Origin of the sequence: Ciceribacter thiooxidans (assembly GCF_014126615.1) — a bacterium.
Classification (GTDB): domain Bacteria; phylum Pseudomonadota; class Alphaproteobacteria; order Rhizobiales; family Rhizobiaceae; genus Allorhizobium; species Allorhizobium thiooxidans.
The window spans coordinates 2,630,390-2,687,156 of record NZ_CP059896.1; the positions used below are offsets into that span (position 1 = coordinate 2,630,390).

General features: G+C 64.3%; 53 protein-coding genes and 1 pseudogene (2 of these 54 cut by a window edge). 20 read left to right on the forward strand and 34 right to left on the reverse strand.

From position 1 onward, the window contains the following. Nucleotides 1-135 carry the 5' portion of a pirin family protein gene (locus H4I97_RS12890; RefSeq protein ID WP_182305055.1) on the reverse strand. It extends 792 nt beyond the left edge of the window, so 135 of the gene's 927 nt are visible here — the first part of the coding sequence; its start codon is at nt 133-135; its stop codon lies beyond the left edge, outside the window. Nucleotides 136-364: 229 nt separating this feature from the next. On the opposite strand from H4I97_RS12890, the gene H4I97_RS12895 reads away from it, so the two are divergent. Further along, nucleotides 365-2,257 (forward strand): PhoX family protein, encoded by a 1,893-nt coding sequence (locus H4I97_RS12895; protein ID WP_182305057.1) that lies wholly within the window; start codon nt 365-367, stop codon nt 2,255-2,257. A 327-nt stretch (nt 2,258-2,584) separates the two neighbouring features. On the opposite strand, the gene H4I97_RS12900 is transcribed toward H4I97_RS12895, so the two are convergent. The 3 genes from H4I97_RS12900 to H4I97_RS12910 form a co-directional block, all read right to left on the reverse strand. Continuing rightward, a complete protein-coding gene (locus H4I97_RS12900; protein WP_182305059.1) occupies nt 2,585-3,010 on the reverse strand; it encodes a BA14K family protein in 426 nt (141 codons plus the stop codon). A 191-nt stretch (nt 3,011-3,201) separates the two neighbouring features. Beyond that, nucleotides 3,202-4,287 carry an FAD-binding oxidoreductase gene (locus tag H4I97_RS12905; protein ID WP_182305061.1) on the reverse strand — a complete coding sequence of 362 codons (1,086 nt, stop codon included), beginning with the start codon at nt 4,285-4,287 and terminating at the stop codon, nt 3,202-3,204. A gap of 1 nt (nt 4,288) precedes the next feature. Beyond that, a complete protein-coding gene (locus H4I97_RS12910; protein WP_182305062.1) occupies nt 4,289-5,533 on the reverse strand; it encodes an aromatic ring-hydroxylating oxygenase subunit alpha in 1,245 nt (414 codons plus the stop codon). Between the two features lie 407 nt (nt 5,534-5,940). Between H4I97_RS12910 and H4I97_RS12915 the strand changes: the two genes are divergently transcribed. Then, a complete protein-coding gene (locus tag H4I97_RS12915; protein ID WP_182305064.1) occupies nt 5,941-6,543 on the forward strand; it encodes a DUF6656 family protein in 603 nt (200 codons plus the stop codon). Between the two features lie 22 nt (nt 6,544-6,565). Here H4I97_RS12915 and H4I97_RS12920 read toward each other — a convergent pair whose 3' ends face one another. Further along, complete coding sequence (locus H4I97_RS12920) at nt 6,566-7,651, reverse strand: GGDEF domain-containing protein (protein ID WP_182305066.1); 1,086 nt, start codon at nt 7,649-7,651, stop codon at nt 6,566-6,568. A gap of 230 nt (nt 7,652-7,881) precedes the next feature. Between H4I97_RS12920 and H4I97_RS12925 the strand changes: the two genes are divergently transcribed. The 3 genes from H4I97_RS12925 to H4I97_RS12935 are packed head-to-tail and all read left to right on the forward strand — an operon-like array spanning nt 7,882 to nt 10,679. Beyond that, entirely contained in the window at nt 7,882-8,859 is a 978-nt protein-coding gene (locus H4I97_RS12925) for an L-threonylcarbamoyladenylate synthase (protein WP_182305067.1), read from the forward strand. Nucleotides 8,860-8,874: 15 nt separating this feature from the next. Then, nucleotides 8,875-10,299: an FAD-binding oxidoreductase gene (locus tag H4I97_RS12930; RefSeq protein ID WP_182305070.1), complete on the forward strand. Its 1,425-nt coding sequence runs from the start codon at nt 8,875-8,877 to the stop codon at nt 10,297-10,299. Then, nucleotides 10,296-10,679 (forward strand): winged helix-turn-helix domain-containing protein, encoded by a 384-nt coding sequence (locus H4I97_RS12935; RefSeq protein ID WP_182305071.1) that lies wholly within the window; start codon nt 10,296-10,298, stop codon nt 10,677-10,679. The genes H4I97_RS12930 and H4I97_RS12935 overlap by 4 nt, the downstream gene beginning before the upstream one ends. A 28-nt stretch (nt 10,680-10,707) precedes the next feature. Here H4I97_RS12935 and modC read toward each other — a convergent pair whose 3' ends face one another. The 4 genes from modC to H4I97_RS12955 all read right to left on the reverse strand — a co-directional run bounded on the left by modC (nt 10,708) and on the right by H4I97_RS12955 (nt 15,596). Beyond that, nucleotides 10,708-11,793 (reverse strand): molybdenum ABC transporter ATP-binding protein, encoded by a 1,086-nt coding sequence (gene modC / locus H4I97_RS12940; RefSeq protein ID WP_182305073.1) that lies wholly within the window; start codon nt 11,791-11,793, stop codon nt 10,708-10,710. Continuing rightward, a complete protein-coding gene (gene modB / locus H4I97_RS12945) occupies nt 11,790-12,452 on the reverse strand; it encodes a molybdate ABC transporter permease subunit (RefSeq protein WP_244658781.1) in 663 nt (220 codons plus the stop codon). The genes modC and modB overlap by 4 nt, the downstream gene beginning before the upstream one ends. Before the next feature lie 54 nt (nt 12,453-12,506). Next, complete coding sequence (gene modA / locus H4I97_RS12950; protein ID WP_182305077.1) at nt 12,507-13,301, reverse strand: molybdate ABC transporter substrate-binding protein; 795 nt, start codon at nt 13,299-13,301, stop codon at nt 12,507-12,509. A gap of 108 nt (nt 13,302-13,409) precedes the next feature. After that, nucleotides 13,410-15,596: a DUF1217 domain-containing protein gene (locus H4I97_RS12955; RefSeq protein WP_182305079.1), complete on the reverse strand. Its 2,187-nt coding sequence runs from the start codon at nt 15,594-15,596 to the stop codon at nt 13,410-13,412. A gap of 271 nt (nt 15,597-15,867) precedes the next feature. On the opposite strand from H4I97_RS12955, the gene H4I97_RS12960 reads away from it, so the two are divergent. Further along, the gene (locus tag H4I97_RS12960; protein ID WP_182307642.1) at nt 15,868-16,434 is read left to right on the forward strand and encodes a DUF6101 family protein; all 567 of its coding nucleotides are present in this window, start codon (nt 15,868-15,870) and stop codon (nt 16,432-16,434) included. A gap of 110 nt (nt 16,435-16,544) precedes the next feature. Here H4I97_RS12960 and ubiA read toward each other — a convergent pair whose 3' ends face one another. From ubiA to H4I97_RS12975, 3 genes and pseudogenes are all read right to left on the reverse strand, one after another. Then, entirely contained in the window at nt 16,545-17,498 is a 954-nt protein-coding gene (gene ubiA / locus H4I97_RS12965) for a 4-hydroxybenzoate octaprenyltransferase (RefSeq protein WP_182305081.1), read from the reverse strand. Between the two features lie 126 nt (nt 17,499-17,624). Continuing rightward, nucleotides 17,625-18,881, reverse strand: a complete 1,257-nt coding sequence (locus H4I97_RS12970) for a cyclopropane fatty acid synthase (RefSeq protein ID WP_182305082.1) — start codon at nt 18,879-18,881, stop codon at nt 17,625-17,627. Nucleotides 18,882-19,147: 266 nt separating this feature from the next. Next, a pseudogene (locus H4I97_RS12975) lies at nt 19,148-21,337 on the reverse strand (Tex family protein); the annotation flags it as partial. Nucleotides 21,338-21,509: 172 nt separating this feature from the next. Between H4I97_RS12975 and purD the strand changes: the two are divergent. From purD to H4I97_RS12995, 4 genes are all read left to right on the forward strand, one after another. Beyond that, nucleotides 21,510-22,781, forward strand: coding sequence for a phosphoribosylamine--glycine ligase (gene purD / locus H4I97_RS12980; protein WP_182305086.1), 1,272 nt, complete (start codon nt 21,510-21,512; stop codon nt 22,779-22,781). A gap of 121 nt (nt 22,782-22,902) precedes the next feature. Beyond that, nucleotides 22,903-23,370 carry a plant virulence effector HPE1-like domain-containing protein gene (locus H4I97_RS12985; RefSeq protein WP_182305087.1) on the forward strand — a complete coding sequence of 156 codons (468 nt, stop codon included), beginning with the start codon at nt 22,903-22,905 and terminating at the stop codon, nt 23,368-23,370. 322 nt (nt 23,371-23,692) lie between these two features. Further along, the gene (locus tag H4I97_RS12990) at nt 23,693-25,525 is read left to right on the forward strand and encodes a methyl-accepting chemotaxis protein (RefSeq protein ID WP_182305089.1); all 1,833 of its coding nucleotides are present in this window, start codon (nt 23,693-23,695) and stop codon (nt 25,523-25,525) included. Nucleotides 25,526-25,691: 166 nt separating this feature from the next. Beyond that, a complete protein-coding gene (locus H4I97_RS12995) occupies nt 25,692-26,024 on the forward strand; it encodes a hypothetical protein (RefSeq protein ID WP_182305091.1) in 333 nt (110 codons plus the stop codon). Nucleotides 26,025-26,111: 87 nt separating this feature from the next. Here H4I97_RS12995 and H4I97_RS13000 read toward each other — a convergent pair whose 3' ends face one another. The 8 genes from H4I97_RS13000 to H4I97_RS13035 form a co-directional block, all read right to left on the reverse strand. Continuing rightward, a complete protein-coding gene (locus H4I97_RS13000; RefSeq protein WP_182305093.1) occupies nt 26,112-26,603 on the reverse strand; it encodes a 2-thiouracil desulfurase family protein in 492 nt (163 codons plus the stop codon). Nucleotides 26,604-26,781: 178 nt separating this feature from the next. Further along, a complete protein-coding gene (glyS, locus tag H4I97_RS13005) occupies nt 26,782-29,097 on the reverse strand; it encodes a glycine--tRNA ligase subunit beta (RefSeq protein ID WP_182305094.1) in 2,316 nt (771 codons plus the stop codon). A gap of 208 nt (nt 29,098-29,305) precedes the next feature. Beyond that, nucleotides 29,306-31,207, reverse strand: coding sequence for a DUF2207 domain-containing protein (locus H4I97_RS13010; protein ID WP_182307643.1), 1,902 nt, complete (start codon nt 31,205-31,207; stop codon nt 29,306-29,308). Between the two features lie 36 nt (nt 31,208-31,243). Continuing rightward, a complete protein-coding gene (aroA, locus tag H4I97_RS13015) occupies nt 31,244-32,500 on the reverse strand; it encodes a 3-phosphoshikimate 1-carboxyvinyltransferase (RefSeq protein WP_182305096.1) in 1,257 nt (418 codons plus the stop codon). Between the two features lie 42 nt (nt 32,501-32,542). After that, nucleotides 32,543-33,094: a LemA family protein gene (locus tag H4I97_RS13020; protein ID WP_182305098.1), complete on the reverse strand. Its 552-nt coding sequence runs from the start codon at nt 33,092-33,094 to the stop codon at nt 32,543-32,545. A 90-nt stretch (nt 33,095-33,184) separates the two neighbouring features. Then, nucleotides 33,185-33,925: a DUF4328 domain-containing protein gene (locus H4I97_RS13025; RefSeq protein WP_182305099.1), complete on the reverse strand. Its 741-nt coding sequence runs from the start codon at nt 33,923-33,925 to the stop codon at nt 33,185-33,187. Continuing rightward, nucleotides 33,922-34,875 carry a glycine--tRNA ligase subunit alpha gene (locus H4I97_RS13030; protein WP_182305101.1) on the reverse strand — a complete coding sequence of 318 codons (954 nt, stop codon included), beginning with the start codon at nt 34,873-34,875 and terminating at the stop codon, nt 33,922-33,924. Before H4I97_RS13030 ends, H4I97_RS13025 begins: the two co-directional genes overlap by 4 nt. An 89-nt stretch (nt 34,876-34,964) precedes the next feature. After that, on the reverse strand, nt 34,965-35,531 hold the full coding sequence (locus H4I97_RS13035) for a TetR/AcrR family transcriptional regulator (RefSeq protein WP_182305102.1): 567 nt from the start codon (nt 35,529-35,531) through the stop codon (nt 34,965-34,967). Nucleotides 35,532-35,607: 76 nt separating this feature from the next. Here H4I97_RS13035 and H4I97_RS13040 point away from each other — a divergent pair, with 76 nt between their 5' ends. Next, nucleotides 35,608-36,078 (forward strand): nuclear transport factor 2 family protein, encoded by a 471-nt coding sequence (locus H4I97_RS13040; protein WP_148161900.1) that lies wholly within the window; start codon nt 35,608-35,610, stop codon nt 36,076-36,078. A 12-nt stretch (nt 36,079-36,090) separates the two neighbouring features. On the opposite strand, the gene H4I97_RS13045 is transcribed toward H4I97_RS13040, so the two are convergent. Then, on the reverse strand, nt 36,091-36,282 hold the full coding sequence (locus tag H4I97_RS13045) for a hypothetical protein (protein WP_148175684.1): 192 nt from the start codon (nt 36,280-36,282) through the stop codon (nt 36,091-36,093). A gap of 30 nt (nt 36,283-36,312) precedes the next feature. Further along, nucleotides 36,313-37,182, reverse strand: coding sequence for a S49 family peptidase (locus tag H4I97_RS13050; RefSeq protein WP_182305103.1), 870 nt, complete (start codon nt 37,180-37,182; stop codon nt 36,313-36,315). 171 nt (nt 37,183-37,353) lie between these two features. On the opposite strand from H4I97_RS13050, the gene H4I97_RS13055 reads away from it, so the two are divergent. Then, the gene (locus H4I97_RS13055; protein ID WP_182305104.1) at nt 37,354-38,700 is read left to right on the forward strand and encodes an Nramp family divalent metal transporter; all 1,347 of its coding nucleotides are present in this window, start codon (nt 37,354-37,356) and stop codon (nt 38,698-38,700) included. Nucleotides 38,701-38,709: 9 nt separating this feature from the next. Here H4I97_RS13055 and H4I97_RS13060 read toward each other — a convergent pair whose 3' ends face one another. Together H4I97_RS13060 and H4I97_RS13065 are read right to left on the reverse strand one after the other, a co-directional pair. Then, a complete protein-coding gene (locus H4I97_RS13060; RefSeq protein ID WP_182305105.1) occupies nt 38,710-39,498 on the reverse strand; it encodes a tRNA1(Val) (adenine(37)-N6)-methyltransferase in 789 nt (262 codons plus the stop codon). A gap of 4 nt (nt 39,499-39,502) precedes the next feature. Continuing rightward, entirely contained in the window at nt 39,503-39,733 is a 231-nt protein-coding gene (locus tag H4I97_RS13065; RefSeq protein ID WP_182305106.1) for a putative signal transducing protein, read from the reverse strand. 108 nt (nt 39,734-39,841) lie between these two features. Here H4I97_RS13065 and H4I97_RS13070 point away from each other — a divergent pair, with 108 nt between their 5' ends. From H4I97_RS13070 to H4I97_RS13090, 5 genes are all read left to right on the forward strand, one after another. Beyond that, the gene (locus tag H4I97_RS13070; RefSeq protein ID WP_182305107.1) at nt 39,842-40,858 is read left to right on the forward strand and encodes a polyprenyl synthetase family protein; all 1,017 of its coding nucleotides are present in this window, start codon (nt 39,842-39,844) and stop codon (nt 40,856-40,858) included. 120 nt (nt 40,859-40,978) lie between these two features. Continuing rightward, entirely contained in the window at nt 40,979-42,799 is a 1,821-nt protein-coding gene (locus H4I97_RS13075; RefSeq protein ID WP_182305108.1) for a tetratricopeptide repeat protein, read from the forward strand. A gap of 3 nt (nt 42,800-42,802) precedes the next feature. Beyond that, nucleotides 42,803-43,720 carry a 4-(cytidine 5'-diphospho)-2-C-methyl-D-erythritol kinase gene (locus H4I97_RS13080; protein WP_182305109.1) on the forward strand — a complete coding sequence of 306 codons (918 nt, stop codon included), beginning with the start codon at nt 42,803-42,805 and terminating at the stop codon, nt 43,718-43,720. Further along, nucleotides 43,717-44,262 carry a molybdenum cofactor biosynthesis protein B gene (gene moaB, locus H4I97_RS13085; protein ID WP_182305110.1) on the forward strand — a complete coding sequence of 182 codons (546 nt, stop codon included), beginning with the start codon at nt 43,717-43,719 and terminating at the stop codon, nt 44,260-44,262. The genes H4I97_RS13080 and moaB overlap by 4 nt, the downstream gene beginning before the upstream one ends. 129 nt (nt 44,263-44,391) lie before the next feature. Further along, a complete protein-coding gene (locus H4I97_RS13090) occupies nt 44,392-45,426 on the forward strand; it encodes a glycosyltransferase family 4 protein (protein WP_182305111.1) in 1,035 nt (344 codons plus the stop codon). Between the two features lie 9 nt (nt 45,427-45,435). On the opposite strand, the gene H4I97_RS13095 is transcribed toward H4I97_RS13090, so the two are convergent. Then, a complete protein-coding gene (locus H4I97_RS13095) occupies nt 45,436-45,963 on the reverse strand; it encodes a glycosyltransferase family protein (RefSeq protein WP_182305112.1) in 528 nt (175 codons plus the stop codon). A 129-nt stretch (nt 45,964-46,092) separates the two neighbouring features. Here H4I97_RS13095 and H4I97_RS13100 point away from each other — a divergent pair, with 129 nt between their 5' ends. Together H4I97_RS13100 and H4I97_RS13105 are read left to right on the forward strand one after the other, a co-directional pair. Continuing rightward, nucleotides 46,093-47,250 carry a PA0069 family radical SAM protein gene (locus tag H4I97_RS13100; protein WP_182305113.1) on the forward strand — a complete coding sequence of 386 codons (1,158 nt, stop codon included), beginning with the start codon at nt 46,093-46,095 and terminating at the stop codon, nt 47,248-47,250. A 222-nt stretch (nt 47,251-47,472) separates the two neighbouring features. Next, entirely contained in the window at nt 47,473-48,165 is a 693-nt protein-coding gene (locus tag H4I97_RS13105) for a ribonuclease HII (protein WP_182305114.1), read from the forward strand. Between the two features lie 113 nt (nt 48,166-48,278). Here the strand turns inward: H4I97_RS13105 and H4I97_RS13110 are convergent, their stop codons facing one another. The 8 genes from H4I97_RS13110 to H4I97_RS13145 all read right to left on the reverse strand — a co-directional run bounded on the left by H4I97_RS13110 (nt 48,279) and on the right by H4I97_RS13145 (nt 55,445). Continuing rightward, the gene (locus H4I97_RS13110) at nt 48,279-48,764 is read right to left on the reverse strand and encodes a F0F1 ATP synthase subunit B (protein WP_182305115.1); all 486 of its coding nucleotides are present in this window, start codon (nt 48,762-48,764) and stop codon (nt 48,279-48,281) included. Nucleotides 48,765-48,768: 4 nt separating this feature from the next. Then, nucleotides 48,769-49,401, reverse strand: coding sequence for a F0F1 ATP synthase subunit B (locus H4I97_RS13115; protein WP_182305116.1), 633 nt, complete (start codon nt 49,399-49,401; stop codon nt 48,769-48,771). Between the two features lie 79 nt (nt 49,402-49,480). Then, nucleotides 49,481-49,708, reverse strand: coding sequence for a F0F1 ATP synthase subunit C (locus H4I97_RS13120; protein WP_046796018.1), 228 nt, complete (start codon nt 49,706-49,708; stop codon nt 49,481-49,483). Between the two features lie 68 nt (nt 49,709-49,776). Beyond that, nucleotides 49,777-50,529, reverse strand: a complete 753-nt coding sequence (locus H4I97_RS13125) for a F0F1 ATP synthase subunit A (RefSeq protein ID WP_129334490.1) — start codon at nt 50,527-50,529, stop codon at nt 49,777-49,779. 44 nt (nt 50,530-50,573) lie between these two features. Beyond that, nucleotides 50,574-50,957: an AtpZ/AtpI family protein gene (locus tag H4I97_RS13130; RefSeq protein WP_182305117.1), complete on the reverse strand. Its 384-nt coding sequence runs from the start codon at nt 50,955-50,957 to the stop codon at nt 50,574-50,576. Between the two features lie 267 nt (nt 50,958-51,224). Beyond that, nucleotides 51,225-52,394, reverse strand: coding sequence for a cell wall hydrolase (locus tag H4I97_RS13135; RefSeq protein WP_244658647.1), 1,170 nt, complete (start codon nt 52,392-52,394; stop codon nt 51,225-51,227). 160 nt (nt 52,395-52,554) lie between these two features. Next, on the reverse strand, nt 52,555-54,453 hold the full coding sequence (locus tag H4I97_RS13140; protein WP_182305118.1) for a potassium transporter Kup: 1,899 nt from the start codon (nt 54,451-54,453) through the stop codon (nt 52,555-52,557). A gap of 17 nt (nt 54,454-54,470) precedes the next feature. Then, nucleotides 54,471-55,445 (reverse strand): magnesium transporter CorA family protein, encoded by a 975-nt coding sequence (locus H4I97_RS13145; protein ID WP_378143252.1) that lies wholly within the window; start codon nt 55,443-55,445, stop codon nt 54,471-54,473. Nucleotides 55,446-55,685: 240 nt separating this feature from the next. Between H4I97_RS13145 and H4I97_RS13150 the strand changes: the two genes are divergently transcribed. Beyond that, on the forward strand, nt 55,686-56,159 hold the full coding sequence (locus H4I97_RS13150; protein WP_182305120.1) for an Hsp20/alpha crystallin family protein: 474 nt from the start codon (nt 55,686-55,688) through the stop codon (nt 56,157-56,159). 87 nt (nt 56,160-56,246) lie between these two features. Here H4I97_RS13150 and apbC read toward each other — a convergent pair whose 3' ends face one another. After that, nucleotides 56,247-56,767: the 3' portion of an iron-sulfur cluster carrier protein ApbC gene (gene apbC, locus H4I97_RS13155; protein WP_182305121.1), read on the reverse strand. Its footprint extends 619 nt past the window's final position; only the last 521 of its 1,140 coding nucleotides appear in the window; its start codon lies beyond the right edge, outside the window — the gene reads right to left on this strand; the stop codon is at nt 56,247-56,249.

The following is a 56,767-nucleotide window of genomic DNA, read 5'->3' on the forward strand; positions in this document are numbered from 1 at the left end:
TCGTTTGGCCGAGGGCAGCGCACGACGCACGGCAAGCCCGCCGATGTCGCTGGTCCGTGGAATGATGAGATGTTCGATGGCGTCGCAGGCCGGCGCGTCGCCGGCGGCTGGGTCGATTCCGGGAAAGAACGACATGGAGGTCTCCGATCGATTGGCTTTTGCCAACTTAGTTATCATCGGCACGGGATGACAGGGAAAATCCGGTACACCCGCGGGATCTGCGGGTGACACACCGTTCAGCCCGTGGACAATTGAAGAAATGGCGCAGCTTCCACAGGCCCGGGCGGGCCCGTCACAGAACTGTAACGGCAGCCCGTTAACCCGCAGTTCGGATATTCCAACAGCGTCAGCACAGGAGCAAACCATGACCGACGTCGACACCAGCAAGCTGTCTTGGGACGAATGGGACGAACTGCAGAACCCGCCGCCGGCCGAAACCGATTTCGACCGGGTCGTCGAGCGGGCGATCTCGCGCCGCGGTTTCCTCGGCGGCGTGCTCGTCCTCGGTTCGGCCGCCGCCGCCATGGGCACGCTCGGCAACCTGATGAGCTCGACCTCGGCGCAGGCCCAGGAAGCGGCCTCGCGCTTTCAGTTCAAGCCGGTTCCGATCGCCACCGACAACACGGTCCATGTTCCGGAAGGCTACAGCTGGCAGCCGCTCGCCAAATGGGGCCAGCCGCTGTTTTCCAACGTTCCGGACGTCGATCCGGCGAAGGGCGTCAGCCTCGAAAACTCCGACAAGGTCTTCGGCGAGAATACCGACGGGATGGAGCTCTTCGTCATCGGCGGCCATCAGGTGATCGCCATCAATCATGAATACGTGAACCCGGAAACCAACCTGCCGCACACCGAAAAAGGCGTGCCGCAGTCGGCCGACGACGTGAAGATCCTGCAGAACATGCAGGGCGTGACGGTCATGGAAGTCGCCGAGGGCGAAAGCGGCTGGCAGATCGTGCTCGACAGCCCGTTCAACCGCCGCATCCACCACAACACGCCAATGAAGCTTTCGGGCCCAGCCGCCGGTTCCGAACTCGTCAAGACGGCCGCCGATCCGAACGGCACCGACTGTCTCGGCACCTTCAACAACTGCGGCGCCGGCCGTACGCCGTGGGGCACCTATCTGACCTGCGAGGAGAACTTCAACGGCTATTTCGGCTCGACGGATGCGAACTTCGCCCTGCCGGAGGACTATGCCCGGTACGGCATCACGGCCGAGACCCGCTACGCCTACGAAAAGTTCGACGAGCGCTTCGATGTCTCGAAGAACCCCAACGAGCCGCGCCGCGCCGGCTACGTGGTCGAGATCGACCCGTCGAGCGCCACGTCGACCCCGGTAAAGCGCACCGCCCTCGGCCGCATCAAGCACGAGAATGCCGCCGTGGTGATTGCCCGCGACGGGCGCGTGGTCGTCTACATGGGCGACGACGAGCGTGGCGAGTTCCTCTACAAATACGTCTCGAACGGCATCTACGTTCCGGGCGGCGATACCTCCAAGCTGCTCGACGAGGGCACGCTTTTCGTCGCGAAGTTCGCCGATGACGGAACCGGCGAATGGCTGGCGCTGACGCCGGAGACGACCGGCATGAAGATGGACGAGATCTGCGTCTTCACCCGTCAGGCCGCCTCCAAGGTCGGCGCCACGACGATGGACCGTCCGGAATGGGTGGCGATCAATCCGGTTGCCATCGAGGCCTATTGCGCACTGACCAACAACAGCAAGCGCGGCATCAAGAAGAATGCCGGTGGCGACGAGATGCCGGTCGGTGGCCCGAACCCGCGCGAGAAGAACGAGTACGGGCAGATCGTCCGCTGGTATCCGGAAAACGACGATCATGCCGACGGCAAGTTCAAGTGGGACCTGTTCTGCATGGCCGGCAATCCGGACGTTCACAAGGACGCCTATGCCGGCTCCTCCAACATCAACGCCGGCAACATGTTCAACTCGCCGGACGGCATGATGTTCGATACGACCGGCCTTCTCTGGATCCAGACGGACGGCGAGGATTCGAACGAGGGCGACTTCGCCGGTCAGGGCAACAACCAGATGCTCGCGGGCGATCCGGCCACCGGCCGCATCGAGCGCTTCCTGACCGCACCGAAGGGTTCGGAAGTCACCGGCCAGACCTGGTCGGCCGACAAGCGCACGCACTTCGTCGGCATCCAGCATCCCGACGCGCCCTTCCCGGACGGCGAAGGTAAGCTGCCGCGCTCGACCGTCATCGCGATCAAGCGCGACGACAACGCGATGATCGGCTGACGGACACGCTCACCGCTTGCGGAGGGGCATCGGCTCGGGCCGGTGCCCCTTTTCCGTTTTGCCGGGAACCGCAGCGAGGGCCTGCGACAACTTACGGCGCAAGCTCAAGCCTACCGTCATGCCGGCCTCGGAGCCGGCATCCAGCGCGATCAAGCCCTTGATCGCAAAAGTTTCATCCACGGCGCGGACGCACCGTGACTGGATGCCGGATCAAGTCCGGCATGACGGAGGATGTGGAACCGCACAGGTCACGGCAACCTTTGTCCATCAACGAAAGATGCCCGGCCGAAGCCGGGCATCTTTATGCCTCTTGCAGGTGCCGTTGGCTCAATAGTAAGGCGAGACGCACTGGCGGCGCGGCCCGTGATACGGCTGGAAGGTGTTCGAATACGGGTCATACGACCGGTAACGAGCCTCGCACCACCGGTAATGCCTGGGGCTGAGACCCGTACGCGCCCGCGGCGGCGGGGCGGCCAGCGCGCCGCCGATCACCAGACCGGCACCAAATGCTGCCAGCGGAAACCAATAGCCGTTGTGATAGCGATAGCCCGGACGCGGGTGTCGATAACCGCGATAGCCACGGTAATAGTAGGGCGGGTAGTAGTGGCGGTGTCTGGCCTGGATCACATCGCCCGAGGTTTCGACCTTCGGCGCAGGGACCGGGACGGTGACCGCCTCGGCGGGAGTATAGACGCCCATTGTCAGGGCGGAGGCCAGGGCCAGCGCGGCCCAGCGTTTAACTGTCGTCTTCATGACACTTACTCCATCCTAATTCTTGCAGAACATGGTACCACAATTTCGCCCGGCACGCGAAAGCGTAGTATTGTCGCAACAAGATACCCGTCAGGATAGAAAAGGCATCCTGAACGACGCATGAATGCGCGTTCTGCCACCCGGACGCCGGGAAAACGTCCGGGGAGCCATGTTGTTCCGGAGCGACGCCGTCATGCCTCGATCTCGACGTCCCCTTTCGGGCGCGAGCAACAGGCGAGCACATATCCCTCGTCGATCTCGTCGTCGAGAATGCCGCCGTTGTGGTTCATCTCCACCTCACCGGAAAGCTTCATCACCTTGCAGGTGCCACAGAGTCCGGATTCGCAGGCCGCACCGATGCGCACGCCTGCAGCACGGGCCGCCTGCAGGAGGGTGTGACCCGGCTCGCAGGCGCCCTCCTTGCCGGACATCGCGAAGGTGACTTTCGTCGGTGCGGCTTCCCCCGAGGGATCGGCGACCACCACCGGCGGCTCCGGCTTCACCGGCTGGAAGGTTTCCTCATGATAGTTCTTCATTTCGAAGCCGGCGCTGGCGAGTGATTCCCGCACCGTCGCCATGAACGGCTCGGGTCCGCAGCAGAAGACGGTGCGGTCGAGGAAATCGGGAGCAAGCAGCGCGATCTTCGCCTTGTCGATCCGCCCCTTGAGGCCGGACCAGAGCTGGCCGCGGGCGGCCTGCCGGACGACGAAGCCGAGGGAGAGGTTCTCCATCTCGCGGGCCTTGGCCTCGAGCTCCGCACGGAAGATGATGTCGTCCGGCGTGCGGGCACAGTGCACGAAGGCGATGTCGCTGTCGGGCGACCGGTCGCCCAGGTCGCGCGTCATCGACATCATCGGCGTGATGCCGGAACCGGCCGAGATGAAGAGATATTTGCGGCCGGGATGGCGAACATAGGAAAAATCGCCGAGCGGGCCGATCGCCGTCAGCACCATGCCGGGCTTCAGGTGGTCGAACATCCAGCGTGTACCGATGGAGCCCGCCTGCGCCTTCACCGTGACCGCGACCGTATAGGGCCGCGACGGGCTGGAGGAGAGCGTATAGGTGCGCAGCACCGGCTCCGGGCCGACCGGCAGTTCGAGCGTGACGAACTGGCCGGGCAGGTAACGGAACCAGAGACCGGAACGGTCCGGCCGGAAGGTGAAGGTCATCACGTCCGGCGATTCGGGCGTGACGGCGACACAGGCGAGCCTGTGCTCCCGGTCTGACCAGGGGCGCATCTCGTCGACATGGCGGTAATTCGGGACGGAGATGTTCATATCAGGCGACCGCGGAAAGGGGGGCTTCGCGACCCTGGAGGCGGTCGACCATGAAATTCGAATACCACTCGACGAACTGCATGACACCGCCCTCGTGATCCAACGAATAGGGCCCCGGCTCATAGGCCGGCGAGCGGATACCGAAGGCGTTTTCCTCGACGATCGCCCGGTCCTGGTCGTTGGTCATCGTCCAGACATGGGTCAGTGTATCGAGATCGTAATCCACCCCTTCCACGGCGTCCTTGTTGACCAGCCAGGTCGTGGTGACGGCGGTCTCCTCTGCCGACAGCGGCAGCACGCGGAAGGAGATCGCGTGGTCGCCGAGAATGTGGTTCCAGGTCGTCGGATAGTGGAAGAGCAGCATGGTGCCGACATGGCTGACGGGCACGTCGGCGGAGAGCGGCCGACGAACGGCCGGCTTGCCGCTCAGCGTGTAGCTTTCGGCTTCCTGGATCAGCGGCATACGGGCGACGCGGAACTGTCCCGTCGGGTCCATCCGGAATTCGCTCGGCAGGCCGGCAGCCTCGCAGCGCGCCCAGTGTTCGGCGATGAAGGGATCGTCCTTGGCGCCCTGTACGCCCGTCGCGGTCGGCGCTTCCGGATAGGTACGGCAGAGCTCCGGATGGTTGCCGGCGCAATGGTAACATTCGCGGTTGTTCTCCCAGACGAGCTTCCAGTTGCCCTTCTCGATGATCGTGCTGCGATGGGCGACCTTCGCCTCCCATAGCCGATGAGGCTTCAGGTAGGGCTCGATGGCCGCCCGCATAGGTGCGAAATCCGGCGCCTCGTCGGCGAGGCAGACGAAGACGTAACCGCCGACGCTTTCGCAATGGACGGTTTTCAGACCGAACTCGCTCTTGTCGAAGGTCTCGCCCATCTGGCGAGCGAAGACGAGCGACCCGTCGAGATCGTAGGTCCACTGGTGATAGGGGCAGACCAGCTTGGCGGAAGCGCCACGGTCGGAGGTGCAGACGCGGTGACCCCGATGGCGGCATGTGTTGTGGAAGGCGCGGATCGCACCGTCCTTGCCGCGCACGACAACAACCGGATAGTCGCCGATCTGCGCGGTGAAATAGTTGCCGGCGCGCGGGACCTCGCAATCATGACCGATGAACAGCCAGTCGCGATACCAGATCGTCTCCATGTCGAGCTTGAAGTAGTCGGGATCGATGTAGAACGGTTGCGCGAGGCTGAAGCCCTCGCGGCGGTTCTTGAGTTGACGCAACACGGAACTGTGCAGATCCATCGGTGTCCTCGTTCGGCAGGGCGTGGCGGGAAAAACCGGTCGGCGGCCTGTTGAGCAGGGCGCCGTCCTTCGATCATCTAACCACAGCGGTGCGCCTCTGCTGCGCTGCGAAACGACATCGCCTCAAGCAATCACGACATTGCAAATCAGCGCTGAAGACGGGCGAAAATCCTAGCCATAACGCTTTTAAAACAGTTGCTTGGAAAAATGGCATCAGTCCTTTCGAAAGGGCCGATTGGCGCAAATCGACAAGTGCACGGCGGCGTGAAACAGGGTGGCCACAAGCTCGCGGCGGACGACGGCGCAAGCCTCGCATAAAGGGCGCAAGCTTCGCGTAAAGAAAGCCCTTCATGATGCCGGTTTGCCGGGGCTTGTTCGGAGCCTCGCCTTGCCACTTAAGTTGGATCATGGCCAAGTTCAGATATTTCGCACTGAAGAAAAGCGACGCACCGCCATCGGCGCTCAAGGCCGTCCACAGCGAGTTCCTGCGCACCGGGCGGATTTCACGACGCCGCGAGGACTGGCTCGCAGAAGAACGTCGCTACCTGACCCACGAGGAGGTGGCCGCGCGCACCGGTCGCAAGCTCGAAGCCGCGGGCGAGACGGCCCACGAGCGGATCAACACCTTCCACCGGTCGATCCGCTTTCCGAAACTCATCTTTCATCGCACGCTCGAGAACCAGCCGCATCTGGGCTACTGCCACGTGACGTCGGCGCGCACCAGCTTCGCCCGCTTTGCCGATGTGAAGTGGGCGTTCTACCTCACCAATTTCTTCGCCGACATCGGCGGCACCGAACAGTTCTTCGAGCGCATCCGACCGGATTTCTCGCGCATGTATTTCGCCGTCGCGATCCAGCCCGATCGGGATAGTCACACGATGGCAATCGACCGCTCGGTTCGCGACAACGGCGTGCTCTTCCGCACCCGGGACCCGAAGGAAGCCCTGAAGAACGTGCTGATGCTGGGCGCCCGCGACGTCGAATTGCGCAAGATCATCGCCGCCCTCTGACGCCGGCAGCGCTCGCGATCGTTCAGCCGCGGAAGCCGCCGACGGACTGTTTCCTGTAGATCAGCCAGTCCTTCGGAACGAAGCCGCCCTCGCCCGCACCATAGACGGTGACGGTGTTGCCGCCCGCAGCTTTTGAGGTTGCGAGTGCCCGTTCCGCATAGCTCGTGAGATCGAAGGCGTTCGGCGCCTGTTCGGAGAAACAGATGCCGAAGGACATCTGCGCCTGGCCGAGCGCGCGGCCGGAGCCGCTGTTGACGACCGCCGTGGAGGCGAGCTTCGTCCGCACCAGATCGACGATACGGCTCACCTCCTCCTGTTCGGAGGTATAGAAGAGCATGCCGAAGCGTGCACCGTCGAAGCGGCAGGCGAGGTCGCCGCCGTTCGTCACCGTCTGCACGATCTTCGACACCTGCTTCAGGAAGCGTTCGGCAACGGCGGCGCCCATCTGTTCGGAAATGCGGCCGTACTCGTCGATCTCGCCGACGGCGAGCCCACAAAGCACCGGCATTCCCGGATTGGCGTAGACCTTGGCAAGCGCCTTGTTGAAGGCGCGCCGGCTTCCAAGCCCCGTCAGGGCGTCGACGAACTTCGCAGTCTCCGCATCTTCCGCTTCGCGCTGCAGGTCGGCGAGGGCCGCCGTCTTGTTGACGACCGCGCGCACCACGGTGCTGTTCTGGGTCGCCCGCTTCTCCGTCGCGACCTTGAGCGCGGTGATCGATTGGCCGAGCTCGACATGGTCGATGTCGCCGTCCGACAGGATCACCCGCGAGGCATCGCCGATCAGACGGCCGTAGTCGGTGAGCGAGACCTTCTCCTCGTTCAGGAGGCTGATGAAGTTGCTGAGTTCGGCGCGGACGTGGCCGTTATGGCGGCTCAGAAGGCCCGCTTCGTGATGGTGCGGCAAGTATTTCCGCCCGAGGGCATCGAGCGCGTCCTGTGTCTTGTTCTTGCCGAGCGCCACGAACTCCCGCACCAGTTCCGGGTTGCTGCCGGCATAGGCCTCGTAAACCAGCTCGTAGTTCCGCGGCAGGCCCTCTATGCCCATCTGGTGCATGGCGGTCGCGACGCGCAGGGCAATACTGGAGGCGGGGTTCTTCGGAGGAAGCATGTCTGTCGTCCCGGCATTTCGAGGCCAATCTGTCGTTGGACAGGACTATAAAAGGCAGAATTCTTTCTTTCGGTTACGCCGATGGATAAAGTTTTAGCGATCCTCCGTCTCAAGGTCCTCCGACCTGTGGACAAAGCCTGCGTGGGCGCCGCCCGCGCCGAAAAAAGAGGTTTGATCCCGGCGTGCAAGACACGCTATGGACGGGGAAACAGGACGTTGCGAGCGCCGACATGGCAAAATGCATTTCAATCGAACCCGCCCGGCAGCAGGCGATCACCGAGGCGGTTGCGATCCTGTCGCGCGGGCTGCCGGTCGCAGTACCGACCGAAACGGTTTACGGACTTGCCGCCGACGCCACCGATCCGGCAGCGATCACCCGCATCTACGAGACCAAGGGACGTCCGCGCTTCAATCCGCTGATCTGCCACATGGCGGACCTTCAGATGGCCGAACGCTACGCCGCCTTCGATCCGGTGTCGCGGAGGCTCGCCGAGCGCTTCTGGCCGGGGCCGCTCACCCTCGTTCTGCCGCTGAAGCCGCAAAGCGGTATCCATCCGCTGGCAACGGCCGGCCTCGATACGGTCGGTGTGCGCGTGCCGCAGGGCTTTGCCGGCGACCTCATCCGCGCCTTCGGCCACCCGCTTGCAGCGCCGAGCGCCAATTCCTCCGGCAAGATCAGCCCGACCGCCGCGCGCCATGTGCTCGACGATCTCGGCGGGCGGATCGAACTCGTGCTTGACGGCGGCCCCTGCCGCGTCGGGGTCGAATCGACCATCGTGTGCGTCGAACCCGACAGGCTGCGCCTCTTGCGTCCCGGCGGCATCGCCGTCGAAGCACTCGAAGAGGCAAGCGGATTGCCGGTGGAACGTCCGGCAGGCGCCGGCGCGGCCATCGAGGCGCCCGGCATGCTCGCCTCCCACTATGCGCCGAACGCCGCAATGCAGCTCGATGCAGAGCGCATCGCACCGGGCGACGCGCTGATCCGCTTCGCCGGTACGCCGGTCGAGGGAGAAGAAGGCGCGAGGCTGGTGCTCGACCTCAGTCCCGACGGCGATCTTGCGGAAGCCGCCGCCCATCTCTTCGACTATATGAAGAAGGCCGATGCGAGCGGGGCGGCGCACATCGCCGTCACGCCGGTTCCGAACCGCGGGCTCGGGGAAGCGATCAACGACCGGCTGAAACGGGCGGCGGCGCCAAGAGAGAGCTAGCGAAGGAGAGGAAAGATGGATTCAGCGAATACCCTCCTGCAGCGTTTCATCGACATCGTTGGCTCCGCCCACGCCCTGACGGCCGCCGCCGACATCGAACCCTATCTCATCGAGGGTCGCGGCCTCTACCACGGCGCCTCCCCGCTCGTCCTCAAGCCGGGTTCGACGGAGGAAGTCGCGGCGATCCTGAAGCTCGCAAGCGCGACCGGCACCCCGATCGTCCCGGCCGGCGGACGCACCGGCCTCGTCGGCGGCCAGGTGCCGCGGGAGGAAAGTCGTGACATCGTGCTCTCGCTCGAACGGATGAACCGCGTCCGCGAGGTGGACACGGTGGGTGACGTGATCGTCGTCGATGGCGGCTGCATCCTCGCCGACGTACAGAAGGCAGCGGAGGCGCACGAGCGGCTCTTCCCGCTCTCCCTCGGATCGGAGGGAAGCTGCCGCATCGGCGGCAATCTCTCGACCAATGCCGGCGGCACGGCCGTGCTCGCCTATGGCAACATGCGCCAGCTCTGCCTCGGCCTTGAAGTCGTATTGCCGACCGGCGAGATCTGGGATGGGCTCCGGCGGCTCAAGAAGGACAACAGCGGCTACGATCTGCGCGACCTCTTCATCGGCGCGGAAGGGACGCTCGGCGTCATCACCGGCGCGGTGCTGAAGCTTTTCCCGAGGCCGCGCGGGCGGCAGGTCGCCTTTGCCGGACTGAAGTCCCCCGCCGACGCGCTGGCTCTGTTCGAGCGTGCCTCGCTTCTCTGCGGCACCGCACTCACCGGCTTCGAGCTGATGCCGCGCATCGGCGTCGAGTTCACCGCGAGGCACATTCCGGGCGTGCGCGATCCGCTCGACACCGCTCATGACTGGTACGCACTGATCGACATCTCGACCTCGGACTCCGCGGAGACCGCCGAGGCAATGATCGCGACGCTGATGGAGCAGGCCTTCGAGGCGGACCTCGTTCAGGACGCCGTGATCGCCGCCTCGCTCGCCCAGCAGGATGCGCTCTGGCACATGCGCGAGAGCATGTCGGAGGCGCAGAAGCCGGAAGGCGGATCGATCAAGCACGACGTGTCGGTGCCGGTCGCGCGGATTCCGCAGTTTCTCGAGGAGGCCGGCGCGGCGGTGCTGGCGGCCATGCCCGGCGCCCGAATCTGCGCCTTCGGCCATCTCGGCGACGGCAACATCCATTATAACATCAGCCAGCCGGTCGGGGCGGACAAGGCGGCCTTCATCGCCCGCTGGCGCGAGATCAACGCCATAGTGCATGCGATCGTTCGAAAGGCGGGCGGGTCTATCTCCGCCGAGCATGGAGTCGGACAGCTGAAGCGCGACGAACTGATCGCCACGCGGCCGGCTATCGAGACGGAGCTGATGGACCGCATCAAGCTCGCCTTCGATCCGGCCGGTATCATGAACCCCGGCAAGATGGTATCTCCACAATGACGGCGCGGCTGACGCTCCGGATCGATCTGCCGAACGGCACACGCCTCGGCCCCGGCAAGGCGCAGCTTCTCGCCAACATCGTCGATCATGGCTCGATCCGCGCCGCAGGTGCGGCCATGGGCATGTCCTATCGCCGCGCCTGGCTGCTCGCCGACGAGATCAACCGCATGTTCAGGGAACCCTCGATCATCACCCGCCACGGCGGAAAAAGCGGCGGCGGGGCCGAGCTGACCCCGTTCGGGGAAAGCCTGCTATCCTGCTGCCGACGCATGGACGAAGAGAGCCGGCGCGCACTCCAGCGTGATCTCGCCTGGGTGGAGGGCGCCCTCGACATGGCCTACCGCCCGCACGGCGCTGCTGACGCTGACGGCGACGACTGACGGGCGGCGCGCAGGCCCTCCATATTCGTCACGCCTGGCGGAACAGGCCCTCGGTGGCGATCGATACCGTCTTGAAGAGAAGGTGCACGGGTTTGCCGGGCGTGAGACCGAGGCCCGCGGCCGAGCGGCGCGTGACTTCGGCGACGAGCCGCTCGCCGTTGCAATCGACCGTCACCATGGCCGAATGGCCGGAATCCGTGAGTGCCACGACATGGCCCGACAGACGATTGAGGGTCGATATGCCGTCCGGAACCGTCGTTGAAAGGACGATCTCGCTGGTCGGCACGAAGACACGGATATGGGTGCCGACCGCCATGTCGGCCTGACGCAGGAAGAGCGGCCCGGCGCGGCTGTCGGCGAGCGTCAGTCCCTCCTCCGGGCTGTGGCCGGTGACGACGGCGTGGAGGAAGTTGCCGGGCTGCAGGGCGCCCGTAGCCGAAGGCACGACGTTCAGTACCTCGTCCGGCGCCCCGATCGCGGTGGCCCGGCCCTGGGCGAGCACGACCACGCGGGTGGCAAGGCGGGCGACCTCCTCGATCGCATGGCTGACATAAAGGATCGGGATGCCGACCTCGTCGCGGATGCGTTCGATGTCCGGGAGGATCGCCGCCTTCCGCTCGTTGTCGAGAGCCGACAGCGGCTCGTCCATAAGCAACAGCCGAGGGCTCGCCATCAGCGCGCGTCCGAGCGCCACACGCTGCTTCTCGCCGCCCGAGAGATTGGCCGGGCGGCGGTCGAGCAGGTTGCCGATGCCGAGCAGGTCGACGACACGCTCCAGCGATTCGCGGCGTTCGGCGGCCGGCGTGAAGCGCCGGGCATAGCCGAGGTTCTGCCGCACTGTGAGATGCGGAAACAACCGTCCCTCCTGGAAGACGTAGCCGATCCGGCGCCGGTGCGGCGGGACAAATATCCGCCTTTCCGCATCGCTCCAGATCTCGCCGTCGAAGGCGATCTGCCCCTCCTGCGGCCTTTCGAGTCCGGCAACGAGATTGACCAGAGTGGTTTTTCCCGAACCGGAGGGACCGAAAAGTGCAGTCAGGCCGGCGCCGATCGAGAGATCGGCGCGGAGCTCGAAGCCGTCGCGGCGATGGCGGACGTCGATGCGCAGTCTCATTGCGCCCCCGTGCCGGCAGCGAGACGACGCGCCAGAAGCTCGGAGGCGATCACCGCGGTGAGCGAGATCACGATCGACACGAGTGTGAGCCGCATCGCCGCGAACTCGCCGCCGGGCACCTGGGTATAGGTGTAGATCGCCGAGGCGAGCGTCTGGGTCTCACCGGGGATGTTGGAGACGAAGGTGATGGTCGCGCCGAACTCGCCCATCGCCTTGGCGAAGGCGAGCACCGCGCCGGCGACGATGCCCGGCACGATCAGCGGCAGGGTCACCGTGACGAAAACCCATGGCCGGCTGGCGCCGAGCGTCGAGGCGGCCGCCTCCAGCCTGCGGTCGACGTTGTCGAGCGAGAGGCGGATCGAGCGCACCAGCAGCGGAAAACCCATGACGCCGGCGGCAAGCGCCGCACCGGTCCAGCGGAAGGAGAAGACGAGGCCGAACCACTGGTCGAGAAAGGCTCCGACCGCCCCCTTGCGACCGAAGGTCAGGAGCAGGAGGTAGCCGGTGACGACGGGCGGCAGGATGAGCGGCAGATAGACGATGCCGTTCAGGAGTGCCTTGCCGAAGAAGTTGCCGCGCGAGAGCAGACAGGCGACCGCCACGCCGACCGGCACGGAAAAGGCCACGGCTGTCGCCGCGACCTTCAGGCTGAGAAGCATGGCCGTCAGTTCTTCCGGCGATAGCGTCACGGCGGCGGGATCCTCGGTCTGCGGTCAATTCGTCCTGGCAAGCACCGTAAAGCCGGCGGCCGTGAAGCGATCATAGGCCTTCGGCGACTGAAGGTAAGAGAGAAATGCCGCCGCATCGGCGTTTTCCGCATCCTTGAGCACGGCGGCCGGATAGACGATCGCCGGATGGCTGTCCTCGGGGAAGCGGTCCACCACCTTCACCTTCGGATCGGCCTTTGCGTCGGTCTCGTAGACGATGCCGAGCGGCGCCTCGGCGCGCGAAACGAGGAGGAGTGCTGCGCGGACATTTTCGGCCTGGGCGACGCGGCCCTTGACGCTCTCCCAGACGCCGAGCTTTTCGAGCGCCGCCTTGCCGTAGACGCCGGCCGGCACGGCATCGGTATTGGCCATGGCGAGATGTCCGTCGCCGAGGGTGCTTGCGAGCGGGAATCCCTTGCCGATCGAAAGCGAGACGGTACTGTCGGACGGGGCGATCAGCACGATCCGGTTGCCGAGCAGGTTCACGCGGCTGCCTTCGGCGACGAGGCCGGCCTTCTCGACATAATCCATCCACTTGAGATCGGCCGAGATGAAGAGGTCGGCGGGGGCTCCTTCCTCGATCTGCTTGGCGAGGGCGGAACTGCCGGCGAAGGAGAGCGTGACCTCCTTGCCGGTCTCCACCTTCCAGTCGGAGGCAATTTCGCCGAGCACATCCTTGAGGCTCGCCGCGGCAAAGACCGTGACGGCATCAGCCGCGGAAGCGGCGAGCGGCGACAGGAATACGGCGCCGGCGACCATCGCGGCACCGAGAAGACGGGATACCCGCGCAAAAACGCTCATTACAAGATCCTCCGACTATCGATATATTCCATTGGATACATCGGTAGCCGATCAGGAACCGCCAGACAAGAGGCTGTTTTCCGTCCCGGGCTTGCGCCCGGCCGTGGATCAGCCGGATTTCAGCGAGGCAATAGACATCAGGAGGTCGCCGCTGATGCCGGCACTGCCGTCGCCGAAAACCGCGAGCACCGGATCGGTCGTGGAATTCTCCATATCGTACATGGCGGTGAAGCGCTGTAACAGGCGCTTGACCTTGTCGGGGTCCTGCAGATCGGCGAGGTCGAGGTTTTTCTTGACGATCTTCGCCTGCACGTCGACGTCCATGCTGGAAAATTCGGACGGGAAGCCGTAGGTCACGCGGAAGACCTCGAGCAGCGCGCTGTCGGCAATGAGCCCGTAGGCGTCGGTGAGCGTCGGCGCCATGCGCTGGAAATAGAGGGCGAGACGCACACCCTGGTTGCTCTCTCCCTCGCTCTGCTCGAGGCTCTGCCGCAGATATTTGTGGGCGGTCTCGAGTGCCGTGCCACGCTGCTGCACGGTCCCGACGGTTTCGCGCGTCAGGTTGCCGTCGCCGTCGAAGTTGAAGGAGGCCAGAAGCTCGGTCCAGTTCTCGTCGGTCTGCTGGTTGACGAAGCTCTTCTTGTCTTCGAGGTCGGACGTGAAAATCTGTTTCAGGAACGCGTCGGAAACCTTCGCCGGATCGAAGCCGTAGGCGCCGAGCACGACATCCATCAGCCGCCTGTCGGCGAGGAGATCGCCGACAGTGTGAACGGTCTGGATCTTCTCCTGATAGTATTTGGTCTCCGCCTCGGCCGCCGTCTTCGCCTTTGTCTTGTCGTCGCCTTCGAGGAAGCGAATCTTGTTGATGATGTAGTCCTTGGCGGTACGGGTGATGGTCAGCTGGTTCTGCGCCAGGAGCGGCACGGACGCGTCGCCGTTGCCATCGAAATTGAAAGCCTCGGCAAGTTTCACCAGGCGCTCGTCGCGGGACCTGTTGGCATAGCTCTTCGGATCGGTGATGTCGCTGGTCAGCACCTTGCGCAGTTCCGCATCGGTGAACTCCCCGGATTCGATCCCGAAGGGCTTGAGCAGGATCGGACGCAGGGCGGCGTTTCCGAGCAGGACGTCGACATCGGTAAGGTCCGAAAGCTTCTTCTTGTAGTAGTCGATCATGCTGTCCATCCGCTCGACGTCCTTGTCGTCGTAGAAGGTTGCATAAGCCGAATTCGTCTCGATGAGCTGGACGTCCTGCTGGGCAGCATAGCCGGCCTTGACGTTGCCGGCCGTATCGAAATTGAACTTCTGGGCGACCGCCACCCAGGCCGCTCCGCCGTTGGTGACGGCATAATTGTTCGGGTCGGTGAGATCGCTGGTGACGATCGACTTGAAGACCGACGAGGTCATGCCGACATCGAACTGGAAGGCCGTCTTTACATAGTCGAAGAGGCGCTGGTCCGAGGTGAGTTCGCTGACAGAGGTGATCGTCGCCATCTTGGCGGCGTAATATTTCTTCTCCCGCGCCAGCGTGTACTCTGACACGTAGCTCTGCGTTCCGTCGACATAGAGGTAGACGGTCGACTCCTTCTGGTCCGCCGTCTGGGCGGTGGCGGCCGACAGGCTGCCGTCGGCATTGAAGTTGAAGGCCTGTGCCATCTTGAGAAACGCGGCCGAGTTGGCGGCGTTGTTGGTGACGAGCTGATTGACGTAGCTGTTCGGGTCGGACGTGTCGCTCGTCAGGATTTTGACGAAGTGATCGTTGGTGTAATAGCCGCGGTCGATGCCGTAGGCTTCCAGGACATAGTTGAAGAGCCGCTTCGACTTGACCAGCTGGTCGGCACTAGTGACCGTATCGATCGCCGTCTCGTAGTATTTCGTCTCGGCCTCGACGTCGCCGGCGAGATCGACCTGGGCCTGTTTGTAGCCGTCGACGATCGCCGTCTCCTGCGCATTCGTCTGGACATCCTTGATCTGGCCGACGAACTGGAAGGCGAGCGCGAAATTCCGGTAGCGCTCGTCGGTGAGCTTGTTCGCATAGCTCTCGGAGTCGTTGAGGTCGCTTTCCAGCACCTTCTTCATGAAGGCCTTGGCGTAGGTCATGTCTTCGAGACCGTAAGCCTTCATCGCATAGCTGTAGAGCCGGTAGTCGTCGAGGAACTCGTCGACCGACGTCACCTTGTCGATGTTGTCCTTGTAATAGGCGGAAAGCCGTTCCGTCTCGGCATCAGAAGCGACGCGATTGAGACTCGACTTCAGATCCCTGACGACGAGATCGTAGCTGAGATAGGTGGAAACCACGGCGCAACTCCCGGACGAGAACACTGGCGCGGCCACCATGCATGTCGAGGCTTGCCCCGGGCTTTTGACGCACCAGCGGCCGGCGGGCGCGTTCATCATCTCGAAACCCTGAGCCGTTGGACTTCGCTAACCATCTGAGGATGCAAAGTTTTCTTAACCGCAATTTTTAAGTTGCCCGGAAGGGGGCGCGACTATCTTCGCGATCAGAGGACGCAAAGTCCCGAAGCGATGGCCATGACGGCTCTCGAGGTAAAACAAGGGTAGATTGATGATGATGAACACGGTTATGAAGCCTGCCTGGGCGGGCGCGACGCTGAGACTGGATCCGTCCCGTTTCCCGCATCAGATCACTTACGCATTGCGCGAAGCGGCCGGCGATGTCACGATCACCATTGACGAACGCGGCGCCATTCTGCGAAAGGTCTTGCCTTCGAGCGGCCTGCCGCTCTCCTTCGCCCTTCCGGCCCGCGCCTTCAAGGGCGTTGCTGCGCGGGCCATCGACCATGGAGACGGAGAGGTAACGGTAACCTTGGAACTGCATCACGAAGATCCAGACCTGTGCATCCCGCTTTTGGTGGCACACGACCTCTGCGATATCGCGGCCGACTGGCGCGGATGGGCGGACGCCTTCCGGATCCCGATGCTGATGGTCGAGGCTGACGGTGTCGCCCGTCCGCTCGAGGAGCATCTCGGTGACGTCAAGGCCCGCGCCACCCAGCCGCGCCGCCGCCATTCCTATTTCGCACAGCGCCGCCCGCGCTTCCTGGTCCGCCGCTCGACCGGTAGCCTCGGCGTGGCCATGAAGATTTCCGGCAAGGAAATCATCGCCCGCAACTGATCCCGACACCGGTCACCGGTTCTTTTCGGGACAATCGCACAGCTCACTGAACACAAGGCCCCGCTCATCCCGATGCGGGGCCTGTTTCGTTTCGGGCCATCGATCCTGCGTCAGGCGAAAGGCAGCGCGGCAAGAAGCCCGAGGAAGATGATCGCCCCAACCCGGCTGTTGGACTTGAAGAGGTCGAGGCACTGGGCCGCGTCGTCGATGTCGAGGACGGCGATCTGATAGATGAACATGCCGCCGGCGGCGAGAAGGCCGGCAAAAGCGAGTAAACCGGCCCCCGCTGCGAAGAAGGCGGCGGCGAGCAGAACGAGCGTCAGGCCATAGAGGCCGACCAGCCAGGCGCGGGTATTTTCGCCAAAGAGGCGCGCGGTGGAGCGCACGCCGATCAGCGCATCGTCCTCCTTGTCCTGATGGGCGTAGATCGTGTCGTAGCCGATCGTCCAGGCGACGGCGGCGATGTAGAGCAGAACCGCCGGCAGCGACAGTGCGCCGAAGAGCCCGGCCCAGCCCATCAGTCCGCCCCAGGAGAAGGCAAGCCCGAGGAAGAATTGCGGCCAGTCGGTGAAGCGCTTGGCGAAGGGATAGATCGCGACAATCGCCAGCGAGAGCACTCCGAGGCCGATCGCAAAGCCGTTGAAGCAGAGGAGTACGAAAAGACCGGTGAGGGCCTGCGCCGCCATGAAGAGTTTTGCCTGCAGGCGGCTGACGCGACCGGAGGGAAGCGGCCGCGAGCGGGTACGGGCAACCGCCATGTCGATCTCGTGGTCGACGAGGTCGTTGTAAGTGCAGCCGGCGCCGCGCATGGCGACCGAACCGATGAAGAAGAGCACGAGATGGAAGGCGAAGAGCGCAAGGCTCAGCCGCCCCTCCCCCTGCAGGACGTTGGCAGCGAGCGCCGACGACCAGAAGCAGGGCCACATTAGGAGCTGCCAGCCGATCGGCCGGTCCCAGCGGGCGAGCTGGGCATAGGGCCAGGCTGCGCGCGGCAGGACGCGATAGACCCAGTTGTCGGAAGGCGCATCGGCGACGCGGCCGGAATTTTCAGCAAACGTGTTCATGCCGGATTGATAGACCAAACACCGGCGGAAGAAAACAAGAGCGCTCCGCCGTTCGCACTCCCCACCGCCTTTTCCCGTGCCGGCCGGCACGGGGCTGTTTGCGGGCTTGCGGTCTGACTGTCCTCCTCAGTACGTCACCTTCTCGAGCGGCGGGCGCGTGGCGTCGAAGACGGCAAGTGACGCCTCACGCTCGGCCATGTAGCCGCGCGTATCGGGAACCGCGAAGGTGTTCCGGGCAAGCTGCATCTGGAAGATGAAGAAGCCCTGATGCGTGAAGGCCATCTCCGAACCGGCGAGATAAAACTCCCACATGCGGACGAACCGCTCGTCATAGAGCCGGATCACCTCCTCCTTGCGGGCGAGGAACCGTTCCCGCCACAGGCGGAGCGTGCGCGCGTAGTGGCGTGGCATGATCTCGATGTCTCGGACGAAGAGGCCCGCCTTCTGCACCGCCGGCAGCACCTCGGCGAGCGAGGGAATGTAGCCTCCCGGGAAGATGTACTTCTCGAAGAAGGGATTGTTGACGAGCGGCGGCGTCGGCTGGCCGATCGAATGCAGCAGCATGACACCGTCCTCGTCGAGCAGCTCTGCCGCCTTGCGGAAGAACCGGCCGTAGTTGGAAGGACCGACATGCTCGAACATGCCGACCGAGACGATCCGGTCGAAGGGCTTCGCCTTCATGGTGCGGTAGTCCTGCAGCTCGAAGCGGACGCGGGAGGAAAGCCCGCGTTTCTCCGCCCGGTCACGCGAGACGCGCAGCTGTTCGGTGGACAGCGTGATGCCCGTCACGTCGACCCCGGAGGACTCGGCGAGATACATCGCCATGCCGCCCCAGCCGGAACCGATCTCCAGCACGCGCTGGCCTTCGTCGAGCAGCAGCTTGGCGGCGATGTGGCGCTTCTTGGCGACCTGAGCCTCTTCCAGCGAGGTCTCCGGCGTCTCGAAATAGGCGCAGGAATACTGCCAGTCGGGATCGAGGAAGAGGTCGAAGAGCTTGGCCGAGAGGTCGTAGTGGTGGGCGACGTTACGTTGGTTGTGGTTGAAGGGAAGGAGGCGCTGCAGGCGGGTGAGTGCCAGCCGGGCAACCCCGCGCCAGATCATGCCGGGGCTCAGATCCTCGGCAAGCGTGTTGGACTTCACGAGCGCGAGGAGATCGTAGATATCCCCCGCGTCCATGACCATGCGGCCATCCATGTAGATTTCGCCGAGCTTCAGCTGCGGATCATCGACAAGTTCGTTCTCGGCCTTCTGGTCGGTGAAGCGGATGGCGATCGGTTCGCCCGTGCCGTCTCCGTAATTCCTGGATTGTCCGTCTGCGGTGGTAGCGGTCAGTGTACCGGTTCTGACTATGCGATTCAGTAATCCCTCAAGCTTCGAGGTCATTCATGCCCCCAATCTGCTATCAACGAATATGAAACGAGAAAAAATCTAACGCTTTTATCAGCTTGGACAAGCGCGAGATTATTATCGACGGTTCATATTTCTTGAAGCCGGGGACGGGCGGCGTCTTTGCGCCGCCCTTTGCCTCACTTCTTGCGGAAGGCTTCCGCCAGCGCAGCACCGAGGCTTCCCTGCTGCGGACGCGCCTCCTGCCGGGCCGGCGGCTTGCCGCTGCCGGGACGCGACGGACCCGATCCACGGCTGTCGCGGGCAGACGGTGGCGGCGCCTCGCCGCCGTCCTTACGCATGGTGAGCGCGATTCGCTTGCGCTTGACGTCGACCTCGACGACGCGGACCTTCACCACATCGCCGGCCTTCACCACCTCGTGCGGATCCTTGACGAAACGGTCGGCGAGCTGGGAGACGTGGACGAGGCCGTCCTGGTGCACGCCGATATCGACGAAGGCGCCGAAGGCGGCGACATTCGTCACCGTTCCCTCGAGCAGCATGCCGGGCTTCAGATCGGTGATCTCGTCGACGCCCTCGGCAAAGGTCGCGGTCCTGAAGCTCGGACGCGGGTCGCGCCCGGGCTTCTCGAGCTCGGCCATGATGTCCTTTACGGTCGGCAGGCCGAACTGCTCATCGATGAATTTGCGCGGATCGAGGCTTCGCAGAGTGGCGCTGTCGCCCATCAGCGTGCGCAGGTCGCGGCCGCAAGCGGCGACGATCTTCTTTGCCACGCCATAGGCTTCCGGGTGGACGGCCGAGGCATCGAGCGGCTCCTTGCCGTTCGGAATCCGCAGGAAGCCGGCGCATTGCTCGAAGGTGCGCGCGCCGAGGCGGGACACCTTGAGGAGTTCCTTGCGGCTTTCGAACGGGCCGGTCTCGTCGCGGTGGGCGACGATCGCCTCGGCGATGGAACCGGAGAGGCCGGAGACGCGCGCGAGCAGCGGCGCCGAAGCCGTGTTCAAGTCTACGCCGACGGCGTTCACCGCGTCTTCGACCACTGCGTCGAGCGAGCGGCCGAGCTTCGCCTGGTCGACGTCGTGCTGGTACTGGCCGACGCCGATCGACTTCGGCTCGATCTTCACCAGCTCGGCGAGCGGGTCCTGCAGACGGCGGGCGATCGACACGGCACCGCGCAGCGAGACGTCGAGGTTCGGGAATTCCCGCGCCGCGGTTTCGGAAGCCGAATAGACCGAGGCGCCCGCTTCGGAAACGATCACCTTGGTCGGCTTCGGTGCCGGCATCTGGGCGAGCATGTCGGCGACCAGCTTCTCCGTCTCGCGGCTGCCGGTGCCGTTGCCGATGGCGATCAGCTCGACCTTGTGCTTGCGGATGAGGCTCGCCAGCTCCGCCTGCGTGCCGCGAACGTCGTTCTTCGGCGGGAAGGGATAGACCGTCGTGGTGTCGACGACCTTGCCCGTGCCGTCGACAACCGCGACCTTCACGCCGGTGCGGATGCCCGGATCGAGTCCCATGGTGGCGCGCGAGCCGGCGGGTGCTGCGAGCAGCAGATCCTTCAGGTTGCGGGCAAAGACGTGGATCGCCTCCTCCTCCGCCCGCTCGCGCAGTTCGCGCATGAGATCGAGGGAGAGCGACATCGAGAGCTTCACCCGCCAGGTCCAGCCGGCGACCTCCATCAGCCAGCGGTCGGCGGGCCCCTTGTCGGCGATGGTGAAGGCGGCGGCGATCATCCGCTGCGCCGGCTTCACCGGAGACGGGTCGTCCCGGTCCGCCTCGATTGCGAGTGTCAGCACCTCTTCGTTCCAGCCGCGCAGCATGGCGAGTGCGCGGTGACCGGGAACCGTCGCCCAGCGCTCCGAATGGTCGAAATAGTCGGCGAATTTCTCGCCCGCCTGTTCCTTGCCCTCGACCACCTTGGAATAAAGCAGCGCCCGGTCCTTGAGGTCGTTGCGCAGCCGGCCGAGCAGGTCGGCATTCTCCGCGATGCCTTCGGCGACGATGTCGCGCGCGCCTTCGAGCGCCGCCTTCACGTCCGGCACCTCTTCGGTCAGATAGGCTTCGGCGAGCTTCGCCGGATCGGCCGTGCGGTCCGCCCATATCGCCTCCGCGAGGGGTGCAAGCCCGCGCTCGCGGGCGATTTCGGCGCGTGTGCGGCGTTTCGGCTTGTAGGGAAGATAGATATCCTCCAGTTCGGCCTTGGTGGCGACGCCGGCGATCTTCGCGGCGAGCTCGTCGGTCATCTTGCCCTGCGAGGTGATCGACTCGACAATCGCCTTGCGACGCGCGGCAAGCTCGCGCAGGTAGATCAGCCGTTCGGCGAGATTACGCAGCTGGGTATCGTCGAGACCGCCGGTCACTTCTTTGCGGTAGCGCGCGATAAACGGCACGGTCGCGCCTTCGTCCAGCAGGCCGACCGCCGCCACCACCTGGTCGGGGCGCGCACTGATCTCGGCGGCAATGATCGCGGAAATGGATTTGATGTCGTCGGCCATGAACATTCCTGTCCTCTTAAGAAGTCGGCAGACCATAGCGGCGGATTGTGCCAAGGCAACGGCACCCTCCCCGCCTCCACAGGAAAGCATGGCCTGAAAGCGCATATGCCACCTTGACCTTTCGCCCCCCTGCCCTTAACGCCCGGCTATCAAAGGATTTCGGAGACGAGCGATGAAGGTTCTGTTGATCGGGTCGGGCGGGCGCGAACATGCGCTGGCGTGGAAGCTTGCGCAGTCGCCGCTGATGGAGGCCTTTTATGCCGCGCCGGGCAATCCCGGCATCGCCGAGCATGCGGCCCTCGTCGCCCTCGATGTCGACGACCATGGCGCCGTCATCGCCTTCTGTAGGGAAAAGGCGATCGACTTCGTCGTCGTCGGGCCGGAAGCGCCGCTGGTGGCCGGGCTTGCCGACGTGCTGCGCGCCGCCGGCATCGCCGTCTTCGGGCCGTCCGCCGCCGCTGCCCAGCTCGAAGGCTCGAAGGGCTTCACCAAGGATCTCTGCGCCCGCTTCGATATCCCGACCGGCGCCTATCAGCGCTTCAACAACGCGCCGAAGGCCAAGGCCTATGTCCGGGCGGAAGGCGCGCCGATCGTCATCAAGGCCGACGGGCTTGCCGCCGGCAAGGGCGTGACGGTTGCGATGACGCTCGATGAGGCGCTCGCCGCGATCGACGACTGCTTCGAAGGCGCCTTCGGCTCGGCCGGCGCGGAAGTGGTGGTCGAGGCATTCCTCGACGGCGAGGAAGCGAGCTTCTTCTGCCTTTGCGACGGCAAGCACGCGCTTCCGCTCGCCACCGCCCAGGACCACAAGCGCGTCGGCGACGGCGACACCGGCCCGAACACAGGTGGCATGGGCGCCTATTCGCCGGCCCCGGTGATGACGCCGGAAATGGTCGAACGCACGATGAAGGAGATCATCGAGCCGACCATGCGCGGCATGGCCGAGATGGGCACGCCCTTCAGCGGCGTCTTCTTCGCCGGCCTGATGATCACCGCCAAGGGACCGGAACTCATCGAATACAATGTCCGCTTCGGCGATCCGGAATGCCAGGTGCTGATGATGCGGCTGAAGAGCGATCTGCTGCCGCTGCTTTACGCCACCGCGACCGGCACGCTCGACCAGGTTTCGGCCGAGTGGATCGACGATCCGGCACTCACCGTCGTGCTCGCCTCGAAGGGCTATCCCGGTGCCTACGACAAGAACACGCCGATCGAGGTCATGCCCGCGGAGACGGCGGGCGCCAAGATCTTCCATGCCGGCACGGCGGTAAAGGACGGGAAGCTCGTCGCGACCGGCGGGCGCGTGCTGAATGCGACGGCGACCGGCAAGACGGTCGCCGAGGCGCAGGCGCGGGCCTATGCGCTGGTGGACCAGGTGACGTGGGAAAACGGCTTCTGCCGCCGCGACATCGGCTGGCGGGCGATCGCGCGCGAGAAAAACTGAACGCTACGCCGATTTTGGGACGAAAAAGGCGCTATTCGGTCAATATTTACCATTCCTCCTGACCGGATATCAACAAAGCCGGTCTAGCCTCCCCGATAACAGCTCGGGGAGTGCTTGTACCATGCGTCGTCTGATCCTGACCGCAGCCGCCATCCTGGCCACCGGCCCGGCCATGGCATCGTCCGTCGAAGTCATCCATGCGGTTCCGCGCACGGAGAGCCACAGCGTCGAGGTGATGCGCTGTCCGGATTGCCCGCCGCCGGTCGCCGTCAAGAAGAGCGACTATATCGTGCCGACGCTTGCCGCCGGAGAACAGAAGGCGGAAATCAAGGACGTCAACGGCGAACGCAAACTCATTCGCACCGAGGCATGGATGGGCGGTTCGCCGGTCGTCTTCATCAACAAGGCCGAGGGCTGGGCGACGGACGGCTCGATCGTCACCGCCGCCATTGCCGGCCAGGAAGGCGGAAGCGACGTCGGCATCGACGCAACAGCCACCACGGCAGCCGTCGGCGGCGAGGCCGGCGCGGCAACCGCGACCCGAGCGGCGACGCTCGACACGTCAGGCTTCGAACTCAGGCTGCCCTGACGCCCGCCACGACATCCCCCTGCCCCTACGATCGCACGATCCAGGTTGAACGGGCAGCCGCCGCAGCGACTGCGGACAAATGCGCCCGGACATCCCGTCCGGGCGCATTGCGTTTCCCGCCCTTCGGCGGATCGGCACAAGGCATTGACTATCCTTAGGTATAAGCCCCCTTCTAAATTAGGGGAAAGTTTATAGTTGCATCGCTATGGATCGATACCAAGTGCGATGCAGCACATGACGGGCGCAGGAAGCGCCGACACACCGTCGGTCGAGCTGCGATCCCCATCCAGGCAGCGGAACCGGCCCCTGTCTGAGAGGCCCGATGAAGAACCTTAGAATTTCCAGCCAGCTTATGATGCTGATCGGCGGGCTGATGCTCGCCTTCGCGATCACCACCTTCTTCCAGATTCGCGCTTCGGCAAACGCCATCTACCACGAACGCTACGAGATGCTGCGCACGCAGACCGAGGCCGCGGTCTCCGTTCTCGCGCGTTATCACGACCTTGAGGTGAAGGGTGAGCTGACGACCGAGGAAGCCAAGGCGCAGGCTTACGACGTCGTCGCCAAGATCCGGTACGAGCCGGACGGCTACATCTTCGGCTACGACTACGACGTCAACCGGGTGTTCTACCTGGGTGGCAAGGACATCGGCAAGAATTTCGCCAACGTCACCGACAAGTCCGGCAACAAGTTCCTTGTCGAGATGGTGAAGACCGCCCGGCAGGGCGGCGGCTGGACGACCTATGAATGGCCGAAGCCCGGCATGGCGGAAAACCAGCTCTCGCCGAAGGCTGCCTACTCGACCACCTTCGAGCCATGGGGCCTGATGATCGGCACCGGCGCCTATCTGGATGATCTCGACGCAGCCATCATGGACAGCGTCCAGGGCGCCCTGCTCGTCGGCCTCGTCGTCTTCGCGCTCGGCAGCTTCGCCGCCTTCGCCGTTATCCGCGGCATCACGAAGCCGCTCACCGCGATCCACGATGCGCTCGAAGCCGTCGCCGACGAGAACGTCACCATCGCGATCCCGCACACGGACATGCGCAACGAGGTCGGCATGATGGCGAAAGCCACGCTCTCGCTGCAGGATAAGGTGCGTGAGCGCCATGCCATGGCGGAACGCCAGAAGGTACAGGACCGCGAACTCGACAGCGAGCGGCAGCAGAACGCCGCCCTGCAGCAGCAGGAGAGCGAGCGGCAGGCGCATGTGGTCGCGACCATCGGCGTGGCTCTGGAAGAGCTTGCCGGTGGCGACCTGACCATCCGTTGCGGCGATCTGGGTCCGAAATACGCGACGCTTCGCGACAACTTCAACGATGCGCTCTCGCATCTCGAAGCGGCGATGTCCAAGGTCAGTGCAAAAGGCGTCGACATCGGCGGCTCGAAGGAGGAAATCCGCCGCGCCTCCAACGAACTCTCCCAGCGCACCGAGCGGCAGGCCGCGAACCTCGAGGAAACCTCGGCAGCCCTCGACGAGCTCACCGTCGCCGTCCGCCAGACGGCGGAGGGTGCACAGGAGGCCGCCAAGCGGGTCAATACGGTCTCCAGCGAAGCATCCCGTTCGGATGCCGTCGTCGCCGAGGCGATCGGCGCGATGAGCGGCATCGAGAAGTCCTCGATGGAGATCGGCAAGATCATCGGCGTCATCGACGAGATCGCCTTCCAGACCAACCTGCTGGCGCTCAACGCGGGGGTCGAGGCGGCGCGTGCCGGCGAAAGCGGCAAGGGTTTTGCCGTCGTCGCCCAGGAAGTGCGCGAACTCGCCCAGCGTTCGGCGGCCGCCGCGAAGGAGATCAAGGACCAGATCTCGCATTCGACCGGCCAAGTGCAGAACGGCGTGCAGCTCGTCGGCCAGGCCGGCGAGGCGCTGAAGCGGATCTCCGACCAGATCAAGACGGCAAGCGACATCGTCTCGAAGATCGCCCATTCGGCGGTCGAGCAGGACACCACGCTGCGCTCGATCTCCTCGGCGATGAACCAGCTCGACGCCGCGACCCAGCACAACGCCGCCATGGCCGAGGAAACCACCGCATCGGCCGAGGCGCTGGCCAGCGACACCGAGGAACTGCTCACCCTCATCCGCAGCTTCAAGGTCTCCGGCAGCCAGGGCATCGGCCTGCAGCGCGTCGCGCAGCAGATGCGCATGGCGAGCTGACGGCTGTTCTCATCATGCCGAAAAGCCGCCGGAGTGATCCGGCGGCTTTTTTTCGTCGCGGAGATGTTTTTCTTCTGCCTGTCAGCTTCCCGTCAGATAGCGGTCAGCTAACCGTCAGCCGATGTTGAGTATTCATAATCCCATCTTCAACACGGAGGACAGACCAATGAAGACCTACACCGCAGTATTCGCCGCCCTTCTCGCCGCTTCCACTTCCTCGTTGCTTGCTGCGCCTGCCATGGCCACCGAGAAATGCTCCACCGTCGCCCAGTGCCTCGGCCACGAAACTGCCTCGGCCGGCAGCAACCGTTCGAGCGACGACAACGGCATGGGCCATACCGAACGCAACCGCGAGCGCAACGAACGCAATGGCAATGACGACAACGGCCGCGGCGAGAACGACCACGGTGCCGGTCACGACAACGGCAACGACAGCGATCACGGCGGCGGCCATGACGGCGGCAGCGACCACAACGGCGGAAACGACAACGACGATTGATCCGGACACCCCCGGAGCTGATCAGGGCGGCGGCAACGCCGCCCTTCGCACGTCTGGCATGCCTTTGAGATGATCGCCGACTGGCGACTAGGTGCCTTCAGCGATGCGCGCGACGAGTGCCTCTATTTCGCGATCGGAAAAGACCGCAATGCCGGCCCGGCGCAGACGTGCGGCGGTTACGCCAAGACCCGGATGACGCACGCCGGAAAAGCTTCCGTCATAGATGAAGCCCGACCCGCAGGACGGGCTGCCGTCGATCAGGAGCGCGTAGGCGCAGCCGCTGGCGCGGGCGAACTCGACGGCCTTCTCTCCACCCACGACGAAGGCTTTCGAGACGTCGCGGCCGGTCTTCTCGATGACGCTTGCGCGTCCCTCGATTACGTCCTCGCCGCTCGCGCCGCCCTCGATTTCGGCCGGTGGGCGCGGCGTCGGAAGGCCGCCCGCCTGTTCCGGACAGAAGGCGACGAGCCGCCCCTCGGCCTTCCAGCGGTCGATCGCCGGATGGATGAGCGGCTTGCCCTTGCCGTCATAGCGGACCGGGCGGCCGAGAAGACAGGCGCTGATGAGGATTTTCGGCACTTTTCACTCCTCTCCCCTTGCGGGACGGGATAGCTCGCCCCAAGAGCGTCAGCGATTGGCACGGCGAGCTTGGTGCGGGGCGAACCTATCGCCTCGAACCCACCCCCTCACCTGAAAAATCTAGCATTTAGCTAAAGCTAAGATGCTGATTTTTCTTCCTCTCCCGCGAGGGGAGAGGCTAGCCGGCAATCTTCGAGAAGTCGGCGACCGTGCCGGTTGCCTCGCGGATTGCCTTCAAGAGTGCCAGGCGGTTGGCACGGATCGCGGCATCCTCGTCATTCACCAGCACGTCGTCGAAGAAGGTATCGACCGGCGCGCGGAGCTTCGACAGCGCCTGCATGGCGGAACGGAAGTCTTCCTTGGCCACGGCTTCAGCGGCTTCCGCTGTCGCGACCCTGATCGCGGCGTAAAGCGCCTTTTCGGCATCGAGCGTCAGCAGCGCCTCGGAGACAGCGTCGGCGACGACGGTGCCCTTCTTCTCTTCAGCGGCGAGAAGCTGGGTGGCGCGCTTGGTGCCAGCAAGCAAGTTGATGCCGTCCTCGGAGGTGATGAAGGCGGTCAGTGCCTCGGCACGGCGGGCGACCATCAAGAGGTCGTCGGCTTCGGGGGTGAGCACCGCATCGATGATGTCGTGGCGGGCGCCCTGGTCGCGCAAGTAGACCTTCAGACGGTCGTGGAAGAAGGAGAGGAGGTCGGTAACGAGCGGCTGATGATCATGCAAGGGTTTGGCACCAGCCTCAGGCAGGTACGTTAGCGCTACGGAGAAACGCGCCGCCGTCTCGTTCTGAATCGATCGCACTTCTTTGGCAATCTCGTCGACTGGCGCATCACTCACCCGACGAAGCACTTCTACGACGCCGCCCCAAATGAGTTCGAGCAGCGGCAACCGAATGTCCTTCTCCAACAAGGTCCGCACCACACCAAGCGCTGCACGGCGCAGCGCATAGGGGTCCTTCGAGCCGGTCGGCTTCTCGTCAATGGCCCAGAAGCCTACTAGCGTGTCCAGCTTGTCCGCCAGCGCGACTGTGATCGCCACCTTGTCTTCCGGCACGCGGTCGGAGGGGCCTTGCGGCTTGTAATGGTCCTCGATCGCTGCGGCGACGCTCTCGTGCTCGCCCTGCAGCAACGCATATTTGCGGCCCATGACGCCCTGGAGTTCGGGGAATTCGCCGACGGCCTCGGTGCGCAGGTCGGCCTTCGCCAGCACCACGGCGCGGTCGACGAGGGCGGCATCGGCGCCGACGATCGGCGCCAGTTCCTTCGCCAGCGTCCGGATGCGGGCAACGCGCTCGCCCTGCGTGCCGAGCTTGGCGTGGAAGGTGACGTTCAGCGCGTCGAGCTTGGCCATGCGCTGGTCGAGCGGCTTTGCAAGGTCGAGGCCGAATTTCGCGGCCGAGGCCTTCAGCGTGTCGAGGTCCGGCAGGTCGCCCTGGTCGCGCTTCCAGAAATGCAGCGCGTCGGAAAGGCGCGCGCGCACAACCTTGCCGTTGCCGTGCATGATCTCCTTGCCGCCGTCCTTCGCCTCGATGTTGGAGACGAGGATGAAGTGGTTGGAGAGCTTTTCCGTCTCGCCGTGCGGGCGGGTGACGAAGCACTTCTGGTTGGTCTTGATCGTCAGGCGGATGATTTCCGCCGGGATCGAGAGGAAATCCTCCTCGAAAGTGCCGAGCAGCACGTGCGGGTATTCGACGAGGCCGGAGACCTCTTCCAGCAGGTCGGCATCCTCGACGAGGTCGAGGCCGTTGGCAAAGGCGAGGTTCGCGGCATCCTGCGCGATGATCTGGCGGCGGCGCTCGGCGTCGAGCACGACCTTCGCCTTTTCGAGGCTCGCGACGTAATCGCCGAAGCGCCGGACGGGGATCGCTTCCGGCGCGTGGAAGCGGTGGCCGTAGGTGACGTTGCTTGCCACGATGCCGTCGATCTCGAAGGGAATGACGGCGACTTCGTCATGCTCGGTGCCGAAGGTGCAGACGATCGACTGCAACGGGCGTACCCAGCGCAGGCTTTCGCTGCCCTTGCCCTCGATGCCGCCATAGGACATGCCCCGCGGCATGGACCCGGAACCCGACCGCATCGACTTCGGCCAGGGGAAATCGCGGATGATGCCCGGCATGACGGCGGCGATGATTTCTTCGGCGGGGCGGCCGGGCTTCTCGATGAAGGCGACGTAGAAATCGCCCTTCTTCGGATCGCTCACCACCTGCGCCTGGGAGACGTCGGAAAGACCCGCGCCGCGCAGAAAACCCTCGATCGCCTTTTCCGGCGCGTCGACGCGCGGCCCCTTCTTCTCCTCGCGGACATCGGCGGAGCGAGCGGTGAGCCCGCGGATGTCGAGCGCAAGGCGGCGCGGCGTCCAGTATTCGCGCGCACCCTCGTAAGTCAGCCCCGCCTCGACCAGCGCGTCGGTCACGAGCTTCTTCAGGTCGCCCGCCGCCTTGCGCTGCATGCGGGCAGGAATTTCCTCGGAGCGGAGTTCAAGCAGAAGATCGGGCATGGTCTCTTTCCTCACCCTCCCCTTGAGGGGGAGGGTCGGACCGCAGGTCCGGGGTGGGGTGATAAAGGCTAGCTCCTGCTAGCAAAATTTGCCCCGTCCGCACAATCGCGAATTTGGCACGGAGCAGAGAAGATCTGATGGGATGGGCAAGCGTCACCCCCACCCGCCGCTTCGCGGCGACCTCCCCCCTCAAGGGGGAAGTGGGAGTTTACCACCCTCCGCCACCGCCACCGCCGCCGCCGCCGCCGGAGAAGCCGCCGCCCGAGGAGAAGCCGGAGGACGAGCTCTTGACCGGTTGCGGGATGGTCGAGGCCATGGTGGAGGCCATCGCCGAGGAGAAGCCGCCGATGCGGTCGCCGACGCCGCGCGAAAGATCGCCGTGATACCAGGCCGGCTGGTAGCTCGCCGCGGCGGCGCCGGCTGCGGCCGATGCGAGCCAGGTCTCGAAGGTGCTGGTCCAGGGCTTCTCGACGCCCAGCGCAACCGCATAGGGGAGCAGGGTTTCATAGTGGCTCGGCGACATTTTCGGTGCGCCCTGCATGTTGAGCCGGTCCTTCTCGGCGAGCGTCATGTAGGTGCGCAGGCCCTCGATACCGTCCATCATCTTGCGGCCGATCGGCGTCGGCGCGCCCATCAGGAAGAAGAAGAGCACGTTGAGCAGCACGATGGCGCCGACCGCGATCACCACTTCCGTCTGTCCGGCATCGGCAAGGTCGAAGACGGCTGCCACGAGAACGAGGGACAGGATGCTGAAACCGACGAAACCGATCACCGTCAGCACGACGATCGCGACAATCTTCGAAAGGAGCGAGGAGTTGCGGCTCACCCCCTTGCCGATCGCCACCCCGAACGCGCCGAAGAAGATGGAAAAGAAAGTCGGGATGAACATCAGCCCGATCGTGTCTTCTTCCAGCGTTCCGAAGACGAAGAGCGCCACGAGTGCTGCGATGCTAAGCGCCACGCCGCCGGCGAAGTAGCCGGAATTGGCGCGGTAGTATTTGCCGCGATGCTCCTTCTCGATGGCGCTGCGGAACTTGCGGCCGACGCTCTCGACCCGCTTTCCGTTCTTCTTGTCGATGGTGAACGCGCTGTCGGCCTCGCCGAGTTCCGCAAGCAGGCTCGCCTGCCCGCCCGGAAGCGTCGTCGGCGCGGCCTTGCCGGTCCGCCGCACGACGATCGACTTTTCCAGATCGTCGAGCTCGACATAGCCGTGGACCGCGAGATCGATCAGCGAGGCGGAGAGCGCCGTCCAGCCGGCACCGGAAAAGCCCTTGTTGTCGATGTAGTTGACGAGCGCCGGCGAAATGCCCTCCGGCGGGTCCCAGCGCGGCACGATCACGCCCCCGTCCGGATCGCGGCCGACGGCGATCCACGAACGCAGGTAGTAGGCAAAGACCAGGAAGAGCCCGCCGAAGCCGAGGATCGCGTTGATGTTATCGCGGAGGAACCACCACCGGCTCTGCCCGGCGGTCGGCGCGGCGACGACGCCTTTCGGGAAGCCGAGGACGATGGTCAGCCCCTCCTGAGGGCCGAGCGCACCGGTCGTCTCGAACTCCAGACCACCGCTGCCGGGCACCACGCGGGCATCGCTCTCCGTCGATCCCTGCGAGCCGGTATAGACGGCCGTCTTCGTCGGCGTCGCACCGTCCGGAAGCGAGACCGTGGCGCTCGCCTCCTCGATCGGGAACTGCCAGCCGTTGCCGGTGACGTTCCAATAGAGCTCGTCATGATCGTCGAAATAGCGGATCTGCCGGCCGGTTTTATAGGTGAAGCGGTAGGTATATTCCCCCGGAGAGAGGAAGGTGTCGGCCGAGCCGGCATAGATGCGAATGCCGCCGGAAATGGTTTCGGTATGGTTCGCCTCGGGCTCGTCGTCGCGTTCGACCGAAAGGAGTTCGAAGTCGACCTTCGTGCGGCGACCGGCGGCGTCGACGGCATAGAGCGGGAAGTCGCGGAAGATGCCGCGCCGGATCTCGTTGCCCTCGGCGTTGACGGTGATCGTTTCCGTCACCGTCAGGGTCGCGTCGGCAGCGACCTCGATATCGGCATGATAGGACCTGATGACCTCTTCGGCCGCAGCCCCCCTCACGAGGGCCAGCGAGAGGAACATCGTGAAGAGGAGGCCGAAGAGCGTTTTCACGGTCGATTATCCCGCCTTGTATTGGACGCCGAGGGAGGCCAGCGCATCCCAGTAGTCGGGATAGGTCTTGGCGACACAGCCGGGGTCGAGAATGGTGATGCCGGAAATCTTCAGTCCGGCAAGCGCGAAGCTCATGGCGATGCGATGGTCGGCGAAGGTATCGATCGCAGTCGGCAGGTCCTGGCCGGCGAGTGCCGGATCGGAAAAGACGAGAAGGTCGTCGCCCTCCTCTGTCGCGAGCCCCGGGCGGATATTGTTCAGCCCCGTCGAGAGCGCCCGCACCCGGTCGCATTCCTTGACGCGAAGATTGGCGATGCCGGTGAAACGGACCGGCTTGTCGTTGAACACCGCGAGCACCGCGATCGTCGGGATCGCGTCCTGCATCTGCGAGCCGTCGATCACCGCCGGCATCGACGGGAAGGCGGCAATCACATCATGCGCCTTGGCATCCGGCTGGGTGAATGCACCGGCCGGCGTGCCGATGTCGATTGTGCCGCCGGTCAGCACTTCCGCCGCCCAGAGATAGGTGGCGGCAGACGCGTCCGGTTCGATGTGGAAGTCGGTCGCCGTATAGCCGGTCGGCGCGATCCGCCAGGAGGCGGGCGTCGGCTGCTCGACGCGCGCACCGAAAGCGCGCATGGCGGCAAGCGTCAGGTCGATATAGCCGCGCGCGCCGATGTCGGCGCCGGCAAGCTCGATCACGAACGGTTCCGAACCACAGGCCGCCGCCATCTGCAGGGCGGAGACATACTGACTGGAAAGGCCCGCATCGATCACCACGCGGTTTTCGGCGAAAGCGCCGGTGGCATCGATGGTGACCGGCGGACAGCCGGTCGGCGCGTCGATCGCCACACCCAGAGAACGCAGCGCATCGACCAGCGGCCGGATCGGGCGCTTGCGCATGTGCTCGTCGCCGTCGACTACATAGCGCCCGCGGCCGAGCGCCAGCGCTGCGGTGAGGAAGCGGGTGGCCGTGCCGGCATTGCCGAGAAAGAGCGGCGCGGTCGGCGGTTTTAGCTCGCCGGAACTCGTGACGACGAAGGTCGTCGCATCGGGCTCGTCGACGGTTACGCCCATCGCCCGCAGCGCCTCGGCCATGTAGCGGGTGTCGTCGCTCTTCAGCGCGCCGGTGAGACGGCTCGTCCCCTTCGCAAGCCCGGCGAGCAGCAGTGCGCGATTGGTGATCGATTTCGAACCCGGAGGGCTCACCCGTCCGGTGAGCGGATGGCCGGGCGGAATGATGGTCAGTCTGTCTGTCTTCATGCGTCTTGTCTCGGTCGCGCTCCGCTTCCGGGAGCGCTCAACTTAGAACTTCACCGTCGGAACGGCGCGGTCGGCCTCGTTGGCGATCTCGAAATAGGGCTTCTTGGCAAAGCCGAACTGGCCGGCCACCAGATTGGAAGGGAAGCTCTCGACCTTGACGTTCAGGTCGCGCGCGGCGCCGTTGTAGTAGCGGCGCGACATCTGGATTTCGCCTTCGATGGTTTCGAGCGAACGCTGCAGTTCCAGGAAGTTCTGGTTGGCCTTGAGGTCCGGATAGGCTTCCGCGAGCGCGATCACCCGGCCGAGCGCCTGGCCGAGCAGGCCTTCGGCGACGGCACGCCCCTCGACATCGCCGGCGGGTACGGCCTGCGCCTTGTTGCGCAGCGCGACCACTTCCTCGAGCGTCGATTTCTCGTGACCCGCATAGCCCTTGACCGTCTCGATGAGGTTCGGGATCAGGTCGGCGCGGCGCTTCAGCTGCACGTCGATGCCGGACCACGCCTCCTCGGCCATCTGCCGGGCTTTGACGAGGCCGTTATAGATGAAAACAACGTATAGAACGAGGGCGGCAAGTATCGCGAGAATAGTATACATCTTCCATGCTCCGGCGAGGGCAAACAATGCCGGACCTTATGCGTCCCGGCGCTGAAAGTCACCAGCCATTCTAGGGTCTTGCGGCGACTGTCATCGAGAATCTGTGTGATCTGCGCCCGTCCGGCGCCATGCCCGTTCGCGGCTGGAAAGATCGGCAAGGGCGATCTCTTGCCCGGGACGGATCGCCCGCAGGAAGCCGTCGCAGACAAGCAACAACAGGAGCTTGCCAACACCCCCGGCCGCGACGAGATGCAGCGCTGTTCGCGCACTCGCCATGTCCATCGGCGCGGATCCGGAGATGTCGAAACTGGCGGCGTCCAGCCCGAACGAGACCAGCGTGAGCGTGACGATCAGGGCGGGATGCCACTGAACCGCGCCCGTCGACCGTCCCTCTTCGCGTGCGGAAACATCGCCGAGGTCGCTCATCGCGTAGACCGGCATCCAGAGGCTGACAATCGGAACGAGAAATCCGGCGACCGCCACCGATGGCGCGTAGCGCACGCTGCCGGGCGCAATGCGTTCGGCCAGCACGACGGAAAGCCAGATCAGCCGGAGCCAGAAGAGCAGGAGCACGCCACCCAGCAGGATCACCGTGAGATCCCACCCGGGCTCGATCGAAAGCCAGGTCCGAACGGCAGGGCTGTCGATTCCGGCGGTGATCCGCGATCCGGTGCGTTCGACCACGTAGGTCGCGTAGGCAAGGTAGAGATAGGAGACGACCTTGACGGCAATCAGCGCGCCGGTGGCCAGCGCAAGCCATTCCCAGAGGCGACGCGCCCGACCGAGTCGCCGGGCGAAGGCAGGAGCCGGCAGGGACCGGCTCGGCGTCACGCGGCGTTGCCGAGATTCGCCCCGCCGGCATCCGTCAGCAGGAAGGCTTCGCCGCAGGCCTTGGCGAGCGTGCGTACACGCAGGATATAGCTCTGGCGTTCGGTGACCGAGATCACGCCGCGGGCATCGAGCAGGTTGAAGACGTGGCTCGCCTTGATGCACTGGTCGTAGGCCGGAAAGACGCATTTGTGCAGGCGCTGGTTGTCGCTTTCGCCCGGGGCGCCGGCGGCGAGAAGCGCCTGGCATTCCTTTTCCGCGTCTTCGAAATGCCGGTGCAGCATTTCGGTGTTGGCGTATTCGAAATTGTGCCGTGAATATTCCTGCTCGGCCTGCAGAAAGACGTCGCCGTAGGAGATCTTCTCCTCGCCCTCGCGGCCGTTGAAGTTGAGATCGTAGACGTTGTCGACGCCCTGCACATACATGGCCAGACGCTCGAGGCCGTAGGTGAGTTCGCCGGCGACCGGCGAGCACTCGATGCCGCAGACCTGCTGGAAATAGGTGAACTGCGAGACTTCCATGCCGTCGCACCAGCATTCCCAGCCGAGACCCCAGGCGCCCAGCGTCGGGCTTTCCCAGTCGTCCTCGACGAAGCGGATGTCGTGCAGCAGCGGATCAAGGCCGATCGCCTTCAGCGAGCCGAGATAGAGCTCCTGCAGGTTGGACGGGTTCGGCTTCAGGATCACCTGATACTGGTAGTAATGCTGAAGACGGTTCGGATTTTCGCCGTAGCGGCCGTCGGAGGGGCGGCGCGAGGGCTGCACATAGGCCGCTTTCCACGGCTTCGGACCAAGCGCGCGAAGCGTCGTCGCCGGATGGAAGGTGCCGGCGCCAACTTCCATGTCGTAGGGCTGCAGGACGGCGCAACCCTTGTCGGCCCAGTAGTTGTGCAGCGTCAGGATGAGCGCCTGGAACGAGCGCTTGGGGTCCATGTGGGCAGGAATATCGGACATGGTGAAAGCCGGTCTTTGCTGGATCAGGATGTTACCGGGGTCAGTGCCACGCCCGGCCGGTCGGGTCAAGAGTCTGCACCGCGGCGAGGTCAGTCCCGCGCTCCCCGTTCGATCAATTGCAGCAGCGACGCCGCCTGATCCCGCAGCCCTTCGCGGAAACCCATCTGCGCGCGCACGATCGCACCCTCGATGACGATCATCGTCTCGCCGGCGACGCGCTCTGGCGCGGACAGGCCTAGACGGGTGGCGATGCCCCGCACATAGTCCTCCAGTTCGACCTTGTGGCCCATGGCGCCCTCGAATGCCTGCCCGAATTCCGCAACCGTATTGATGAAGGCGCAGCCGCGAAAATCCGGCTCTGCGAACCATTCGTCGAGCGCGAAGGCGAGCGCGGCAAGTCCCCGCTCCTCGATATGCCTTTCCACACGACCGCTGAACGCAGCCATCCAGCTCTCGTGGCGCGCGACGAGGAAGGCGCGGACCAGATCGTCCTTGGAGGGGAAATTGTTGTAGAACGACATCTTGGCGACGCGGGCTTCGGCAATGATCGTGTCGATGCCGGTGGCACGGATGCCGTTGCGGTAGAACAAGCGCTTTGCCGTTTCCAGGATGCGCTCCCGCGCAGGCGCCGCTGATTTCGTCTTCGTTCCGGTCATGACCGTTCTTGACAGACAGACCTGTACAGGTCAAGTATATAGACAGACCTGTCTATATAACAAAAAGGAATCATTCATGTCGAACCAGCGCCCTCCCCTTCCGCCCTTCGACGAGGAAACTGCCCGCCAAAAGGTCCGGGCCGCCGAAGATGCATGGAACAGCCGCGATCCCGAGCGCGTCTCGCTCGCCTACAGCCTCGACAGCCGCTGGCGCAACCGCGCGGATTTCCTGACCGGGCGCGCCGACATCGTGGCGTTTCTCACGCGTAAATGGATACGCGAGCTCGACTACCGGCTGATCAAGGAAATCTGGGCGTTTCGGGAGAATCGCATAGCGGTGCGCTTTGCCTATGAATGGCACGACGACGCACGGAACTGGTTCCGCTCGTACGGCAACGAGAACTGGCAGTTCGATGCCGACGGCCTGATGACCCACCGTCACGCATCGATCAACGATCTCCCGATCAAGGAAGCCGACCGCCTGTTCCACTGGCCGCTCGGACGCAGGCCCGACGACCATCCCTCGCTGTCCGATCTCGGATTGTAGGGGCGGCGAGCGCTATTCGCCTTCCCGCTTGACGCGGTACTCGCCGGTTTCGGGGTCCTTGACCAGCGTTCCCATGGCGCCGGTCTCCCGTTCCTGCTCGGCCTGCTTCGAACGAGCGGAGAGCTTCTCTGCATCCGCGACGAAGCGGCGGTAGAGCAGCATTCCGCCGCCGACCAGCAGAAGCAGGAGGATCAACTGCGCCATGCGTTCCGTTCCCGTGTCGTTTTCGCGGCCTCAGAGGCCGTAGCGCCCCCACAATGCCTTTTCTTCCAGCACTTCGGCAAGCCCGCCGACGGCGGCTGCGGCGATCTGTTCCGCATCCGGTGCGGCAAAGGCGGAAACGCCCGGAAGCCGCCGGCCGAAGAAATCCTTCGCGCCGCTGATCAGCTCCAGCCTGGCGTCCTTGCCGTAGCGGCGCTTGATGTCCTCGCGCATCCCGCCGAGACGATCGACGAGCCCGAGTTCCAGCCCGCGGCGGCCCGTCCAGAAGAGCCCGGAGAAAACGCCCGGTTCGTCCGCAAGTCGGCTTTCGCGGCGCGCCTTCACCATCTCGATGAAGATGGTGTGGATCTCCACCTGCAGGCTCTTCAGGTATTCGATGTCGCTTTCCTTCTCCGGCTGGAAAGGATCGAGGATCACCTTGTTCTCGCCGGCGGTGTAGACGCGGCGCTCGACGCCGATCTTCTTCAGAAGTTCAGGAAAGCCGAAACCGCCGGAGACGACGCCGATCGAGCCGACGATCGAGGACGGGTCGGCGACGATCTCGTCACCGGCCAGCGCGATCATGTAGCCGCCCGAGGCCGCGACGTCCTCGACATAGACGAGCACCGTCTTGCCCTTTTCCTCGGCCAAAGCGCGGATGCGCTCGAAGATCATCCGCGACTGGACCGGCGAGCCGCCTGGCGAATTCACGGATATGGCGACGGCCGGCGCATCCTTCCTGGAAAACGCCTTTTCGAGCATCGGTGCCACGCTTGCGAGATTGAGCGCCGGCTTGAACCTGGAGCCGCCTGCGGCGATCGTCCCGTGCAGGCGAACGACCGGGATCATCGTTCCCTTCTTGCGGAACCGTTTCGGCAACAGGCGATCGAGAAATTTCGGCATCAGGCGGCCCTTCATTTACGCTTACACGTCGTCAGGCCGTCCATGTAAGTCTTCCGGTGAAAAACAACAATGGCCCGGCCCCCACTCCCCTTGTCAGTCCTCACCTGGCTCTCTAGGTTCCTGCAAATTAGTTTCAATCAAAGAATTGATGCATCGCAAGAAGGAAGCGGGATGACTGACACGGCAGCGCGACCGACGCAGTCGCCCGGATGGCGCAGTGAGCTCGGCGAACCCGCGCTCGCGGAGATCCGCGGCTCGATCGAGGTTCGCAGCAGCCGGCCGTTCTGGCGGCGGGCCCTGGCTTTCCTCGGTCCCGGATATCTGGTCGCGGTCGGCTACATGGATCCCGGCAACTGGGCGACGTCGCTTTCCGGCGGCGCCCGCTACGGCTATACGCTGCTGTTCGTCGTCCTTCTCTCCAGCGTCATGGCGATGTTCCTGCAATCGCTTGCCGCACGGCTTGCCATCGCCACCGACCGCGATCTGGCGCGCGCCTGCCGCGATTCCTATCCCCCACTGGTTGCCTACGGGCTGTGGATCCTCGCCGAGATCGCGATCATCGCGACGGACCTCGCCGAGGTGATCGGCACCGCCATCGGCCTGAAACTCATCTTCGGCATGCCGATCGAGATCGGCGTCATCGTCACGGCGAGCGACGTCTTCCTGGTCCTTTTGCTGCAACGGCTCGGTTTCCGATGGATCGAGGCGTTCGTGATCACGCTCACCGCCGTTATCGGCGCGAGCTTCGCGATCCAGCTTTGGCTCGCCGGGCCGGATGTCAGTGCCGTCACCCGCGGCTTCCTGCCGTCGTCGCAGATCATCGTCGATCCGCAGATGCTCTATATCGCCATCGGCATTCTCGGTGCGACCGTCATGCCGCACAATCTCTATCTCCACTCGGGGATCGTGCAGACGCGCAGATACGATTCGAGCCCGAAAGGCCGGCGCGAGGCGCTCTCCTTCGCCACCATCGATTCCACGCTGGCTTTGATCTTCGCATTGCTCGTCAATGCGGCGATCCTCATCCTCTCCGCGGCGGCCTTCCACACCTCCGGCAATTTCGGGATCGCCGAACTCGGCGACGCACATGCGCTGCTCGCCCCGCTCCTCGGCTCGACCGTGGCGCCCCTCCTGTTCGGCATCGCGCTTCTGTGCAGCGGCCTCAACTCGACAGCGACGGCGACGCTCGCCGGCCAGATCGTCATGGAGGGGTTCGTGCGGATGCGGCTGAAGCCGTGGGTTCGCCGGCTCGCCACGCGGGCGCTGGCAATCGTGCCGGCGGCATTCGTCGCCGTCTGGTACGGCGAGCGCGGCACCGGCGAGCTGCTGATCCTGAGCCAGGTCATACTCAGTCTGCAACTGCCGTTCGCCGTCTTCCCGCTGGTGCTGATCACGGCCAACCGGCGCAAGATGGGCGAACTCGTAGCACCCCGCTGGCTGACCATGGTCGCATTGGCGATGGCGTTCCTCATCACCGTGCTGAACCTTAAGCTCGCCTCCGACTTCCTCATCGGGTGACGACCGGCCCTAGCCCTTGCGCGGATAGGCCCTGCGGCCGTTGTTCAGGTCGTCGACGCCGGCCGAGAAGGCGTGGCTCTCGGGATCGTCGTGCATCAGGAGGGGCGAACGGAACGCAAGGCGTGCCCGCGATCCCTTGATTGCCGTTACCAGAATGCGCACCGCATTCTCGCCGCCGCGCGGATAGACCGGCGTGATCTCGACGCCGCCGAAGCGGCGGCCACAGGCGTCGATGATCTCCGCCACCGACTCCGGGCGGGCGATCAGCGACAGCTGCCCGCCGGGCACCATGATCGCGCCGGCGGTGCGAATCCAGGCTTCGAAGAGCCCTCCGGTCATCGCATGGGCTTCCGCCCTCAGGCTGTCTGGCGTGCGGCGGTCGCGCCCGTCATTGAAGGGTGGGTTCATGATCACATGGTGGAAACTGTCGTCGGCAAGGCCTGCCGCGACTCTCGCTCTTCCCGTCAGCGTGACATCGGCCTCGACGAGGTCGACGCGCGGGGCGATTGCGGCATTTTCCGGCAACGCCAGGCTCTTTGCGGCATAGGCGAGCATTTCCGCCGAACGTTCGACGAGCGTGACTTCAGCTTCCGCAAGCCGGGCAGCGACCGCAAGCCCCGCCGCGCCGGCGCCGGCACCGAGGTCTGCAAGCCGGAACGGACCGGCATGGTCGACGAGTGCGGCAAGCAGCATCGCGTCCATACCCGCACGGTGGCCACGGCCCTTCGGCTGCACGAGATAAAAGCGGCCGCGATGGAAGGCGTCGACCGTCTCGGCGACCCCTGTGGCAACCGTCATCGGGTCAATCCTTCTGGTTGCGCAACTCGTCTGCGAGGCCGGCGTCCACCAGGATCTTGCGCGCCTCGTCCGCCCGGCCGTCCTCGACCAGCAGCCGGCGCGGCAGCATGCCGAGCGATCCTTCGAGTACGCTCATCGACTGGTCGGCGACCATGCAGGCGATTCCGGCGTCCTTCATCAGGCTTTCGGCGAAGGACAGCAGGACCGGATCGTTGCTACGGATCATCTCGTACATTTTGCTAAAAAACCTCGCCGATTAGAGCACGTGGAGCCATTTCGCCTCTTGCCGTCGCAGGCGCCACTTTTTATGGTCGGCCCAGCTTTGAAACAGGAGTCCGGTGCGTTGGGCGTAGTCATACCGCTTGAGGAAAACAAAAACAAACAGGCGTCCGTCAAGCCGCTGGTCGATCTCACCAAGGCCGGCATGGAACGGGTCAATCAGCTGATCCTCTCGAAGGCCGGTTCCGACGTGCAGATGATTCCCGAGGTCGCCAACCACCTGATCTCCTCCGGTGGCAAGCGGCTACGCCCGATGCTGACGCTCGCCTCGGCTGCGATGTTCGACTATGCCGGCGACGGCGACGTCAAGCTCGCGACCAGCGTCGAATTCATGCACACGGCAACGCTTCTCCACGACGACGTGGTCGACGAGAGCGACCTGCGCCGCGGAAAATCCACGGCACGCATGATCTGGGGCAACCAGGCGAGCGTGCTCGTCGGCGACTTCCTGCTCGGACAGGCCTTCCGCATGATGGTCGAGGTCGGCTCGCTGGAAGCGCTCGACGTGCTTTCTGCCGCAGCCTCGATCATCGCCGAGGGCGAGGTGCTGCAGCTTTCCGTCGCCAAGAACATGGAGACGACGGAAGACGATTATCTCGAGGTGATCCGCGCCAAGACGGCGGCACTCTTCGCGGCCGCCGCAGAAGTCGGTCCGATCGTCGCCGGCGCCGATCGCGCCGGGCGGAACGCTCTGAAATCCTACGGCATGAATCTCGGCCTCGCCTTCCAGCTCGTCGACGACGCGCTCGATTACGGCGGCAAGGCCTCCGAACTCGGCAAGAATGTCGGCGACGACTTCCGCGAGGGCAAGATCACCCTGCCGGTCATCCTCGCCTACCGCCGCGGCACGCCGTCGGAGCGCGAGTTCTGGCGCGAGGCGATCGAGGGTGGCCAGAACGACGATGCGCGGCTCGAAAAGGCGCTCGGCCTCATCTCCAAGTACGGCGGCCTCAGCGACACGATCACCCGCGCACTGCATTACGGCACGATCGCCCGCGACGCGCTAGCGCCGCTGCCGGATACGGCATGGAAATCGGCGCTGCTCGACGTGATCGATTTCTGCATCGCTCGCGTTAATTGACCGGCGACCGGCATTGCCTTGCGGCTGTGCTTCAAAAAAGCCATTCTGTACGTGAATCGTCTCGACGGATGACAGTTTTCGGCCGGATCGTTCCGGCTATCTTTGTTGAAAGGCTCGTTCATGCGGCAAAGTCTTGCCCTTCGTCTGATCACCGGGACCGCCGTGGCGCTCCTGCTGTCGCTGTCGCCCGCCATGGTTGCGAACGCGCAGACGGAAACCGCTCCCGCTTCCGAGGGGGAGACATTCGATCCCGCCATCGCCGATACGTTTTCCGGCGCATTCCTCGCCGGTAGGGTGGCCGATGCCGAACGGGACTATGACGTCGCCATCCCGCTCTACAAGAAGGCCCTGGCGCTGACCCCCGGCGATGTGGAAATCCGCGAACGCCTGATGATTGCGCTGTTCATGAACGGCGACTTCGACGAGGGCGTGAAATTCGCCAACGATCTGAAGAGCGACGTCGCCGTCGAACGGGTGACGACGGTCGCCCGTGGCCTCGAGGCGATCCGCAGCCGTGAATTCACCACCGCGGAAAAGATCCTGAAGTACCAGGGTCCGAACGATCTGGACCGGCTGATGAACTCGCTTCTGCTCGCCTGGACGAAGGTCGGCGCCGGCGACGGCAAGAAGGCGCTCGCCATGGTGGAAGGCCTCGAAGGCCCGGACTGGTACGGCATCTTCAAGCGCTACAATGCCGGCGTGATCGCCCTGCTGACCGGCGATACGGATGCTGCGCGGCGCAACCTCAACGAGGCGGTCACCGACCGCGAGGGTGGCGCCACCGCGCCCGATACCTTCGTGCGGGCGGTCATGTCGCTGGCGGCACTCGAAGCCAAGCAGGGCAACAAGCAGAAGGCGCTCGACGCGATCGCCGCCGGTGACGCTCTCGTCGGAAACTTCGCACCCTTCAAGGCGCTGCGCGACCACATCTCCAAGGGAGAGCCCGTCGAACCCGTGGTGACCAATGCCACGGAAGGTGCGGCCGGCGTTCTCTTCTCGATCGGCGGCGCGCTGAACCGCGACGGCGCGGAAGAGACCGTGACGCTCTATCTTCAGCTTGCCCATGCACTGGAGCCGAAGAGCGCCGACACGCTGATCCTGCTCGGCGGCCTCGCCGAGAAGCTCGAACGGCCAGAGCGGGCGATCGGCTTCTACCAGCAAGTCCCGGCGAAGTCGCCGATGCGGCGCATCTCCGAACTGCAGCTCGGCCTGACGCTCGCCGAGACCGGCAAGGTGGAAGAGGCCCGCAAGCATCTGAAGTCGCTGATCGAGTCCGATCCGAGCGACATCCGCAGCTATCTCGCCTACGGAAGCGTGCTTTCCGAAGCGAAGGACTACGCCGCGATGGCCGACAACTACGACAAGGCGGTCGAGGTGATCGGTCCGAAACCCGGCCGCGGCGACTGGTCGGTCTTCTTCCAGCGCGGTATCGCCTATGAGCGGCTGAAGCAGTGGGAAAAGGCGGAACCGAATTTCCGCAAGGCGCTCGAGCTCAATCCCGAACAGCCGCAGGTGCTCAACTATCTCGGCTATTCCTGGGTCGACATGAACCGCAATCTCGGCGAGGGTCTCGAGATGATCCGCAAGGCGGTCGAGCTCAGACCCGACGACGGCTATATCGTCGATTCGCTCGGCTGGGCCTATTTCCGCATGAGCCGTTTTGACGAGGCCGTGACCGAGCTGGAACGGGCGGCGGAGCTGAAGGCCGGCGACGCGACGATCAACGACCATCTCGGCGACGCCTACTGGCGTGTCGGGCGCAAGCTCGAAGCCACATACCAGTGGAAGCGCGCACTCGCCTCCGATCCGGAGAAGGACCAAGTCGCCAAGATCCAGGCGAAGATCGACAAGGGCCTGCCGCCGCTTGCAGCCGATGCGGCGAAGGCGGCCCCGGAAGCCGATCCCGAGCCGCCGCGGACGGAAACCGACAAGAAGTCGTAATCCATGTCCCCCGCCGGGCCCGTGATCTCAGCCGGGGTCGTCGAGGCGGCACCGGCCAAGATCAATCTCGCGCTGCATGTCACCGGGCGGCGCGAGGATGGCTATCACTTGCTCGACAGCATCGTGACCTTTGCCGAAGCGGGGGACCGGCTGACCTTTGCTGCCGCATCCGAGGACAGTCTTTCGCTCTCCGGCCGCTTCGGCGCGGCGCTTGCGGCCGATCCGAAAGGAACCGGTGACAATCTCGTCACGAAGGCCCGCGACCTCCTGCGCGAGGCATTGCATCACCGCGGGCTGGATACGCTCCCCGTCGAGATAACGCTCGAAAAGAATCTGCCGATCGCGTCTGGAATCGGCGGCGGCTCCGCCGACGCCGCGGCAACACTGCGCGGCCTGCTGCGGCTGTGGAATGCGGACCTGCCCGCGAGCGAACTGGCAGCGATCGCGCTCCGCCTCGGCGCGGACGTTCCCATGTGCCTCGCGTCGCGGCCGCTCCGCGCGAGCGGCATCGGCGAGGCGATCACACCCCTCCCCGGAATGCCGTCCTTCGCCATGGTGCTCGCCAATCCGCTGAAGGCAGTCTCGACGCCGGAGGTTTTCCGCCGGCTCGAGAAGAAAGACAACCCGCCGATTTCCTCGCCTCCGCCGGTCGCGGACCGCGAGGCATGGGTCGCATGGCTTTCCACCCTCCGCAACGATCTGGAAGCACCTGCGCGTGCACTGCTGCCGGAGATCGGCCGCGTCTGCGACATGCTTGCGGAGAGCGGCGGCGATCTCGTGCGGATGTCCGGCTCGGGCGCCACCTGCTTTGGCCTCTACGGCGATTATGCCGCGGCCGAAGCAGCCGTCAGCCACCTTTCGCGCCAGCAGTCTCGCTGGTATTTTCAAGCGACCCGAACAATTGCAGGAGAGACTTCATGACCCGGCTCGACGAGACACGACCCTTCATTCCCGTCGGGATCGCCGTGCTCACGGTTTCGGACACGCGCACTGCGGCCGACGACAAATCGGGCGACACGCTTGTTTCGCGGATCACCGAGGCCGGCCATCGGCTGGTCGACCGGGCGATCGTTCCCGACGACCGTGACCGCATCTACAACCAGGTGCAGGCCTGGACGCTGTCGCAGGAGATCGACGTCGTCATCACCACTGGCGGAACCGGCTTCACCGGCCGCGATGTGACGCCCGAAGCGCTGGAGCCGCTGTTCGAAAAGCGGATGGACGGTTTTTCCGAAGTCTTCCACCGGCTCTCCTACGACAAGATCGGCACCTCGACGATCCAGTCGCGCGCCACCGGCGGCGTCGCCAACGCGACCTACATCTTCGTCCTGCCCGGCTCACCCGGCGCCTGCAAGGATGCATGGGACGGCATCCTGAAATGGCAGCTCGACTACCGCCACATGCCGTGCAATTTCGTGGAAATCATGCCGCGACTCGACGAGCATCTGCGCCGCGGCGGCTGACAGCGGGGAGTTTCCCGCAACACGCCGTGGACCGATTTCTTAACGGCCACCGGCTTATCCTTCCGGCGCCGGACATTTCGTCCACGCCGGTCGAGGCATCCGCTATTCGTGTGCCGAGGAGAAGAGCCGATGAAAGTTGCCGTGAATGCCCGCGCCACTGATTTCAAGATCGGCGGTCAGCAGCGTGCCGCGATGGAAGTGCTGAAGCGCATCCCTACCGTCCATCGAGTGACGCCCGGGAGGCCGCTCGGAGGAATGAAAGGCCACTTTTGGGAACAGGCGGCGTTACCGCTGAGGACGGCAGGGCAACTGCTCTGGTCGCCGTCGGCTACCGGGCCGGTTATCAAGCACAATCAAGTCGTGACACTGCACGACACGGCATTTCTCGACCTGCCGCAATTCTTCGCGCCGAAGTTCGTCGCCTTCTACGAGCGGCTGCTGCCGGTGCTGGTCAGGAGGGTCGCCAAGGTGGTCACGGTCTCGCAGTTCTCCCGCCACAGGATCGCGGCGACGCTCAGTCTCGACGCCGAGCGCATCATGGTGATCGAGAACGGCGTGAGCACACAGTTCCGGCCCTACTGTGCCGATGACATCGCCAGAACCCGCATCGCGCTCGACCTGCCGGAACGATACATCCTATTGCAGGCGACCGCCGACAAGCGCAAGAATCACACCCGTGCCCTGCTCGCCTGGGAAGAGGCGCAGAAATCGCTACCTCACGAGATCGAGCTCGTGGTTTCCGGCAATCCCGACCGCAGCCACGTCTTCGGGACTCCGGAAGCCCTGCCAGAGACTGGCCGAACCCGTTTCATCGGCTATGTCGATGAAGCACACATGGGACCGTTGATGGCGGGCGCGGAAGTATTCCTCTTTCCGTCGCTTTACGAAGGCTTCGGCATTCCGATCGTCGAGGCCATGAGTTGCCGCACGCCGGTTCTGACTTCGGCCGCGACGGCGACCAAGGAGATCGCGGAGGACGCAGCCCTCCTGGTCGATCCCTACTCGAGCGAAGAGATCGCACGTGGAATCGTCACGCTCGCAAGCGACGCTGCCCTGCGCGAGAGCCTCGTCGAACGCGGCATCGGCGTCGCTGCGAAATATTCATGGGATACGGTGGCGCTCAAATACAGGCGCCTGTTCGAGGAACTCGGCGCGACGCTCTGACAGCACCTTTCACGCCGTCGAGCGCCGGTTCTGCCTTGCAACCCAGGACGGCACGAGTTCGCTCGACAGCCGCTGTGCCTTCCGGCCGCGGGCGATGTGGTCGAGGTCGCCGGCCGATGTCGCCGCCGCGAGCGCCTCGCCCTTCGTCATCAGCAGGCCCTGCTCAAGAGGCGGGCGACGGCCGATCCGTTGCAAGAACGGCCGGCGGTGGAGACGCGAGGCCGAGAATTGTGCCGGCTTGCGCGACGAGGCGACGTATTCGCAAATCTCCTCGATCCAGCCGCTCTGCGGCCTTGCGCCCGGTTCGACCAGGAGTATCCAGTCGCCGCGGGCGGAATTCAGGATATCCGCCATTTTCCACTGCCTGTAAAACCGGCAACCCGCGGCCTCGGCCAAGCGCGCCGTTCCGTCGCTCGAACCGTGGTCGAGCACGACCACATCGCTGACGAGGCCGTCGATCGCGCCGGCGACGAGCACGGCGAGCGTCTGCGCAAGCTCCGGTTCCTGGTCCCGGCATTCCATGATGACAGTCAACATGGCACGACATTATCGCCTTGCCCAAAATATTGCCACTGCGACATTTCGCATTTTTGTTCTTGTAATGTTCTCCTTTTCGCGCTAGGAATCTATTCATCGAACGGGGCTCCGGCCCCTCTGGAGCCTACAATGAACGAATTGTCTCTTGTGGCGCAGGCTGCCTTCCAGCCTGCCAATACGGCGGATATTGCCGATGCTCTGGTGAATTCGTCGGGCCTTCGGGTCGACATCCAGCGGCGGCGTGGGCGCGGCGCGGGCATGAACCCCGGCGGCCGGTTCGAACCGACCGAGCGGGTCGCCTATGACGACGGCTGGACGACACTCGAGGACATGCCGCCGTTCCGGACGGAAGTGCAGGTGGAAAAGCCGCGCACGGCGATCACCCGCAACGAGTCGCCGGACATTCCCTTCGATCGCTCGGTGAACCCCTATCGCGGTTGCGAACACGGCTGCATCTACTGCTTCGCACGGCCGACGCACGCCTATATGGGCCTCTCGGCGGGTCTCGATTTCGAAAGCAAGCTCTTCGCCAAGCCGGATGCTCCGCGGCTCCTCGAACGGGAGCTCGCCAAGCCCGGCTACAAGCCGCGGACGATCGCGATCGGCACCAATACCGACCCCTACCAGCCGATCGAACGCGAATGGCGGATCATGCGACAGGTGCTCGAAGTGCTGCAGAAGGCGAACCATCCGGTCGCCATCGTCACCAAGTCGGCGCTGATCACCCGCGACATCGACATCCTCGCGGCGATGGCCGAGAAGGGGCTGGCGAAGGTCGCGATCTCGGTGACGACGCTCGACCGCAAGCTGGCGCGGACCATGGAGCCGCGCGCTTCCACCCCGACGCGACGGCTCGAGGCGATCCGCCGGCTGTCGGAGGCCGGCATTCCGACGGCGGTGATGATGGCGCCGGTGATCCCGGCACTCAACGACCACGAGATCGAGCGGGTGCTCGATTCCGGCAAGGCCGCAGGCGCATGCGAGGCGAGCTACGTCCTGCTCCGCCTGCCCCTGGAGGTGAGCCCGCTCTTCCGCGACTGGCTGCTGCAGAACTATCCCGATCGTTACCGGCACGTGATGTCGCTGGTCCGCTCGATGCGTGGCGGCAAGGACTATGATGCCGAATTCGGCAAGCGGATGAAGGGCGCGGGTCCGTATGCCTGGCAGATCAGCCGGCGCTTTGAAATGGCGACGAAACGGCTGGGGCTCGGGCGGCGCAGCATGCAGTTGCGCGACGATCTCTTTGTGCCGCCGAACGGCAGCGGCGTGCAGCTGTCGCTGCTCTGAAACAGAGTCCGGCGTGGCGGGAAGCTTTTCTCGCCGTGCCCTGCCCCGGACGACGCCGCCTCCGCGTCGCCTGGGGCCAGCCATTTGCTTTCCGGCGCGGGTTGCCCCCCTATCCCCACGCGCCGGATAAGTCCCCGGAGCCGCACCGGATGCGGGACATAGTGTCCCTTATCCGGGCCGGGGACTTGCAGGAAGTCGGGTCGGCGTGCGATCACTGCCGCCATGAAGCGTCGCACGCCGCCCGATTCTCCAGGCCTTTTCGCCAACCTGCCAGCCGGACCCGATTTCGAGCTGGAACGGTTGGCCGTCCGTGAGGGCTATTCCGGGATCGCCGGAACCGACGAGGCGGGCCGCGGACCGCTGGCCGGACCGGTCGTGGCCGCGGCGGTGATCCTCGATCCGGCCAACATTCCACCCGGCCTCAACGATTCCAAGAAGCTGACCGCCGTACAGCGGGAGACGCTGTTCGAGACGATCCTCTCCTGCGCAACCGTCTCCGTCGCCTCGTCCTGTGCACGCCACATCGACAGCCGCGACATCCGCAAGGCGAGCCTCGATGCGATGCGGCGGGCCGTCGCGGGGCTCGCGCTGCCGGCCGGCTTCGTGCTGACGGACGGACGCGACGTACCCGACGGGCTTTCCTGCCGAGGCAAGGCCGTCGTCAAGGGCGATGCCCGCTCCTTCTCGATCGCCGCGGCGTCGATCGTCGCGAAGGTCACCCGCGACCGCATGATGGCGCGCGCTGCAAGCGTATTTCCCCATTACGGCTTCGAGGCCCATGCGGGCTATGGCACAGAGAAGCACCGCATGGCGATCGCGCTCCACGGCCCCTGCCTTCTGCACCGGATGAGTTTCCGGCCGTTCCGCGTCGACGGCGACGAGGAGAACGAGCTCGAGGTCGAGATCGCTCTCTGAACACCGGGGAACTCCGGGCGCGGCGCGGCCCGAACCGCGATGTCCTCCATTGAAATTCACGCAAAAAAAAGCCGGGACAAAGCCCGGCTTTCTCGATGTCTTGTCTGGTCGCCTTACTGCAGGCGGGCCTTGACCTCGCCAAGGGCGCTCTTGATCAGATCGTCCTGAACGGCGGCGTCGGCCTTCTTGACGATGATCGTCTCGGCCGCTGCGACCGCGAGATCGACGGCTGCGGCGCGGACGGCGTTGATCGCGTCCGTCTCGGCCTGCTTGATCTTCTGTTCGGAGAGCGCGTTGCGGCGCGCCACGAACTCTTCGGTCTTCTGCTTGGCCTCGGCGGTCAGCATGGCAGCCTCGCGCTCGGCGGCGGCGACGATGCCCGCGGCTTCGGCTTCGGCTTCCTTGCGCTTGCGCTGGTATTCGGCCAGCACGTGCTGGGCCTCTTCGCGCAGGCGCTTGGCTTCGGCCAGTTCGTCACGGATCTTGTCGGCCCGTTCGTCGAGCGACTTGGTGACCATGCCCGGAACCTTGAGGTAGATCACCAGGGCGAGGAAGAGGACGAGGCCGACGAAAGCGAAGAATGTTGCGTCGAATTGCATGGGATCAGCCCTCCTGCTTGCCGGTCAGGGACGCGACGGCCGACTTGACGTCGGTCTTGGCGACCTTGGCACCGATCAGCTTGTCGACGATGGCAGTCACCGTGTCGCCGGCAATGGCGTCGACTTCGGCGAAGGCCTTCGCCTTGATGTCGGCGATCCGGGCTTCGGCGGCTGCGACCTTGCCGGCGAGTTCCGCCTCGATGGCGGTCCGTTCGGCATCGGCCTTGGCCTTGGCGGCATCTCGAGCTTCGGATGCAATCTGTCCGGCTTTTGCCTTCGCAGCGCTGAGTTCCCGTTCGTAGGTCTCGATGGCCGCATCGGCCTCGGACTTCAGGCGGGCAGCCTCGTCGAGATCCTGGGCGATCCGGTCATGCCGGTTTTCCAGGATGCCGCCGACGCGCGGCACGATGACCTTCTGCATGAGCATGTAGAAAAGGCCGAACGTGATCACCAGCCACAGAAGCTGTGACGGATAGGTGGTCTGGTCGAATGGCGGGAAAACGCCACCGCCGTGGCCCGCTTCGGAGGGGACGCCAGTCTCCGTGTGGAGTTCACCCGTCTGAGGGGCGACGCCGGTCTCCGTTTGGGTCTGTCCCTCTGCCGGCGCTTCCTCGGCATAGGCGGGGGTCACAAACATGCTCACCTCCAGGTGTACTGCGAATGCGAAGGATCACGGCCGCCACAGGGCGTGCCGTGATCCCGTACCTCAGCCGATATCAGACGGCGAACAGGAGGAGGAGAGCGATGAGCAGCGAGAAGATGCCCAGAGCTTCCGTAACGGCGAAGCCGAATACCAGACGGCCGAACTGGCTGTCAGCGGCAGACGGGTTACGCAGCGCGCCGGACAGGTAGTTGCCGAAGATGTTGCCGAGGCCCAGAGCCGTGCCGGCCATGCCAAAGCAAGCCAAACCTGCGCCGATGAACTTTGCTGCTTCCGCTTCCATGAATGAACTCCTTCGAATGGGTTGTTGCGGCGAATGACTGGCGCCCGAGAGCACCAATGTGGTTATCCTTAGTGCCCGCCCGGGTGAATTGCGTCGTTGAGGTACATGCAAGTCAGCACCGCAAAGACGTAAGCCTGCAGGAAGGCGACGAGGAACTCGAGACCGGTCAACGCGACGGTCATGATCAGCGGCAGGACGGCGCCACCGATGCCAAGGGCGCCAAGGGTTCCGAGCGAGGCGACGAAGCCTGCGAACACCTTGAGCGTGATGTGGCCTGCCAGCATGTTGGCGAACAGACGCACGGAAAGCGAAATCGGGCGGGACAGGAACGAGATGATTTCGATCGCCACGACCAGCGGAAGAAGCGCACCCGGCACACCGCTCGGGACGAAAAGATTGAGGAAGTGCAGGCCGTGCTTGTAGAAGCCGTAGACCAACACGGTGCCGATGACGAAGATCGCGAGCGCGAAGGTCACGATGATTTGACTCGTCACGGTGAAGAAGTAGGGCATCATGCCGAGCAGGTTCGCGGTCAGCACGAACATGAACAGCGAGAAGACCATGGGGAAGAACTTCATGCCGTGGCTGCCGGCGCCCTCCCTCAGCATCGAGGCGATGAACTCGTAGGACATTTCGGCGACCGACTGCATGCGGGTCGGGATCAGGCCGCGGCTCGAAGTCGAGAAGTAAAGGAAGCCGGACGCGGCAGCGACCGTCGCAACCATGAACAGCGAAGAATTGGTAAAGGAAAAGTCAATCCCGCCGATCTCGATCGGTACAATCTTCTGAACCAGGAACTGATGGGTCGGATCGTTTGACACCTTCGGGTCTCTTTCGCTCTGGCCCGCCGTTGACGGGCATTTCCTTACCTTTGATCCGAACGGCTGTCGCCGTCCTGACGCTCGTTTTTCGCCTGCGCGGCACGGTCCGCCGGATGCGGCGTCGAAACCATGCCCGCCGAACGAAGGACGTTCAGCACACCGGCACAGAAACCGAGCAGCAGCAGTACGATCATGCCCCACGGTGCCGTGCCGACAAAACGGTCGAAGAGATAGCCGAGAAGTGCACCGACGACGATCGCGGAAATGAACTCGCTGGAGAGTTTCATCGCCTGAGCATACCCCTTGCGGCTCTGCTCGGCGCTCTTCTCTGCAGCCTCTTCGATCCCCGCTTCCTGCTTCCTCTCCGCCAGTTCGGCAGCCAGGCGCTTGCGACGCTCTTCCAAACCCTCTCCGCGGTTGTCAGTCATGGTTTCCTCGCCTCCATTTCAGCCTCAGCAGGCCGTTTCGGGCCTGTCACGAATGTAGAAACGGTGGGATTTATACCCTTCCGACCCGTTTTGAAGTCGCGCGCACCATAATTTTAGGTGTTCACATAGTCAAGGCACTGACTACGCTTGTTTCACCACAAATTAACGTCGGAAAATCATATACTTAAGTTGAACGCGACGAATCCGCCCGCCAATCCGGCCGGGAATCGCGCAACGGCAGGCCGGAGCGCCCGCATCTTTGAGGGCTCAGCTCCACCCGCCGCCATAGGTGCGGTAGAAGACATGGAGACCGATGCGTCCGACCTTCTTCATCGTCTTTGCCCAGGCCGGGCGGACGTAAAGGGCGTGATAATGGGTGGCCGATCCCACCTCCGGCAGCCAGATCTTGCCGGCCGTCACGGCCATGGCGACCTCGCGTGCGACCTTCCAGTGATACTTGGAGTTCACCCGGTCACGGATATTGTCGCAGGCAAAGGAAAACTGGCAGCGGTTGCGCCAGTCCTCATTTTGATAGACGACGCCGCAGATGGTGTCGGGATAAGCCGGATTGCGCACGCGGTTCAGGATCACCTGAGCGACCGCCGCCTGTCCCTTCACCGACTCGCCGCGCGCCTCGAAATAGATGCCGGAGGCGAGGCATTGCTGTTCGCGTGCGGAGAAGACCTCCGGCGGCAGCACCGAGGCGGCCCAGGCGTGATCGTCGGGACCGATCTCCGGCCGGAAACGTCCGGCCTGCTGTTTTTCCGCGAGAATGGCGTCGAATGGCGAAACGCGCGCGAAGTCGGGCTCGGCGGGCGCATAGGCGGTCGCAAGCACGTCGGCGTTACGGTTGGTGACGAGATCGGCGAGCATCGACGGCACGGCCAGATCAGTCTTTGGCTCCTTCTTGAAGTAGAAGCTCGCGAGATCGACCTTCTTCGGCTTGGCGCGGGCAAAGGCGGTGAGGTCTCCCGGGACCTCCTTCGGGGAAAACAGGAAACTCGTGCGCTGGAGGATGGACCCGGCCGTGAACGCCTTCGGCGGCAGCATCGGCTCCACGGCGACGATGCGTCCCTTCTTCAGGCCGCGGGTCACCCGCGCTTCGTCGGGAAGTGCTTCCGTCACCTTCGTGCCGTCATCGAGAGCGATCTTGCGTCCGTCGGGGAGAAGGATGCCGGCGTCGGAGGCGATCGACGCGACCTGCGGCGCCTCGCCGAAACTCAGCTCCGCCTGGTGGATCGAACCTGCAGGCGAAGCCGTCAGCACCATCCGCCACTGGCTGCCGCCGAAATCGGTTCCAGCGATGAGCCCCGCGAGGTCGGCCCTTGCAGCCACGGAGGGAAAGATCAGCCAGGCAACGAAGCCCAGCACGGCGGGCGATTTCCATTTTTCGAAGCGGAAAGCGGCTTTGTGGCGAATCTGGCTTGTGGCACGCAAGACCGGAACTCCATACGCAACATCGGTTTACATTAGAAAAACCTCTCATGTTAACCTTGATGATCGGTTAATGGCCGGGCCGGGGGCGTGCGACATCGACGCGAAAGCCGGGCCAATGCCGGCTTTCGCCTGTCGCGAAGCTGCGATGCTGCGGAAAATCTCAGATGATGACGTGCGCGCCGAGCTCGACCACCCGGTTCGCCGGCAGGCGGAAATAGTCCGAAGGGTCGGCGGCGACATTGGCGAGCGCGATATAGAGCCTGTCCTGCCAGTAAGGCATCCCCGACTTCGCATCCGGCACCAGCTTGCGGCGGCCGAGATAGAAGGAGGTCGACATGATGTCGAACTTCAGCCCACCGCGACGAAGGCTCGCCAGCGCCTTGGAAACGTTCTGGGTCTCCATGAAGCCGAAGCGGATTTCCACGCGCGAGAAGCGATCCGAGATCGGTTCCACCAGGAAGCGCTCGGCCTCGCCTGCCCGCGGACGGCTCACCGTCTTGATCGTCAGAATGATGTTGCGCTCGTGCAGCACGTGGTTGTGCTTCAGGTTATGGAGAAGTGCCGCAGGCGCGGTCTCCGGATCGCTGGTCAGGAAGACCGCAGTGCCAGCGACGGCGACGGGCGGATGTTCGCTCTTCTCGAGCGAGGCGACGAAGGGCAGGAGCGGCACGTCGCTGTGGCGGGTCTTGGCGAAGAGGATCGCGGTGCCGCGCCGCCAGGTCCACATGACGACGGTGAAGCCGGTCGCAAACAGCACCGGCACATAGCCGCCGTCGTGGATCTTGAACATGTTGGCGCCGAGGAAGACCAGTTCCAGGCAGAGCAGCGGCAGCAGGACAATGGTGGCGACCACCCGCGACCAGTTCCAGCGGATGCGAACGAATTCGAAGGCCATGATCGTCGTCACGACCATCGCGCCGGTCACGGAAATACCATAGGCGGTGGCAAGTGCCTCTGAGCTCTCGAAGAGCAGGACGAGGCCGAGCACGCCGATCAGAAGCACGGCATTGACGGACGGCAGATAGATCTGGCCGGTGTGCGTTTCCGAAGTGAAGAGGATCTGCATCCGCGGCAGGAAGCCGAGGTGGATCGCCTGGCGCACGAGCGAGAAGGCACCGGTGATCACCGCCTGGCTGGCAATGATGGTCGCAGCCGTCGCGAGGATCACCATCGGCAGCAGCGCCCAGTCGGGGAACATGAGGAAGAAGGGGTCGGATGCCGTCTCGGGATGCTTGAGCACCAGCGCCCCCTGCCCCAGATAATTGAGCACCAGCGCCGGGAAGACGAGCACGAACCAGGCGAGCTGGATCGGCTTGCGGCCGAAATGGCCGAGGTCGGCATAAAGCGCTTCCGCCCCGGTGACCGTCAGGAACACCGCCCCCAGCACGACGACTCCCAGGAATTGCTCCCGCCAGAGGAAGCTGACGGCGTACCAGGGGTTGAAGGCGGCGAAGATACCGAGATCGTCGGAGATATGCAGAAGCCCTCCGAGCGCCATGGCGATGAACCACAGTACGGTGATCGGCCCGAAGAATTTCGCCACGACGCCCGTACCGTGAGACTGAACGGTGAATAGGCCGAAGAGAATGCCGACGGAGATGAGAACGATGTAATCCGCGGACTGCGGCACGGCGAGCTTCAGGCCTTCGACGGCGGAGAGAACCGAGAGCGCCGGCGTGATCATCGCGTCGCCGAGGAAGAGAGCGGCACCGACCAGCCCGAGAAACATAAGCACGGTCGTATGGCGTCCGGCATGTTTCATCAACAGGGCAAGCAGCGACAGCGTGCCGCCTTCGCCGTCGTTGTCGGCCCGCAGGAGGAACAGTACGTATTTCAGCGTGACGATGATGGTCAGAGCCCAGATCATCAGCGAGATGATGCCGATGATCTCCACACGCGTGATTCCGTCGTGGCTGACGGGCTTCAGCGCCTCACGGAATGCATAGAGCGGACTGGTGCCGATGTCGCCGTAGACGACGCCGACGGAACCGATCGCAAGGCCGAGGAGGCGACGCAAGTCCTTGCCCTCAGCGGGCAGAGCCGAATGGGTATCAGGCATGTTTTGATCCAGGCTCTTCAGAGCCAGCCTTTCCAGCGGAAAAACAGGAACGGAATGACGGCCGACAGCAGCATCAGCATAAGTGCGAGAGCATAGCCGTAGTTCCAGCTCAGTTCGGGCATGAATTGAAAGTTCATCCCGTAGACGGATGCGACGAGGGTCGGCGGGAGGAAGACGACCGACGCGATCGAGAAGATCTTGATGATGGCATTCTGTTCGACATTGATGAGCCCAAGCGACGCATCGAGCATGAAGGTGATGTTGCTCGATACGAACGCCGCGTGCTCGGACAGCGACTGGACGTCGCGGCTGACGATCCGCAGGAGCTCGCCAGCCTCCTGGTCATGGCGCATCAGGGGAAGCGCCCGGAAGAACGAGACGAGACGCGAAAGCGAGACGAGGCTGTCGCGGGTCTTGCTGACGAGGCGCTGGTGGCCGGCGATATCGATCAGCTTGTCCTCGAGGTAGCGCGGCGGTCGGCGTTTCGCGGTCTTCTGGTCGACGAAGACGTCCGCGGCAAGGGCGTCGATCCGTGCGACGGTGACTTCGAGGATCTCGGCCGTGCGGTCGGCGATCGTCTCGAGGAGACGCGCCATGAACTCGGCGCCGGTGCGGTAACGGACCCCCGTGCGATGCAGGGCAGAGGTGAACAGCACAAAGGATTTCGGCTCGGCATAGCGGATCGTAACGAGCCGGTTGCCGGAGAGGATGAATGCCACGTCCGTGAGCTCAGGGAGGCCTGTTTCGACCTTCCAGACCAGCGACGCCGTCATGTAAACGCCGCCTTCCTCCACGTAGAGTCGGCTCGACGGTTCGATGTCCTTCAGCTCGTCCCGGGTCGGCAAGGGAATGCCGAGCAGTCCCTCGACCAGCAACTCCTCCTCGCGGTCGGGATTGACCAGGTCGAGCCAGAGAATGTCGGGATCGAGGCTCTGCGGCGCATTGCCCGGCAGGATAATTTCCGCATCTCCGCGGTTGCGGCACGCTCTGATCAATCGAGACGCCTTTCAGCTCCGGAGGGTCGGGCCGCTCCGACGGCGGAGACAATCACAACTGCCCCCCGGATGGCAAGAGCCATGTTTTGTCCGGCCACGCCGTGGGATAGGTGCCCTTGGCGGCAGGTTTCTTCCGTCCAGCACCTGCGGTCTTATTCCAGCTTGACCTATATCAAGGTTCGCTGAAATACGTTTTGTAGTATTCTTTCCATGGATGAAAAGCCAAAGGAGGATGCAATGAACGACAAGTCTTCTGGTTCTCTTCCAAGTCTCTGGTCGGACAATCCCTTCGCCGATTTCCGCAAGGAAATGGACAAGGTATTCGACGGCTTCTTCGGTCGGAGTAACCTCCTGAAAGCCACCGAAAAGGGCGAGGGCTTCATGGCGCCGTCGATCGACGTTGCCGAGAACGACACGGCAATCACGCTCACGGCGGAACTGCCGGGCATTTCCGAAAGTGACATCGACCTCTCCATTCAGAACGGTGTCCTGACGCTCAAGGGCGAAAAGAAATTCGAAAAGAAAGACGAGAAGGACGACTACCGTCTGATCGAACGGCGCTACGGCAGCTTTCAGCGTTCGATGAGCCTGCCCGCCAGCGTGGACGAGGCCGCGGTCAACGCGACGTTCGACAAGGGTGTCCTGACCGTCACTATGCCGAAGAAACCCGGTTCAGCTCCCAAGGAGCGCAAGATCGCGATCGAGAAATAGCGATCTTGGCACCCTGCCGCCGCCCTTTCTCCCCCCGGGGCGGCGGCAGCGTTTAGCTGACGCCCGCGCCGGAGCCTGTGCGGTCTCCTATTCGAAGACGATCGACGGCGCCTGCCGTCCGGCGCGCGCGCCGACCTGCTGCCAGACCTTCTCGGCGATATCACGATAGACCTTGGCCTGCGGGCCGTCGGGGTGGGACACGACCACCGGCGTGCCGGCATCCGACGTCTCGCGAATCTCGATCGTCAGCGGCACTTCGCCGAGGAACGGCACCCCGATCTTTTCCGCCTCCGCCTTGGCACCGCCGTGTCCGAAGATATCGTAGCGGGCGCCGGTATCGGGCGCGATGAAATAGCTCATGTTCTCGACGATGCCGAGCACCGGCACCTCGACCTTGTTGAACATGTTGAGGCCCTTGCGTGCGTCGATCAGCGCGAGATCCTGCGGCGTCGAGACGATCACCGCGCCGGACAGCGGCACCTGCTGGGCCATGGTCAGCTGGGCGTCGCCGGTGCCCGGCGGCATGTCGACGACGAGAACGTCGAGCTCGCCCCAGGCGACCTCGCGCAGCATCTGCATCAGCGCCGACTGGACCATCGGGCCGCGCC

Coding starts and splice junctions, on each gene's coding strand:
- modB (WP_244658781.1), bottom strand. CDS start 12,452: ATGCTTCTCAGCCTGAAGGTCGCGGCGACAGCCGTGGCCTTTTCCGTG.
- H4I97_RS13060 (WP_182305105.1), bottom strand. CDS start 39,498: ATGACGGTTGCCACAGGGGTCGCCGAGACGGTCGACGCCTTCCATCGC.
- H4I97_RS12985 (WP_182305087.1), top strand. CDS start 22,903: ATGCGTCGTCTGATCCTGACCGCAGCCGCCATCCTGGCCACCGGCCCG.
- H4I97_RS12905 (WP_182305061.1), bottom strand. CDS start 4,287: ATGAACATCTCCGTCCCGAATTACCGCCATGTCGACGAGATGCGCCCC.
- H4I97_RS13130 (WP_182305117.1), bottom strand. CDS start 50,957: ATGACTGACAACCGCGGAGAGGGTTTGGAAGAGCGTCGCAAGCGCCTG.
- H4I97_RS12930 (WP_182305070.1), top strand. CDS start 8,875: ATGGATTCAGCGAATACCCTCCTGCAGCGTTTCATCGACATCGTTGGC.
- H4I97_RS13035 (WP_182305102.1), bottom strand. CDS start 35,531: ATGACCGGAACGAAGACGAAATCAGCGGCGCCTGCGCGGGAGCGCATC.
- H4I97_RS12925 (WP_182305067.1), top strand. CDS start 7,882: ATGGCAAAATGCATTTCAATCGAACCCGCCCGGCAGCAGGCGATCACC.
- H4I97_RS13075 (WP_182305108.1), top strand. CDS start 40,979: ATGCGGCAAAGTCTTGCCCTTCGTCTGATCACCGGGACCGCCGTGGCG.
- H4I97_RS13030 (WP_182305101.1), bottom strand. CDS start 34,875: ATGTCCGATATTCCTGCCCACATGGACCCCAAGCGCTCGTTCCAGGCG.
- H4I97_RS12915 (WP_182305064.1), top strand. CDS start 5,941: ATGGCCAAGTTCAGATATTTCGCACTGAAGAAAAGCGACGCACCGCCA.
- H4I97_RS13100 (WP_182305113.1), top strand. CDS start 46,093: ATGAACGAATTGTCTCTTGTGGCGCAGGCTGCCTTCCAGCCTGCCAAT.
- H4I97_RS13045 (WP_148175684.1), bottom strand. CDS start 36,282: ATGGCGCAGTTGATCCTCCTGCTTCTGCTGGTCGGCGGCGGAATGCTG.
- purD (WP_182305086.1), top strand. CDS start 21,510: ATGAAGGTTCTGTTGATCGGGTCGGGCGGGCGCGAACATGCGCTGGCG.
- H4I97_RS12935 (WP_182305071.1), top strand. CDS start 10,296: ATGACGGCGCGGCTGACGCTCCGGATCGATCTGCCGAACGGCACACGC.
- H4I97_RS13065 (WP_182305106.1), bottom strand. CDS start 39,733: ATGTACGAGATGATCCGTAGCAACGATCCGGTCCTGCTGTCCTTCGCC.
- H4I97_RS13095 (WP_182305112.1), bottom strand. CDS start 45,963: ATGTTGACTGTCATCATGGAATGCCGGGACCAGGAACCGGAGCTTGCG.
- ubiA (WP_182305081.1), bottom strand. CDS start 17,498: ATGAACACGTTTGCTGAAAATTCCGGCCGCGTCGCCGATGCGCCTTCC.
- H4I97_RS12895 (WP_182305057.1), top strand. CDS start 365: ATGACCGACGTCGACACCAGCAAGCTGTCTTGGGACGAATGGGACGAA.
- H4I97_RS13115 (WP_182305116.1), bottom strand. CDS start 49,401: ATGTTTGTGACCCCCGCCTATGCCGAGGAAGCGCCGGCAGAGGGACAG.
- H4I97_RS13020 (WP_182305098.1), bottom strand. CDS start 33,094: ATGTATACTATTCTCGCGATACTTGCCGCCCTCGTTCTATACGTTGTT.
- moaB (WP_182305110.1), top strand. CDS start 43,717: ATGACCCGGCTCGACGAGACACGACCCTTCATTCCCGTCGGGATCGCC.
- H4I97_RS13120 (WP_046796018.1), bottom strand. CDS start 49,708: ATGGAAGCGGAAGCAGCAAAGTTCATCGGCGCAGGTTTGGCTTGCTTT.
- aroA (WP_182305096.1), bottom strand. CDS start 32,500: ATGAAGACAGACAGACTGACCATCATTCCGCCCGGCCATCCGCTCACC.
- H4I97_RS12910 (WP_182305062.1), bottom strand. CDS start 5,533: ATGGATCTGCACAGTTCCGTGTTGCGTCAACTCAAGAACCGCCGCGAG.
- H4I97_RS13090 (WP_182305111.1), top strand. CDS start 44,392: ATGAAAGTTGCCGTGAATGCCCGCGCCACTGATTTCAAGATCGGCGGT.
- H4I97_RS12900 (WP_182305059.1), bottom strand. CDS start 3,010: ATGAAGACGACAGTTAAACGCTGGGCCGCGCTGGCCCTGGCCTCCGCC.
- H4I97_RS12960 (WP_182307642.1), top strand. CDS start 15,868: ATGATGAACACGGTTATGAAGCCTGCCTGGGCGGGCGCGACGCTGAGA.
- H4I97_RS12970 (WP_182305082.1), bottom strand. CDS start 18,881: ATGACCTCGAAGCTTGAGGGATTACTGAATCGCATAGTCAGAACCGGT.
- modA (WP_182305077.1), bottom strand. CDS start 13,301: ATGAGCGTTTTTGCGCGGGTATCCCGTCTTCTCGGTGCCGCGATGGTC.
- H4I97_RS13055 (WP_182305104.1), top strand. CDS start 37,354: ATGACTGACACGGCAGCGCGACCGACGCAGTCGCCCGGATGGCGCAGT.
- H4I97_RS13105 (WP_182305114.1), top strand. CDS start 47,473: ATGAAGCGTCGCACGCCGCCCGATTCTCCAGGCCTTTTCGCCAACCTG.
- glyS (WP_182305094.1), bottom strand. CDS start 29,097: ATGCCCGATCTTCTGCTTGAACTCCGCTCCGAGGAAATTCCTGCCCGC.
- H4I97_RS12995 (WP_182305091.1), top strand. CDS start 25,692: ATGAAGACCTACACCGCAGTATTCGCCGCCCTTCTCGCCGCTTCCACT.
- H4I97_RS13150 (WP_182305120.1), top strand. CDS start 55,686: ATGAACGACAAGTCTTCTGGTTCTCTTCCAAGTCTCTGGTCGGACAAT.
- H4I97_RS13010 (WP_182307643.1), bottom strand. CDS start 31,207: ATGTTCCTCTCGCTGGCCCTCGTGAGGGGGGCTGCGGCCGAAGAGGTC.
- modC (WP_182305073.1), bottom strand. CDS start 11,793: ATGAGACTGCGCATCGACGTCCGCCATCGCCGCGACGGCTTCGAGCTC.
- H4I97_RS13110 (WP_182305115.1), bottom strand. CDS start 48,764: ATGCAATTCGACGCAACATTCTTCGCTTTCGTCGGCCTCGTCCTCTTC.
- H4I97_RS13050 (WP_182305103.1), bottom strand. CDS start 37,182: ATGCCGAAATTTCTCGATCGCCTGTTGCCGAAACGGTTCCGCAAGAAG.
- H4I97_RS13040 (WP_148161900.1), top strand. CDS start 35,608: ATGTCGAACCAGCGCCCTCCCCTTCCGCCCTTCGACGAGGAAACTGCC.
- H4I97_RS12920 (WP_182305066.1), bottom strand. CDS start 7,651: ATGCTTCCTCCGAAGAACCCCGCCTCCAGTATTGCCCTGCGCGTCGCG.
- H4I97_RS13080 (WP_182305109.1), top strand. CDS start 42,803: ATGTCCCCCGCCGGGCCCGTGATCTCAGCCGGGGTCGTCGAGGCGGCA.
- H4I97_RS12990 (WP_182305089.1), top strand. CDS start 23,693: ATGAAGAACCTTAGAATTTCCAGCCAGCTTATGATGCTGATCGGCGGG.
- H4I97_RS13140 (WP_182305118.1), bottom strand. CDS start 54,453: ATGCCTGATACCCATTCGGCTCTGCCCGCTGAGGGCAAGGACTTGCGT.